Below are 57,671 nucleotides of genomic sequence, written 5' to 3'. Positions count from 1 at the left end.
ACGCCGGCGCGTGCCATGCGGGTGAGGTCGGCCTCGGTGAGGGCGCCCGCCATGCCGTCGGACGCCTCCCACAGGCCCCAGGCCAGCGAGACCGCGGGCAGCCCGAGGGAGCGGCGGTGCTGGGCGAGGGCGTCGAGGAAGGTGTTCGCGGCCGCGTAGTTGCCCTGTCCGGCGCCGCCGAACTGGCCGGCGACGGAGGAGAAGAGGGCGAACAGGGTGAGCGGGCGGTCCTGCGTGAGTTCGTGCAGGTGCCAGGCGGCGTCGGCCTTGGGCCGCAGCACGCGGTCGAGGCGCTCGGGGGTGAGCGATTCGAGGACGCCGTCGTCGAGGACGCCGGCGGCGTGCACGACGCCGGTGAGCGGGTGCTCGTCGGGGACGGCGGCCAGGGTGCGGGCCAGGGCGTCGCGGTCGGCGGCGTCGCAGGCCGCCCAGGTGACGGCGGCGCCGAGGGCGCGCAGTTCCTCGGTGAGGGCCGCGGCGCCTTCGGTGGCGTCGCCGCGCCGGCCGGCCAGGAGCAGGTGGCGGACGCCGTGCTCGGTGACCAGGTGGCGGGCGAAGAGCCGGCCGAGGGTGCCGGCGGCGCCGGTGATCAGGACGGTGCCGTGGGCCTGCGCGTTCCGGCCCGCCGGTTCCTCTGCCTTCTCCGCCTTCTCCACGCGGGCGAGGCGGAAGGCGTGGGCGGTGCCGGTGCGGAGGCCGAGCTGCGGTTCGTCGGTGAGCCGCAGGGCGTCGAGGAGGCGCCGGGAGGGGTCCGTGCCGTCGGTGTCGACGAGGACGAACCGGCCCGGGTTCTCCGACTGCGCGGTCCGGACGAGGCCCCAGACGGGGGCGTGCACCAGGTCGGTGACGTCCTCGCCGGGGGTCACGGCGACGGCGCCGCGGGTGACGAACACCAGCTGCGTGTCGGCGTACCGGGGGTCGGCCTGCCACTCCTGGAGGAGGCGCAGCGTGGCGTGGGTGGCGGCGCGGGCGGCGCCGGGCACGTCGCCGGGCCGGGTGTCGCCGGTCAGCGGCACGAGCACCATGTCGGGTGCGGGCGTGCCGTCGGCCAGGGCGTCGCCGAGCGCGGCCAGGTCGGCGTACGTGTCGTAGCCGTCACCGAGGACACCGGTGGTGCTGGTGGTGCCGGCCGTCAGGACGGCCCGGCGCGCGACCGGGGCAGTGGCAGTGGCGGTGCTCGCGGGCAGCGGCGTCCACGCGACGCGGAACAGCGACTCGTGGTGTGCCGTGCGGGCCGTGGTCAGCTGGCCGGCGGTGACCGGGCGCAGGACCAGGGCGTCGACCGTGGCGACGGGCGTGCCGGTGCCGTCGGCGACGTGCAGGGACAGGGCCCCGGACGTCGTGGGGGCGATCCGGGCGCGGAGGGTGCCGGCGCCGGTGGCGTGCAGGGTGACGCCGGTCCAGGCGAAGGGCAGGCGCGGCCCGGTGGCGCCGTCCTCGGCGGGGTGCGCGAGGCCGATGCCGTGCAGGGCGGCGTCGAGGAGGGCGGGGTGGAGCCCGAAGGCTGCGGGGTCCGCTCCGGCGTCGTGGCCCTCGACGGGGCCGACCTCGACGAAGAGTTCGTCACCGCGGCGCCAGGCGGCGGTGAGGCCCTGGAAGAGGGGGCCGTAGCCGAGGCCGGCGCGGGCGGCCTCCTCGTAGAGGCCGGTGGTGTGGGCCTCGGTGGCGCCCTCGGGCGGCCAGGCGGCGAGGTCGAACGGGGCGGCGGCGGGGCCCGTGGTGAGGACGCCGGTGGCGTGCCGCACCCAGGGCTCGTCGTCGGGGGCGTCCTCGGTCCGGGAGTGCAGGGCGAGGGCGCGCCGTCCGGTGTCGTCGAGGGGGCCGGTCCACAGCCGGAGGTGGACGGCGCCTTCTTCGGGGAGGGCCAGCGGGGCCTCCAGCGTCAGCTCCTCCAGCGTGTCGCAGCCGGCTTCGTGGCCCGCGTGGAGGGCGAGTTCGACGAAGGCGGTGCCGGGGAGCAGGACGGTGTCCATGACGGTGTGGTCGGCGAGCCACCGGTGGGTGTGCAGGGACAGCCGGCCGGTGAACACGAGTCCGCCGGACTCGGGCAGTTCGACGGCGGCGCCCAGCAGCGGGTGGCCGGCGGTCTCCAGGCCGGCGGCGAGCACGTCCTCGACGGAGACGCCCACGTCGAGCCAGAAGCGGCGGCGCTGGAAGGCGTACGTGGGCAGGTCGACGCGGCGCGCGCCGGTGCCGGCGAAGTACGCCGCCCAGTCGACGGCCAGGCCGCGGACGTGCACCTGGGCGAGGGCCGCGGTGAGCGTCTCGGCCTCGGACCGGTCCTTGCGGAGCACCGGCACGAACGCCAGGTCGTCGCCGTCGACGCAGTCCTGGGCCATGGCGGTCAGCACCCCGTCGGGGCCCAGCTCGACGAACGTGGTGGCGCCGGCGGCGGCCAGGGCGCGGACGCCGTCGAGGAAGCGGACGGAGTCGCGGACGTGCCGCACCCAGAAGTCGGGCGAGGACATCTCGTCGGAGACGAGGGCGCCGGTCACGTTGGAGACGACGGGGATGCGCGGCTCGGCGTACGCGAGGGACTCGGCGACCTTGCGGAAGCCGGCCAGCATGCCGTCCATGTGGGGCGAGTGGAAGGCGTGGCTGACGGTGAGGCGGCGGGTCTTGCGGCCGCGGCCGGCGAAGTCCTCGGCGATGCGGAGGACGGCGTCCTCGTCACCGGCGATCACCAGCGACGACGGGCCGTTGACGGCGGCGATGCCGACGCCGTCGGGCAGTCCGGCCAGCTCGTCCTCGGCGGCCTCGACGGCCACCATGGCGCCGCCGGCGGGCAGTTCCTGCATCAGCCGGCCGCGGGCGGCGACCAGCTCGCACGCGTCGGCGAGGGTGAACACCCCGGCGACGTGGGCGGCGGCGATCTCGCCGATGGAGTGGCCGGAGAGGACGTCGGGCTTGACGCCCCACGTCTCCAGCAGGCGGAACAGCGCCACTTCGACGGCGAAGAGGGCCGGCTGCGTGAACTCGGTGCGGTCCAGCAGGGCGGCGGCGTCACCGAAGAGGACGTCCTTCAGCGGCCGGGTGAGGCGCCCGTCGATCTCGGCGCACACCGCGTCCAGGGCCTGCGCGAACGCCGGGTACGTGGCGTACAGCTCGCGGCCGGCGCCGAGGCGCTGGCTGCCCTGGCCGGTGAAGAGGAACGCGAGCTTGCCCTCGGTGGCGGTGCCGCGCAGCAGTCGCTGGTCCGGTGCGTCGTGGGCGAGCGCGTTGAGGACGGTGAGGGCCTCGTCGCGGTCGCGGACGGGGGCGACGGCGCGCTGTTCCAGCGCGGGGCGGGTGGTGGCGAGCGCGTACGCGACGTCGGTCAGGGACGCGTCGGGCTCGGCGAGCAGGTGGGACCGCAGGTGCCGGGCCTGGGCGCGCAGCGCGTCGTCGCCGCGGGCCGACACCGGGAGCGGCACCACGGGCAGGTGGTGGGTGGGGGCCGGGTCGCGGGGCGCCGGGGTGGCCGGGGCCTCCTCGACGATGACGTGGGCGTTGGTGCCGCTGATGCCGAAGGAGGACACGCCGGCGCGGCGGGGGCGGCCGGCGCGCGGCCAGTCGCGGGCGTCGGTGAGGAGTGCCACGTTTCCGGCGGCCCAGTCGACGTGCGGGGTGGGCTCGTCGACGTGCAGGGTCTGCGGGAGCCGCTCGTGGCGCAGGGCGAGCACCATCTTGATGACGCCGGCGACGCCGGAGGCGGCCTGCGTGTGGCCGAGGTTGGACTTCACGGAGCCGAGCCACAGCGGCCGGTCCTCGGCGCGGTCACGACCGTAGGTGGCCAGCAGCGCCTGCGCCTCGATGGGGTCGCCCAGCGTCGTACCGGTGCCGTGGGCCTCGACGGCGTCGACGTCGCCCGACGACAGACGGGCGTTGGCCAGGGCCTGGCGGATGACGCGCTGCTGGGAGGGGCCGTTGGGTGCGGTCAGGCCGTTGCTGGCGCCGTCCTGGTTGACGGCGGAGCCACGGATGACGGCGAGGACCTGGTGGCCGTTCTTCCGCGCGTCCGAGAGGCGTTCGAGGAGGAGGACGCCCGCGCCCTCGCCCCAGCCGGTGCCGTCGGCCGCGGCGGCGAACGACTTGCAGCGCCCGTCGGCGGCCAGGCCGCGCTGGCGGCTGAACTCGATGAAGGTGCCGGGCGTGAACATCACGGTGACACCGCCGGCGAGGGCCAGCTCGCACTCGCCGTTGCGCAGCGCCTGCGCGGCGAGGTGCAGGGCGACCAGCGACGACGAGCACGCCGTGTCGACGGTGACCGCCGGGCCTTCGAGGCCGAACGTGTAGGCGACGCGGCCGGAGACGACGCTGCTGGAGCTGCCGGTGCCGAGGTAGCCCTCGACCTCGTCGGGGATGGCGTGCAGGCGTGCCCCGTAGTCGTGGTACATGACGCCGGCGAACACGCCGGTGCGGCTGCCGCGCACCGACAGAGGGTCGATGCCGGCGCGCTCGAACGCCTCCCACGACGTCTCCAGCAGCAGGCGCTGCTGGGGGTCCATGGCGAGGGCCTCGCGCGGCGAGATCCCGAAGAACGCCGGGTCGAACTCGGCGGCGTCGTGCAGGAAGCCGCCCTCGCGGGCGTACGAGGTGCCCTGGTGGTCGGGGTCGGGGTGGTAGAGGGAGGCCAGGTCCCAGCCGCGGTCGGCGGGGAAGCCGCTGATGCCGTCGGCGCCGGCGGCGAGCATGGCCCACAGGTCCTCGGGGGTGCGGACGCCGCCGGGGTAGCGGCAGCTCATCGCGACGACCGCGATGGGCTCGTCGGCGGGCGCCGCGGTGACGGCGACCACCGCCGTGCCGCCGGTGTCGTCCGCGTCCCCGGTGAGCTCGGTGCGCAGGTGGCGGGCGAGCGTGGTGGGGTCCGGGTAGTCGAAGACGGTGGTGGCGGGCAGGCGCAGGCCGGTGGCGGCGTTGAGCTGGTTGCGCAGCTCGACCGCGGTCAGCGAGTCGAAGCCGAGCTCCTTGAACGCCCGTCCGGTGGCGACGGACTCCGGGCCGGAGTGGCCCAGGACGGCAGCGACGCGGCCGCGGACGAGGTCGAGCAGCAGCCGCTCCTGCTCGTCGGCGGTCAGCCCGGCGAGGCGCCGGCCCAGGTCCGAGTCGGCGGCCGCGGCCGCGGCGGCGGCGCGCCGCACCGGCGTGCGGACCAGGCCGCGCAGCAGCGGGGCGAGGGTGCCGGCCTCCGCCTGGCCGCGCAGGACGGCCGTGTCGACGCGCATGGGCACCAGGGCGGGGACGCCGGCGGTGCGGGAGGCGTCGTGGAGCTCCAGGCCCTCCTCGGCGGTGAGCGGCGGCAGTCCGGCGCGCCGCATGCGGGCGACATCGGCCTCGTCGAGGCCGCCGGCCATGCCGTCGGCGACGGCCCACAGGCCCCAGGCCAGCGCGGTGGCGGGCAGCCCCTGGGCATGGCGGTGGGCGGCGAGCGCGTCGAGGAAGGCGTTGGCGGCCGCGTAGTTGCCCTGGCCGGGGCCGCCGAAGGTGCCGGACGAGGAGGAGAACAGCACGAACGCGGCCAGGTCGAGGTCGCGGGTCAGCTCGTGCAGGTGCAGCGCGGCATCGGCCTTGGGCCGCAGCACGCGGTGGAGCCGTTCGGCGGTGAGCGAGCCGATGGTGCCGTCGTCGAGGACACCGGCGGCGTGGACGACGCCGGTGAGGGGGTGCTCGGCGGGCACGGCGGCCAGGACACCGGCCAGGGCGTCGCGGTCGGCGACGTCGCAGGCGGCCGACGTCACCTGGGCGCCCAGCGCCGTCAGTTCGGCCACGAGGCCGGCGGGGGCGCCGCTGCGGCTGAGCAGCAGCAGGTGCCGTACGCCGTGCTCGGTGACCAGGTGGCGGGCGAAGAGCCCGCCCAGGGCGCCGGAGGCGCCGGTGACCAGGACGGTGCCGTCCGGGTCGTACGGGCGCGGCTCGGCGCCGGTGGCGGTGGCGCGGGCCAGGCGGGCGGCGCGTACGGTGCCGTCGCGCAGGGCGAGTTGGGGCTCGCCGGTGGCGAGGGCGGCGGGCAGGGCCTGCCGGGAGGCGTCGGTGCCGTCGGTGTCGACGAGGACGAAGCGGCCCGGGTTCTCCGTCTCGGCGGAGCGGATCAGGCCCCACAGCGCTGCCTGGGCGGGGTGGTCGACCGGGTCGCCGGCGTCGCAGGCGACGGCGGAGCGGGTGACGAGGACGAGCCGGGACGCGGCGAAGCGTTCGTCGGCGAGCCACGCCTGGGCCAGGCCGAGGGCCTGGTGGGCGGCGGCACGCACGGCGTCGGGCGTGAGCTGCGGGTCGGCGGCGAGAGCCACGACGACCTCGCCGGGCACGGGCGCGCCGGCGTCCATGGCGTCGACGAGCGTGTCGAGACCGGAGTGCAGGGGCGCGCCGAGGCCCAGGTCGTCGTCGCCGACGACGGCCCGCTCCGGGGCCTGCGCGGTCCCCCCGGCGGCCGGGAGGACGGTCCACTCGGGGCGCAACAGTGCCTCGTGCAGGGTCGCACGGGCGGCCTGGAGCTGCTGCCCGGCGACCGGGCGGAGGTCCAGGGCACCGACGGTGGCGACGGGAGCGCCCGTGGTGTCGGTGATCTCCAGGCGGACGCTGTCGGTGCCGGCCTCGGTGAGGCGGACGCGCAGCGCGGCGGCGCCGGCGGCGTGCAGGGTGACGCCGGTCCAGGCGAACGGCAGGCGGCCCTGCCCGTCGGTGGCGCCGAGCCCGTCCAGGCCGATGGCGTGCAGCGCGGCGTCGAGGAGCGCGGGGTGCAGCCCGTAGGCGGGGGCGTGCCGGGCCGTGTCGTCGGGCAGCCGGACCTCGGCGAGGATCTCGCCGTCGCGCCGCCAGGCCCGGTGCAGGCCGCGGAAGGCGGGGCCGTAGTCGAAGCCGATGGCCGTCAGCTGGTCGTAGCGGTCGGCGACGGGCAGCTCCGTGGCGTCGGCGGGCGGCCAGGCGGCCGGGCCGGGCTCGGGGGCGGCGGGGGCGCCGGTGGCCAGGACACCGGTGGCGTGCCGGGTCCACGGCTCGTCGTCGGGGGCGTCCTCGGGCCGGGAGTGCAGCGTCAGCGGCCGGCGCCCGGCGGCGTCGGCGGCGCCGACGGCGAGCCGCAGCTGGACGCCGCCGTGCTCGGGCAGCACCAGCGGGGTCTGGAGCGTCAGCTCCTCCAGGTGGTCGCAGCCCACCTGGTCGCCGGCGCGGAGCGCCAGCTCGACGAAGGCGGTGCCGGGCAGCAGCACCGAGCCGGTGATGGCGTGGTCGGCGAGCCAGGGGTGGCTGCGCAGGGAGAGCCTGCCGGTGAGCAGCGTGCCGTCGCCGTCGGGCAGTTCGGCCGCGGCGGTCAGCAGCGGGTGGCCGGTCTCGGTGAGCCCGGCCGCGGCGACGTCGCCGGGCAGGACGTCGGGCAGGGTGGGCCAGTAGCGCTCGTGCTGGAAGGCGTACGTGGGCAGGTCGACGCGGCGGGCGCCGGTGCCGGCGAAGTACGCCGCCCAGTCGACGGCCAGGCCACGGACGTGGGCGCGGGCGAGGGCCGCGGTGAGCGTCTCGGCCTCGGCACGGTCCTTGCGCAGGACGGGCACGAACGCCAGGCCGTCGCCCTCGACACAGTCCTGGGCCAGGGCGGTCAGCACCCCGTCGGGGCCGAGCTCGACGAAGGTGGTCACGCCGGCGGCTTCGAGGGCGCGGACGCCGTCGAGGAAGCGTACGGCGTCGCGGACGTGCCGCACCCAGAACTCGGGCGAGGTCATCTCGTCGCCCGTGACGAGGCCACCGGTGAGGTTCGAGGCGACCGGCAGGGTGGGGGCGTGGAAGGTCAGGCCGGCGACCACGTCGCGGAAGGCGTCGAGCATGCCGTCCATGTGCGGGGAGTGGAAGGCGTGGCTGACGGTGAGCCGGTGCGTCTTGCGGCCCTCACCGGCGAAGCCCTCGGCGATGCGCAGGACGGCGTCCTCGTCACCCGCGATCACCACGGACGACGGCCCGTTGACGGCGGCAACAGCAACGCCCTCGACCAGACGGACGGAGACCTCGTCCTCGGTGGCCTGCACCGCCACCATCGCACCACCCTCGGGCAGCTCCTGCATCAGCCGGCCACGAGCAGCGACCAGCGCGGCAGCGTCGGCCAGCGAGAACACCCCGGCGACATGTGCGGCAGCGATCTCACCAATGGAGTGACCCGACACGAAGTCCGGCGTGACACCCCACGACTCCAGCAGACGGAACAACGCCACCTCGACGGCGAACAGCGCCGGCTGCGCGAACTCCGTACGGTCCAGCACCGCCGCGTCGTCACCGAACACCACGTCGGCCAGGGGCCGGTCGAGGTGCTGGTCGAGATGGGCGCAGACGGCGTCGAAGGCGCGGGCGAACTCGGGGTGGTTCGTGTGGAGTTCGCGGGCCATGCCGAGGCGCTGGCTGCCCTGCCCGGTGAACAGGAACGCCAGCTTGCCGCCGTCCGGCGTGCCCTCGGTCAGGCCGGCGGCCGGCTCGCCGCCGGCCAGGGCGGCCAGTGCGGTCAGGGCGTGCGCGCGGTCGCGGGCGGGCAGCGCCGCGCGGTGCTCGAAGGCGGTGCGGCCGGTGGCCAGCGAGTGGGCCACGTCGGTCAGGTTCAGGCCGGGGTGCGCGGCGAGGTGCGCGGCGAGGCGGGCGGCCTGGTCGCGCAGCGCGGCGGTGTCCCGGGCGGAGAGCAGCAGCGGCGCGGGCCCCTCGGCGACCGCGGCCGGCTCCTCGCCGGCCGTGTCGGGGACGTGCTCGATGATGGTGTGGGCGTTGGTGCCGCTGATGCCGAAGGAGGACACGGCGGCCCGGCGCGGGCGGCCCGTCTCGGGCCACTCCCGGGCCTCGGCGAGCAGTTCGACGGCGCCGGAGGCCCAGTCGACGTGCGGGGTCGGCTCGTCGACGTTGAGGGTCTTGGGCAGGGTGCCGTGGCGCATCGCCATGACCATCTTGATGATGCCGGCGACGCCCGCGGCGGCCTGGGTGTGGCCGAGGTTGGACTTGATGGAGCCCAGCCACAGTGGCCGGTCCTCCGGCCGCTCCTGGCCGTAGGTGGCGAGCAGCGCCTGCGCCTCGATGGGGTCGCCCAGCGTCGTACCGGTGCCGTGGGCCTCGACGGCGTCGACGTCGGCCGTGGTCAGCCCGGCGGCGGCCAGGGCCTGGCGGATGACGCGCTGCTGGGAGGGGCCGTTGGGCGCGGTGAGGCCGTTGCTCGCACCGTCCTGGTTCACGGCGCTGCCGCGGACGACGGCGAGGACGGGGTGGCCGTTGCGGCGGGCGTCGGACAGCCGCTCGACGAGCAGCATGCCCACGCCCTCGCCCCAGCCGGTGCCGTCGGCGCCGGCGGCGAAGGCCTTGATGCGGCCGTCGGCGGCGAGGCCGCGCTGGCGGCTGAAGTCGACGAAGGAGGCGGGCGTGGACATCACGGTGACGCCGCCGGCGAGGGCGAGCTCGCACTCGCCGTTGCGGAGCGCCTGGATGGCCCAGTGCAGGGCGACGAGCGACGACGAGCAGGCCGTGTCGACGGTGACCGCGGGGCCCTCCAGGCCGAGGGCGTAGGAGACGCGGCCGGAGACGACGCTGGCGGCGTTGCCGGTGCCGAGGAAGCCCTCGGTGCCGTCGGGCGCGGCGAGCATGAGGGACAGGTAGTCCTGGCCGTTGGTGCCGGCGAAGACGCCGGTGCGGCTGCCGCGCAGCGCGGTCGGGTCGATGCCGGCGCGCTCGAACGCCTCCCACGAGGTCTCCAGCAGCAGGCGCTGCTGCGGGTCCATGGCGAGGGCTTCGCGCGGCGAGATGCCGAAGAACGCGGGGTCGAAGCCGGCGGCGTCGTGGAGGAAGCCGCCCTCGCGGACGTAGGTGGTGTTGTCGCGGGTGCCCTCGGGGTCGTAGAGGGAGTCGAGGTCCCAGCCGCGGTCGCCGGGGAAGCCGGAGATGGCGTCCCGGCCGGCGGCGAGCAGCTCCCACAGCTCCTCGGGGGTGCGGACACCGCCGGGGAAGCGGCAGCTCATGGCCACGATGGCGATGGGCTCGCCGTCGTGGGCGGCCGCCGTGCGGGCGGGCTGCCGGCTGTCGCCGGTGTCGCCGCCGTGCAGCTCGGTGAGCAGGAACGCGGCGAGGGAGCGGGCGTTGGGGTAGTCGAAGACGAGGGTGGCGGGCAGGCGGAGCCCGGTGAGCGCGCCGAGCAGGTTGCGGATCTCGACGGCGGTCAGCGAGTCGAAGCCGAGGTCGCGGAAGGCGCGGCCGGGGTCGACCGAGTCGGGGCCGGGGTGGCCGAGGACGGCCGCGACCTGGGTGCGGACGAAGTCGAGCGCGAGCTGCTCGCGGGCGGCCGGGGAGCCGGCCTCGGCGAGGTCCTGCCGGAACGAGGAGAGCTGGGCGGCGGTGTCCGTGCCGGTGCCGGCGGCCTCGACGGCGCGGCGCGCCTCGGGCAGGGCGGCGAGGAACGGGTTGGGCCGGACGGCGGTCAGGCCCGGGGCGAGCACGTCCCAGTCGAGGTCGGCGACGAGGGAGAACGTCTCGTCGCCGTCGAGCGCCGTGTGCAGGGCGCCGAGGGCGAGCTCGGGGGCCAGGGGCGGCATCCCGGCGAGGCGCAGCCGTTCGGCGACGACCTGGTCGGTGGCCATGCCGCCGTCCGCCCAGGCGCCCCAGGCGAGCACGGTGGCGGGCAGGCCGAGGCCGCGGCGGTGCTCCGCGAGCGCGTCGAGGTGGGCGTTGGCGGCCGCGTAGTTGCCCTGGCCGGCGCCGCCGAAGGTGCCGGCGAAGGAGGAGAACAGCACGAACGCGGACAGGCCGAGGTCGCGGGTCAGCTCGTGCAGGACGGTGGCGGCGGTGGACTTGGGCCGCAGCACGCCGGCGATGCGGGTGTGCGTCTGCGCGTCCAGGACGCCGTCGTCGAGGACGCCGGCGGCGTGCACGACGGTGCTGAGCGGGTGCTCCTCGGGTATGGAGGCGAGGAGGGCGGCGACGGCCGCCGGGTCGGAGACGTCGCAGGCGGCGACGGTCACCTCGGCGCCCAGCTCGGCGAGTTCGGCGCGCAGGGCGTCGGCGCCGGGCGCGCCGGGGCCGCTGCGGCTGACGAGCAGCAGGTGCGCGGCGCCGTTGCGGGCGAGCCAGCGCGCCACGTGGGCGCCGAGCGCGCCGGTGCCGCCGGTCACCAGGGCGGTGCCGGTCGCCGTCCAGCGGCCGGCGGCCGCGCCGTCGGGGCCGGTCTGGGGGGCGCGGACCAGGCGGTGGGCGAACACGCCCTGGGCGCGGAGGGCGAGCTGGTCCTCGGGGCCGTCCTCGCCGACGCCGGCGAGGACGGCGGCGAGCTGCTCACCGGTGCGGTCGCCGGGGGTCTCCGGCAGGTCGACGAGGCCGCCCCAGCGCTCCGGGTACTCCTGCGCGGCGGACCGGCCCAGACCCCACACCGTGGCCTGCGCGGGGTGCGTGAGGCGGTCGGAGCGGCCGGTGCTGACGGCGCCACGGGTGGCGCACCACAGGGGTGCGTCGATGCCGGCGTCGCCGAGGGCCTGGAGCAGCGCGGTGGTGCCGGCGAGACCGGCGGGGAGCCCGGCGTGGCCGGGGTGCTCGCGCTCGTCGAGGGCCAGCAGCGACAGCACGCCGGCGGGGGCGTCGCCGGCGAGGGTCTCGGCCAGGCGGCGGGCGAGGGTGTCGCGGTCCTCGGTGGTGGCGTCGGCGGCCAGGCGCAGCACGGTGGCGCCGTGCCCGGCGAGGGCCTGCACGACAGTGCCGGTCCACGCGTCGGTGGCGGCGTCGCCGGTGCCGGCGGGCTCGACGACGAGCCAGGTGCCGGTGAGGGCGGCGGGCGCGGTGGCGGGCAGCGGCTGCCAGGTGGTGCGGTAGCGCCAGCCGGCGACGGTGGAGTGGTCGCGGCTCTGCCGGTGCCAGGCCGACAGGGCCGGCAGGACGGCGCTGAGGGGCTCGTCGGGGCCGACGCCGAGGGTGCCGGCGAGCGCCGGCAGGTCCTGGTTCTCGACCACGTCCCAGAAGCGGGCGCTGACGGCGTCGAGGGCGTCGGAGCCGATGGCGTGCGTGGGGTGGGAGAACGCGTCGCGCGGCCAGTACAGGCGGCGCTGGAAGGCGTACGTGGGCAGGTCGACGCGGCGCGCGCCGGTGCCGGCGAAGTACGCGGCCCAGTCGGGCGAGCAGCCGCGCACGTGCAGCCGGGCGACGGCGCCCGCGAGGGCCCGCGCCTCGGGCCGGTCGGTGCGGAGGGCGGCGACAAAGGCGGCGTCGGGGCGGGTCGCGCAGTCGGGGCCGAGGCCCGCGAGGACGCCGCCGGGGCCGACCTCCAGGTAGGTGGTGACGCCCAGCTCGTCGAGGCGGCGGACGCCGTCGTGGAAGCGGACGGCCTCGCGGACGTGCCGCACCCAGAACTCGGGGTCGCGCATGTCGTCGGGCGCGACGAGGGCGCCGGTCAGGTTGGAGACGACGGGGATGCGGGGGGCGTCGTAGGTGAGGCCCTCGGCGACACGGCGGAACGCGGCCAGCATGCCGTCCATGTGCGGGGAGTGGAAGGCGTGGCTGACGGTGAGCCGGTGCGTCTTGCGGCCCTCACCGGCGAAGCCCTCGGCGATGCGCAGGACGGCGTCCTCGTCACCCGCGATCACCACGGACGACGGCCCGTTGACAGCGGCAACAGCAACGCCCTCGACCAGACGGACGGAGACCTCGTCCTCGGTGGCCTGCACCGCCACCATCGCACCACCCTCGGGCAGCTCCTGCATCAGCCGACCACGAGCAGCGACCAGCGCGGCAGCGTCGGCCAGCGAGAACACACCCGCCACATGCGCAGCAGCGATCTCACCAATGGAGTGACCCGACACGAAGTCCGGCGTGACACCCCACGACTCCAGCAGACGGAACAACGCCACCTCGACGGCGAACAACGCCGGCTGCGCGAACTCCGTACGGTCCAGCACCGCCGCGTCGTCGCCGAAGAGCACGTCCTTCAGCGGACGGCGGAGGTGGCCGTCCAGCTCGGCGCACACCGCGTCCAGGGCCTCGGCGAAGGCGGGGTACGTCTCGTACAGCTCGCGGCCCATGCCGAGGCGCTGGCTGCCCTGACCGGTGAACAGGAACGCCAGCTTGCCGTCGGTGACGGTGCCGTCCGCCAGCGCCGCGGACGTGCCGCCGGTGGCGAGGGTCTCCAGGGCGCCGAGCAGTTCGTCGCGGTCCGCGGCGACCACGGCGGCGCGCCGGTCCAGGGCGGCGCGGGTGAGGGCCTGCGAGTAGCCGACGTCGGCGAGGCCGGCGGCGGGGTGGTCCGTCAGGTGGCGGCGCAGGACGGCCGCCTGGGCGCGCAGCGCGGTCTCGTCCTTCGCGGAGAGCACCACGGGCACGTACGGCAGCGGGGCCGCCGGGGCCTGCGGCGCGGCGGCGGTGTCGCCGTCGGCCGCGGCGTCGGCGGCGGGGGCCTCGGTGGGGGCCTGCTCGAGGATGGTGTGGGCGTTGGTGCCGCTCATGCCGAACGACGACACGCCGATGCGGCGCGGCCGGTCCTGCTCGGGCCAGTCACGGGCCTCGGTCAGCAGCTCGACGGCGCCCGCCGTCCAGTCCACGTGCGGGGTGGGCTCGGTCAGGTGCAGCGTGCGGGGCAGGACGCCGTTGCGCAGCGCCATGACGGACTTGATGATGCCGGCGACGCCCGCGGCGGCCTGGGCGTGGCCGATGTTGGTCTTGAGCGAGCCCAGCCACAGCGGCCGGTCCTCGGGCCGGTCCTTGCCGTAGGTGGCGAGCAGGGCCTGCGCCTCGATGGGGTCGCCGAGGGCGGTGCCGGTGCCGTGCGCCTCGACGGCGTCGACCTCGTCGGGCGTGAGGCGGGCGTTGGACAGCGCCTGGAGGATGACGCGCTGCTGGGAGGGGCCGTTGGGGGCGGTGAGGCCGTTGCTGGCACCGTCCTGGTTCACGGCGGTGCCGCGGACGACGGCGAGCACCGGGTGGCCCTTGCGGCGGGCGTCCGACAGACGCTCCACGAGCAGGATGCCGACGCCCTCGGCGAGGCTGAACCCGTCGGCCTCGGTCGAGAACGCCTTGCAGCGGCCGTCCATGGCGAGGCCGCGCTGCTTGCTGTAGTCGATGAACGTGCCGGGCGCCGACATCAGCGTGGCGCCACCGGCCAGGGCGAGCGAGCACTCGCCGTTGCGCAGGGCCTGTACCGCCAGGTGCAGGGCGACGGACGACGAGGAGCAGGCCGTGTCGACGGTGACCGCCGGGCCCTCCAGGCCGAACGTGTAGGAGAGGCGGCCGGAGGCCACGCTCGCCGCGTTGCCGGTGCCCAGGTAGCCCTCGAGGTTCTCCGAGGAGCTGAGGAGCACGCTGAGGTAGTCGTGGTTGCTGGTGCCGACGAACACGCCGACCTGCTTGCCGCGCATGCTCGTCGGGTCGATGCCGGCCCGCTCGAACGCCTCCCACGACGTCTCCAGCAGCAGCCGCTGCTGGGGGTCCATGGCCAGGGCCTCGCGCGGCGAGATGCCGAAGACCGACGGGTCGAACCGCGCGATGTCCTGGACGAAGCCGCCCTGGTGCACGTAGCAGGTGCCCGGGTTCTCGGGGTCCGGGTGGTAGACCGTGTCGAGGTCCCAGCCACGGTCGGCGGGGAAGTCGCCGACCGCGTCCTCGCCGCCGGTGACGAGCCGCCACAGGTCCTCGGGGGACTCCACGCCCCCGGGGTAGCGGCAGCTCATCCCCACGATGGCGATGGGATCCTGGTTCTTCGCCTCGGCCTCGCGCAGGCGTTGCCGGGTCTGATGCAGATCCGCCGCAACCAGTTTGAGGTAGTCCCGCAGCGTCTCTTCATTCGCCATTTACGCAACCCATTTACGGCAGACGGCATCGGAAAACGAACCGGAAAACAATTGAATTACATGCCCGATTCAATTGACTTCTGGGGCGAGGCTATGACGGTGTCAACCGCTGCGACAACCCCTTACCGCCCCCTACGCACCCCAGGCGTACCGCACGGACCGGGAGTTGGTCCGGCATGTCATTCCGCGGGAAGACCGGGGTCGATGGTTCGGGGAAATCCTTGCCGATGCGACGGAATGCCGTCAACCAATCCGCTGCGGAAATTGATCGACGGCATTGCGTCTTTGTTCTGCCGAGGTGGGCCTGTGCGGGGTGTCAGGCCCGGCCGAGGTCCTTGTTGATGAAGGCGAACAATTCCTCGTCCGACGCCGACTGGAGCCGGTCGACGTCGTCGAGGACGTCACCGCCCCCGGTGCCCGCCGCGGCCTCCGCCGGCGCGGACACGTCCGCGTCGTTCCACTTGGCGAGCAGCGCCTGGAGACGCATCGTCACCCGGGCCCGCACGACGTTGTCGGGGCTGCTGCCGGCCAGCATCCCTTCGAGCCGGTCGAGTTCCTCCAGCAGCGTCGCCCCGGAGCCGGCGGCGTCCGGCACGACCTCGGCCCGCAGGTACGCCGCCACGGCGCCCGGCGTCGGGTGGTCGAAGATCAGCGTCGGCGGGAGCTTCAGCCCCGACGCCGCCCCCAGCCGGTTGCGCAGCTCCACGGCGGTGAGGGAGTCGAAACCGAGCTCCTTGAACGCCCGGTTGGCCTCCACGGCCGCCACGTCCTGGTGCCCCAGCACGGCCGCGACCGCGCTCCGCACCAGGTCGAGGAGGACCCGCTCCTGCTCACCGGCCGGCAGGCCGGCCAGCTGCCGGGTGAGCGGCACTCCCCCGGTCAGGTCGTCGGCCGTCTCGCGCCGGGCGCTCTCGATGACGCCCCGCGCCTCCGGCAGGTCGTGCAGCAGCCGCCGCTCGCGGTCGGCGGTGAACGCCAGCGCGAACCGCTTCCAGTCCATGGCGATGACGGTCAGCGCCGTCTCGTCGCGGTCCAGGGCGTGCTGCAGCGCGGTCACGGCCAGCTCGGGCGTCATCTCGTTGATGCCGTGGCGCCGCATGCGGTCGCCCACGGCACCGCCGACCGCGCTGCCGTCGCCCCACGGCCCCCACGCGAGGGTGGTGGCCACCAGCCCGTCCGCGCGCCGCTGCTCGGCCAGCGCCTCCAGGAACGCGTTGCCGGGCGCCTGGTTGCCCTGGCCGGGCGCGCCGAAGGTGGCGGCGAAGGAGGAGAACAGCACGAACGCGGACAGGTCCAGCTCGCGCGTCAGCTCGTGCAGGTGCAGCGTGCCGTCGACCTTCACGCTCAGCACCCGGTCGACCTGCTCGGCGGTCAGCGCCTCCACGACACCGTCGTCGAGGACGGCGGCGGTGTGCACGACGGCGGTGAGGGGCTGCTCGGCGGGGATCGCGTCGAGAACGGCGGCAAGGGCGGCGCGGTCACTCATGTCGCAGGCGGCGAAGGTGGTCCGCGCACCGAGGGCGGTCAGCTCCTCGCGCAGCTCGCCGGCACCCGGGGCGTCCTCACCACGGCGGCTGAGGAGCAGCAGGTGGCGGGCGCCGTTGCCGGCGAGCCAGCGCGCGACGTGCGAACCGAGCGCACCCGTACCACCGGTGACGAGAACGGTGCCCTCGCCGGGCTCCCACGTACGGGTCGCGGGCGACCGGTCGAGCGACGACCGCACCAGACGGCGCGTGAACAGGCCCTTGGCGCGGATGGCCACCTGGTCCTCGTCGTCGGCCCCCGCCAGGACGGCCACCAGACGGGTGGACGCCCGCTCGTCCACGGCCGGGGGCAGGTCGACCAGACCGCCCCACCGGCCGCCCTGCTCCATCGAGGCGACCCGGCCGAGACCCCAGACGAGCGACTGAACGGGGTTCTCGACGCGCTCACCGGCCGCGACGGAGACCGCACCGCTGGTCGCGCACCACAGCGGCGCAGCGACATCGGCATCGGCCATCGCCTGGACGAGGGCGAGGGAGGAGTGCAGCGGGCGCTGGTCCGCGGGCAGGGCCAGGAGGGACAGCACGCCGTCGAGAGGCGCTTCCGGCGCGGCGTTGGCGGCCTCCTTGCCGAGCAGGTCGGCGAGGGCGGTGCGGTCCGTGGCCGTTGCGGTGCTGACGGGCAGGGTACGGACGGTGGCGCCGCGGTCGGTGAGCGCCTGGACGACGGGCTCGGCCCACGGGCTGCCGGTCTCGGGGGTGAGGAGCAGCCACGTGCCGGAGAGCCGGGCGGAACGGTCCTCGGCCAACGGCTTCCAGGTCGTGCGGTAGCGCCACGAGTCGACGGTGGACTTCTCACGGCTGTTGCGGCGCCAGGAGGACAGGGCGGGGAGGACGTCGCTCCAGGGGCGGTCGGCCTCGATGTCCAGCTGCGAGGCGAGCGCTTCGAGGTCCTCGCGCTCGACGGCGTCCCAGAACAGGGCGTCGGTCTCGTCCTGAGCCGACGCGGGTCCGGAGGCAGAGGCGGAGAGGTCGGCCGGCTCGGGCCAGAAGCGCTGGTGCTGGAAGGCGTAGGTGGGCAGGTCGACGCGACGGGGGGCGCTGCCGGCGAAGACAGCGTTCCAGTCGACGTCGGCGCCGTGGGTGAACGCCTCTCCGAGGGAGGTGTAGAACCGCTCCAGCCCACCTTCGTCACGGCGGAGAGTGCCCAGGACGGCGGCATTGGCGCCGTGATCTTCCAGGGTCTCCTGAATGCCCATGGCGAGGACGGGGTGGGCGCTGGACTCGATGAACACGCCATAACCCTGAGCGGCAAGCGTGCGGACGGCGTTCTCCAGCTCAACGGTCTGACGGAGATTGCGAAACCAGTAGTCGGCGGTGAGTTCACCGCCTTCGACCCACTCCCCCGTCACCGTCGACAGCATCGGCACAGAAGCCGGCTGCGGACGGATCGGAGCAAGGACGTCCAGCAGTTCGGTGCGCAGCAGCTCGACCTGGGCGGAGTGAGAGGCGTAATCGACGGGGACGCGACGAGCCCGGATCTCCTCCGCCTCGAACGCAGCAATCATCTCGTCGAGAGCAGCATTCTCACCACTCACGACCACGGACGAGGGGCCGTTGACGGCAGCGACAGAGATACGCTCCTCGCCCCACGCAGCGATCCGCTCACGCACCTGGTCGACCGGCAGAGCAACCGACACCATGCCACCAGGGCCGGCGAGCACCCGGCCGATGGCCTGGCTGCGCAGCACCACAACCCGCGCCGCGTCCTCCAGCGACAGCACACCCGCCACACACGCAGCAGCAATCTCACCCTGCGAATGACCGATCACCGCAGCGGGCTCAACACCCACCGAACGCCACAACCGCGCCAACGACACCATCACCGCAAAGAGCACCGGCTGGACAACGTCCACCCGGTCCAGCCCCGGAGCGCCTTCCACGCCCCGCAGCACATCGACCAGCGACCAGTCGACGAACGCGCTCAGCGCAGCAGCACACTCATCAATCGCCTCGGCGAAAGCGGGTGAGGATTCGAGCAGCTCAACAGCCATTCCGGGCCACTGCGAGCCCTGGCCGGGGAACACCAGCACCACACCACCACCGGTGTTCACCCCCCGCACCACACCAGCAGCAAGCTCACCGGAGACCACAGCCTCCAGCCCACGCACCAGCTCACCGATCTCACGACCGACCACCACAGCCCGGTGGTCCAGCGCCGCCCGGCTCACACCCAGCGACCAGCCCACATCCGCCGGACGCTCACCGGCCACCGCCGCAAGCAGCCGCTCGGCCTGCGCCCGAAGCGCCGCATCCGTACGCCCCGAAAGCACCCACGGCACCACCCCACCATCGGTGGGGACAGCAGACGCGGATTCCTCCTCGTCCCCGACCGGAGCCTGCTCCACCACCACATGCGCGTTCGTCCCGCTGAAACCGAACGACGAGATGCCCGCACGTCGCGGGTGTCCCGTCTCCGGCCAGTCGCGGGCCTCCGTCAGCAGCTCGACCGCGCCCGCCGACCAGTCGACGTGCGGTGTCGGTTCGGCGATGTGGAGGCTCTGCGGCAGCACGCCATGCTGCATGGCGAGCACCATCTTGATGACGCCGGCGACGCCGGCCGCGGCCTGCGTGTGCCCGATGTTCGACTTCACCGAGCCGAGGAGCAGCGGCTGTTCCTGCGGCCGGTCCTTGCCGTAGGTGGCGATGAGGGCCTGCGCCTCGATGGGGTCGCCCAGGCTGGTGCCGGTGCCGTGGGCCTCGACGACGTCGACGTCGGCGGCCCCCAGGCGGGCGTTGGCGAGGGCCTGGCGGATGACGCGCTGCTGCGACGGGCCGTTGGGCGCCGTGAGGCCGTTGCTCGCGCCGTCCTGGTTGATCGCCGAACCGCGGACCACCGCCAGCACCGGGTGGCCGTTCTTCCGCGCGTCCGACAGCCGCTCCACGAGCAGCATGCCCACGCCCTCGGCCGGGCCGAAGCCGTCGGCGTCGACGGAGAACGCCTTGCAGCGGCCGTCGGCGCTCAGGCCGCGCTGGCGGCTGAACTCGACGAACAGGCCGGGCGTCGCCATGACGTGTGCGCCGCCGACGAGCGCCAGCTCGCACTCGTTGTTGCGCAGGGCGTGCACCGCCAGGTGCAGGGCGACCAGCGACGCGGAGCAGGCGGTGTCGACGGTGACGGCCGGGCCCTCCAGGCCGAAGGTGTAGGAGAGGCGGCCGGACATGACGCTGGCGGCGTTGCCGGTGCCGAGGTGGCCGGCGAAGTCGTCGTCGGTCTCCAGCAGGGCGTTGAGGTAGTCGGAGCCGTTGACGCCGACGAACACGCCCGACCGGCTGCCGCGCAGCGCAGTCGGGTCGATGCCGGCCCGCTCGAACGCCTCCCACGAGGTCTCCAGCAGCAGGCGCTGCTGCGGGTCCATGGCGAGGGCCTCGCGCGGCGAGATCCCGAACATGCCGGGGTCGAAGCGGGTCGCGTCCTCGACGAAGCCGCCCTCGCGCGTGTAGGTGGTGTTGCGTGCTTCGGGGTCCGGGTCGTACAGCTCGTCGAGGTCCCAGCCGCGGTCGGCCGGGAAGGGGGTGAGGGCGTCGCCGCCGGACTCCAGCAGCTGCCACAGGTCCTCCGGCGACCGCACGTCGCCCGGGAAGCGGCAGCTCATCGCCACGATCGCGATCGGCTCGCGCGCCCGGTCCTCGATCTCCCGCAGCCGGCCGTACGTCTCGTCGAGTTCTGTCGTGACCTTCTTGAGGTATTCCCGGAGCTTTGCTTCATTCGCCATGGACAGCTTCACCTATTCAGCGTGGTCAGGTCGTCGCGGTGGGGCACGTGGTGGGGATACGTGGTGGGGTACGCGGCCGTCCCGCTCGGGGCGGGACGGCCGCGTGCGCGGGGCGGTCGGGGTCAGCCCTTGCCGAACCTCTTGTCGATGAAGTCGAAGAGTTCGTCGTCGCTGGCCTCTTCGAGCACCTCGGCCGTCGCCCCTTCCTCCGGCCCGCGCCGGGTCTCGTTCCAGGCCGCCAGGAGCGCCTGGAGCCGTACGGCGACCCGGGCGTGGGCGGCCTCGTCCGGGACGAGGGCGGCGAGGTCGTCCGGGGAGAGGGAGGACAGCGAGTTCTCCAGGCGGTCCAGTTCCTCCAGGACGGCCGCCTTCGTGTCCTCGGCCGTGTCCTCCGGGGCGATCTCCGCCAGCACCTGCCGGGTGAGGGCGGCCGGCGTCGGGTAGTCGTAGATCAGCGTGGCGGGCAGCCGCAGCCCGGTCGTGGCGTTGAGGCGGTTGCGGAGCTCGACGGCCGTGAGGGAGTCGAAGCCCAGCTCGCGGAACGCCTGGCCGGGGACGACCTGGTCGTGGGAGGCGTAGCCGAGCACCTGGGCGACCTGTCCGCGGACGAGGTCCAGTGCGGCGCGTTCCCGTTCGGCGGCGGGCAGCCGCGACAGCCGCTCGGCGAGCGTCTCCGGTCCCGTACCAGCTGCACCGGCTGCCGCGACCCCCTCGGCGGGCGTCTGCCCGGCCGTCGGGCGGACCGGCGTGCGGACGAGCCCCCGGAAGACCGGCAGGATGCCGCCGCCGGCCGCTGCTGTGCGCAGGGTGGCCAGGTCCAGGTGCATCGGCACGAGGACGGTCTCCGCGACCTGACCGGCCGGTCCGGCGGTGGCGGCGCGGCCGCGTACGGCGGCGTCGAACAGGGCGAGTCCCTCGTCGGCCGTGAGCGGCACCATGCCGCCCAGGCCGGCGCGGGCCCGGTCGCCGTCGGTGAGGCGGCCGGCCATGCCGCGTTCCTCGGCCCACATGCCCCACACCAGCGACAGGGCGGTGCGGCCCTGGGCACGGCGGTGGCGGGCGAGGGCGTCGAGGAAGACGTTGGCGGCCGCGTAGTTGGCCTGCCCGGCCGCGCCGAGGGTGCCGGCGGCGGCGGAGAACAGGACGAACGACGCCAGGTCGAGGCCCTGGGTGAGCTCGTGCAGGTGCACGGCGGCGTCCACCTTGGGCCGCAGCACCCGTGCCAGGCGCTCGGGCGTGAGCTTGTCGACCACGCCGTCGTCCAGCACACCGGCCGCGTGGATCACGGCGGTGAGCGGGTGGGCGGCGGGGACGGCGGCGAGCTGCCGCTGGAGCGCGTCACGGTCGGCCACGTCGCAGGCGGCGATGGTGACCTCGGCGCCCAGGCCGGTCAGTTCGTCGTGCAGCGTGGCCATGCCGTCGGCGGTGGCGCCGCTGCGGCTGAGCAGCAGCAGGTGGCGGACGCCGTGTTCGGCGACGACGTGCCGGGCGAGGAGCCGGCCCAGGCCACCGGCGGCCCCGGTGATCAGCACGGTGCCGTCGGGGTCGGCCAGTCGCCCGGCCGCCGCGTCCGGCACCGCCCCGGTCGGGGCGAGCCGCGGCACGTACGCGCGTCCGGCGCGCAGGGCCGCTTCCGGCTCGTCGGTCGCGAGGACCGCGGTCAGGGCGCGGGCGGAGTCCTCGGTGCCGTCCGTGTCCAGGAGGACGAAACGGCCGGGGTTCTCCGACTGCGCCGAGCGCACCAGCCCCCACAGGGGCGCGGTGACGAGGTCGTCCACCGGGGAGGGCGCGGCCGTGGTGGCGACGGCTCCGCGGGTGACGAACACCAGACGGGCGTCGCCGAACCGCTCGGTGGTCAGCCACGTCTGGACGGTGTCCAGGGCGCGGCCGAGCGCGTCGTGCACGGCGGGGACGAGAGCGGACGTCTCCTCCCCGTCCGTGCCGGCGGCGGGGACGGGCACGAGGACCGTCGCCGGCATCGGCCGCCCGGCGGCCACCGCCGCGTGCAGCGAGGCCAGGTCGGGGTACGTCTCCGCGTCCACGCCGGCCGCGCGCAGCCCGGCGCCGATTCCGTCGTCGCCGTGCCCGTCGTCGGCCGCATCGCCGATGAGGACGTACGCGGACGTGTCCGTCGGCGCGGCTGCGGGGGCGGTGACGGCCAGGTGCGTCCAGTCGATCCGGTAGAGGGAGTCGTCGTCGCGGTGCTGGGCGGCACGTGCGGCGGCCAGGTCCTCGTCCGCGTACGGACGGAGGACCACCGACGCGGCGGAGGCCACGGGTGCCCCCGTGCCGTCCGTCGCCGTCAGCGACACCGCCGGTTCACCGGCCGCGGTCACGGTCCGGCCGACGACCACGCGCAGGGTGGTGGCGTGGGCCGCGTACAGGTCGACGCCTTCCCAGGCCAGCGGCAGCGAGCCGGGCGCCGCGGACCGCTGTGCGCCGTGCAGCGCCGCGGTGAGCAGCGCCGGGTGCAGGGCATAGCGGGCGGCCTCGGCCTGCTGGTGGTCGGCGAGCCGTACCTCCGCGTAGAGGCGGTCGCCGTCCTCGGCGGTCCACAGGCGGTGCAGGCCCTGGAAGGCCGGGCCGTGGGCCAGGCCGGCCGCGGCCAGCTGCTCGTGGACGTCGCCGGGCTCGTACGGCGCGGGCACGGCGCCCGCCGGGGGCCAGGCGGTGTCGCCCTGAGCAGCGGGGGCGGGCCGGGTGGCGGCGAGAACGCCGGTGGCGTTCCGCGTCCAGGGCCGCCCGGTGCCGACCGTGTCGTCGGCGGCCGGGTCCTCGGGCCGCGAGTGGACGCTCAGCGTCCGGCGGCCCGAGGCGTCGGCCTCGCCGACGGAGACGCGTATCTGCACGCCTCCGCGCTCGGGCAGGGCGAGAGGCGCAGCCAGGGCGAGCTCCTCCACGGCGCCGCAGCCGGCCTGGTCGCCGGCGTGGACGGCCAGCTCCAGGAAGGCCGCGGGCGGGACGGCCACCACGCCGGACACGACGTGGTCGGCAAGCCACGGGTGGCTCTGGAGCGACAGCCGGCCGGTGAAGAGGAGCCCGTCGGACTCCGGCAGCTCCACCGCGGCCCCCAGCAGGGGGTGTCCGGCGGACCCGAGACCGGCGGCGGACACGTCCTCCGGCTGAGCAAACGTGTCGACCCAGTACCGCTGCCGCTGGAAGGCGTACGTCGGCAGGTCGACGCGGCGGGCGCCCGTACCGGCGAAGTACGCGGACCAGTCGACGGCCAGGCCACGGACGTGGACCTGGGCGAGGGCCGTGGTCAGCGCCTGCGCCTCGGGGCGGTCCTTGCGCAGGGCGGCGACGAAGAGCACGTCCTCGGCCTCGACGAACTGCTGGGCCATGCCCGACAGAACGCCGTCGGGGCCGAGCTCGACGAAGGTCGTGGCGCCTTCGGCGGCCAGGGCTTCCACACCGTCGCGGAAGCGGACGGCTTCACGGACGTGACGGACCCAGAACTCGGGCGACGTCATCTCCTCCGACACCAGTGTTCCGGTGAGGTTGGAGACGAGCGGGATGCGGGGCGCGTGGTAGGTGATGCCGGCGGCCACCTCGCCGAACGCCTCCAGCATGCCGTCCATGTGGAAGGAGTGGAAGGCGTGGCTGACGGTCAGGCGACGGGTCTTGTGGCCCCGTGCGGCGAACCGTTCGGCCATGGCGAGAACGGCGTTCTCGTCACCGGCGATCACGACCGAGTCCGGGCCGTTGACAGCAGCGATGCCCACGCCGTCGGCCAGCTCGATGTCGATCTCGATCTCGTCCTCGGCAGCCTGGACGGCCACCATCGCGCCACCCTCCGGCAGCTCCTGCATCAGACGGCCACGCGCAGCGACGAGCGCGGCGGCATCGGCCAGGGAGAACACGCCGGCGACATGCGCGGCAGCGATCTCACCGATCGAGTGACCGGAGAGGAGGTCGGGGCTGATACCCCAGGTCTCCAGGAGGCGGAACAGGGCCACTTCGAGGGCGAAGAGCGCCGGCTGGGCGAACTCCGTGCGGTCGAGGGCGGTCGCGTCGTCGCCGAAGAGCACGTCCTTCAGCGGGCGGCGGAGGTGCATGTCCAGCTCCGCACAGACCGCGTCCAGCGCCTCGGCGAACACCGGGTACGCCGCGTACAGCTCACGGCCCATACCGAGCCGCTGGCTGCCCTGCCCCGTGAACAGGAACGCCACCTTGCCCTCGGACACCGCGGTGCCCTGGGTGACGGCCGCCGGGCTTTCACCGCGCACGAGGGCTTCGAGGCCGTGCAGGGCCTCTTCGGCGCCGTCCGCGACGACAACGGCGCGGTGTTCGAGCGCGGCGCGCCCGGTGGCGAGCGAGTAGGCCACGTTCACCGGCGACGGCGCGCCGTCCCCCTGTTCCTGCTGGGCGAGGTGAGCGCGCAGGCGGTCGGCCTGGGCACGCAGCGCGGCCTCGGTCCGGCCGGAGACGAGCCAGGGGGTCCAGCGGGTCTCGGTGCCCGGGGTGCCGGCGTCCGTGGCGTCGGCGACGGGCTCTTCGGGAGCCTGCTCGATGATGGTGTGCGCATTGGTGCCGCTCACACCGAAGGACGACACGCCCACGCGGCGCGGACGCCCGGTCTCGGGCCACTCGCGGGCCTCGGTCAGCAGCGAGACGGCCCCGGCGGACCAGTCGACGTGCGACGTCGGCTCGTCCACGTGCAGGGTCTGCGGCAGCACGCCGTGCTGCATGGCCAGCACCATCTTGATGATGCCCGCGACACCGGCCGCGGCCTGCGTGTGACCGATGTTCGACTTGATCGAACCCAGGTAGAGCGGCTGATCCTCGTCACGGTCCTTGCCGTACGTCGCGATGAGCGCCTGCGCCTCGATCGGGTCACCGAGCTTGGTACCCGTACCGTGCGCCTCCACCGCATCGATGTCCGTGGGCTGGAGGCCGGCCGAGGCGAGCGCCTGGCGGATCACTCGCTGCTGCGACGGACCATTCGGAGCCGTGAGGCCGTTGCTCGCACCGTCCTGGTTGACGGCAGAGCCGCGGACGACCGCGAGGACCGGGTGGCCGTGACGGCGGGCGTCCGACAGCCGCTCGACGAGCAGCATGCCCACGCCCTCACCCCAGCCGGTGCCGTCGGCGGCCTCGGCGAATGCCTTCACGCGGCCGTCGGCGGCAAGACCCCGCTGACGGCTGAACTCGGCGAACGCACCCGGCGTCGACATCACCGTCACACCACCGGCCAGCGCGACGTCGCACTCACCGTTGCGGAGCGCCTGCACCGCGAGGTGCAGGGCGACGAGCGACGAGGAGCAGGCCGTGTCGACCGTGACGGCCGGGCCTTCCAGGCCGAACGTGTACGCCAGCCGGCCCGACACCACGCTCGCCGCGTTGCCGGTGCTCATGAAGCCGTCGCCACCGTCGGCGGAGTTCAGGACCAGCGGCAGGTAGTCCTGGCCGTTGGTGCCGACGAACACGCCGGCCTGGCTGCCGCGGAGGGCGTGCGGGTTGATGCCCGCCCGCTCCATGGCCTCCCAGGTGGTCTCCAGCAGCAGTCGCTGCTGCGGGTCCATGGCGAGGGCCTCGCGCGGCGAGATCCCGAAGAACGCCGGGTCGAACTCGGCGGCGTCGTAGACGAAACCGCCTTCGTTCGCGTACGAGGTGTCCAGGTCCCAGCCGCGGTCGGTGGGGAAGCCGGAGATGGCGTCGCCACCGGTCACCAGCAGGCGCCACAGGTCCTCGGGGGTCCGTACGTCACCGGGGAAGCGGCAGCTCATCGCCACGATCGCGATCGGGTCGTCCGCGAGCGCACCGGCCACCGGCCCGGCGGCACGGCTCTCGGCAAGAGCCGCCGCCTCGTCGCCCAGCAGCTCGGACCGCAGGTGATCGGCGAGAGCGGCGGGCGTCGGGTAGTCGAAGGTGAGGGTCGCGGGCAGCCGGAGGCCGGTGGCGGCGCCGAGCCGGTTCCGGAGTTCCACCGCGGTGAGCGAGTCGAAGCCCAGCTCCTTGAAGGCACGCTTGGCGCCGACCGCGTCGGCCCCGGTGTGCCCGAGGACGGCGGCGACCGACGAACGCACCAGGTCCAGCAGCGTGCGGGTCCGCTCGGCCTCGGAAAGGCCCGAGAGGCGCTGGGCGAGAGCGTTCCCGGACGCCTCGGTGGCCCCGGCACCGGCACCGGCCCCGGAAGGAACGCGGCTGCCGGAACCCTTGCCGAGAGCGCGGCGCGCCTCGGGCAGCTCGTCGAACAGCGTGCTCGGCCTGATGGACGTGAAGCCGGGGGCGAAGCGCTCCCAGTCGACATCCGCCACGGTCACGACGGCCTCGTCCGCGGCCAGCACGCGCTGGAGCGCGGTGATGGCGGTGCCGGAAGCCATGGGCGGCACGCCACCGGAACGCATGCGCTCGGCAAGGGCCGCGTCGGCGGCCATGCCGCCCTCGGCCCACGGACCCCACGCGATCGAGGTGGCCGGCAGACCGGCAGCACGACGCTGCTCGGCGAGCGCATCGAGGAACGCGTTGGCGGCGGCATAGTTCGCCTGACCGGCCGAACCCAAGGTGCCCGCGATGGACGAGAAGAGAACGAAGGCGGAAAGGTCGAGATCCCGCGTGAGCTCGTCCAGATACACGGCCGCCGTGGCCTTCGCACGCAGAACACGCTCGAAACGCTCGGGGGTGAGCCCGTCCAGCACGCCGTCGTCCAGGACACCGGCGGCGTGGAAGACCGCCGTCAGCGGGTACTCCGCCGGGAGGGAGTCCAGCAGCGCGGCGAGCGCACCTCGGTCGGTGACATCGCAAGCAGCAATGGTGACCTTCGCGCCGGTGGCCTTCAGCTCGGCCTCCAGCTCCACAGCGCCCGGCGCCTCAAGACCACGACGGCTGGTCAGCACCACATGCTCAGCGCCACGGGCGACGAGCCAGCGGGCCACCTCAGCACCTAGCGCACCGGTACCACCGGTCACCAGCACCGAACCGCCGGCCGACCACTCGCCATTACCGCCGGTGGCACGCACCAGACGACGGGCAAAGACGCCCGACGACCGGACCGCCACCTGATCCTCGCCGGACTCACCGGCAAGCACACCCGCCAGCCGGTCCAGCACCCGCGCGTCAACGCCCTCGGGCAGGTCGACCAGACCACCCCACCGCTCCGGGTGCTCCAGGGCCGCGACGCGACCGAGGCCCCACACGCCGGCCTGGGCCAGGTCACGTACGTGGTCGGCGGGGTCGGTGGCGACGGCTCCGCTGGTCACACACCACAGCGGCGCGCTGATACCCGCGTCGCCCAGCGCCTGCACCAGCACGGCCGTCGACACGGCGTCCGGCAGCAGCGACACCACACCGGTGTACGGCCCCTCGGGGAGGGAAGCGGCCAGCTGCCCGCGGTCGAGCTCACCCGCCGCACCCGTCACCAGCTGCCGGACCTCGGCACCCCGCGCAGTCAGACCATCGACAACATCGGCGCCCGTTCCTTCTGCGGGAACGGCCACCAGCCAGGTACCGGACAGCCGCGTCTGCGCGGAGTGTCCGGTCACCGGCCGCCAGGCCACGCGGTATCGCCAGGCGTCGGCGGGTTCGAGAGAGAACGTGCTCTCTTCCGCGACCTCGGGCCAGAAACGCCGGCGCTGGAAGGCGTACGTGGGCAGATCGACGCGACGGGCCCCCGTACCGGCGTAGTACGCGGTCCAGTCGACGGCAATACCGCGCGTGTGAGCCTGGGCGAGGGCGGCGGTCAGCGTCTCGGCCTCGGGGCGGTCCTTGCGCAGGGCAGCGACGAAGGCCATGCCCTCCGCGTCAACGAACTGCTGCGCCATGCCCGACAGCACACCGTCGGGCCCGAGCTCGACGAAGGTCGTGACGCCCTCGGCGAGGAGAGCCTGCACACCGTCGCGGAAACGGACGGCCTCACGCACGTGCCGCACCCAGAAGTCGGGCGACGCCATCTCGTCACCTGCGACGAGTCCACCGGTCAGGTTGGAGACGAGCGGGACACGCGGCTCGCTGTAGCTGATCCCAGCGGCCGCCTCCCCGAACGCCGCCAACATGCCGTCCATCAACGGCGAGTGGAACGCATGGCTGACGCTCAAGCGACGCGTCTTACGACCGTCCGCCTCGAAGCGGGCCCCGATCTCCAGAACCGCCGCCTCGTCACCGGAAACGACCACCGACGACGGGCCATTGATCGCAGCAATACCGACCAGATCGGTCAGGTACGGGGTGACTTCCTCCTCGGTGGCCTGCACGGCCACCATCGCACCGCCCGCAGGCAGCTCCTGCATCAGCCGCCCACGCGCAGCAACCAAAGCACACGCATCCGCCAGCGAGAACACACCCGCCACATGCGCAGCAGCAATCTCACCGATCGAGTGGCCAGCAAGGAAGTCGGGCTTGATCCCCCACGCTTCCATCAGCCGGAAGAGCGCAACTTCCACCGCGAACAACGCCGGCTGAGCAAACTCCGTCCGCTCCAGCAGCTCCGCGTCGTCGCCGAACATCACCTCGTACAGCGGCAACCGCAGATGACCGTCCAGCTCGGCACACACCGCATCAAGCGCGTCCGCGAACACCGGATAGGCGTCGTACAACTCACGCCCCATCCCCAGCCGCTGGCTCCCCTGCCCCGTGAACAGGAACGCCACCCGGCCCCCGCCGGCAGCCGACCCCGTGACGACACCGCCACCGGTCGCCGTACCCTGCACGAGCTCGCGCAGTCCGCGCAGTGCGTCGTCACGGTCGGTTGCGACGATCGCCGCGCGGTGCTCGAACGACGACCGCCCGGTCGCCAGCGAGTAGCCGACGTCGAGGAGTTCGAGACCGGACTCGGCGTCCAGGTGCGCCCGGAACCGGTCGGCCTGGGCCACGAGGCCCTGCTCGTCCTTTGCCGAGAGCACGAGGGGCAGCACCTGCGGGGACGAAACGTCTCGCTGCTCGCCGGCCTGCTCTGCCTGCGGCGGCGCCTGCTCGATGATGGTGTGGGCGTTCGTACCGCTGAAGCCGAACGACGACACACCGGCGCGGCGCGGACGGTCACCCGTCTCGGGCCATTCGCGGGCCTCGGTCAGCAGCTCGACCGCGCCCTCCGCCCACTCGATCTTCCGCGACGGCTCGTCGACGTGGAGGGTCTGCGGCAGCACGCCGTGCTGCATCGCCAGCACCATCTTGATGACGCCCGCAACACCCGCAGCAGCCTGGGTGTGACCGATGTTGGACTTCACCGAACCGAGCCACAGCGGCCGGTCCTCGTCCCGGCCCTGGCCGTAGGTGGCCAGCAACGCCTGCGCCTCGATCGGGTCGCCCAGCGTCGTACCCGTACCGTGCGCCTCCACCGCATCCACATCGGCGGTCGACAGACCGGCCGACGCCAGCGCCGCCCGAATCACACGCTGCTGCGACGGACCATTCGGAGCCGTCAGACCATTGCTCGCACCATCCTGGTTGACGGCAGAGCCACGGACCACCGCGAGCACCGGGTGACCGTTCTTCCGCGCGTCGGACAGCCGCTCCACGAGCAGCATGCCGACACCTTCGCCCCAACCGGTGCCGTCCGCCGACTCCGAGAACGCCTTCACCCGACCGTCGGCGGCAAGACCCCGCTGACGGCTGAACTCGATGAACGCGCCCGGCGTCGACATCACCGTCACACCACCGGCCAGCGCCAGGTCGCACTCACCGTTCCGCAGCGCCTGCACGGCCCAGTGCAGCGCCACCAGCGACGCCGAACACGCCGTGTCCACCGTCACCGCCGGGCCTTCCAGCCCGAACGTGTACGCCAGCCGGCCCGACACCACACTCGCCGCGTTGCCGGTCCCCATGTGGCCTTCGAGGCCCTCGGGATCCTTCAGCAGCAGGGACAGGTAGTCCTGACCATTCGTACCGACGAACACACCGGCCTGACTGCCGCGCAGCGCCGCCGGGTCGATGCCGGCCCGCTCGAACGCCTCCCACGACGTCTCCAGCAGCAGACGCTGCTGCGGGTCCATGGCCAGGGCCTCGCGCGGCGAAATGCCGAAGAAGTCGGCGTCGAAGTCGGGGGCGTCGTACAGGAAGCCGCCGGCGCGTGCGTAGACGCTGCCCGGGACATCCGGGTCGGGGTTGTAGAGGGTCTCGACGTCCCAGCCCCGGTCCGTCGGCAGCGGCGACATGGCGTCGCCGCCGGTCACCAGCAGCTGCCACAGCTCCTCGGGGGTCCGTACGCCGCCGGGGAAGCGGCAGCTCATCGCCACGATCGCGATCGGGTCGTCCGCGAGCGCACCGCCCGCCGGCCCGGCCGGCCGGGTCTCGGCAACGGTCGTCGCCGCTGCCTCGTCACCCAGCAGCTCGGACCGCAGGTGAGCGGCGAGAGCGGCAGGCGTCGGATAGTCGAAGACGAGCGTGGCGGGCAGCCGCAGCCCGGTGACCGTGTTGAGCCGGTTGCGGAGTTCGACGGCCGTCAGCGAGTCGAAGCCCAGCTCCTTGAACGCATTGCCGGCCTCGACGGCCGCCGCCCCGGAGTGCCCCAGGACCTCGGCGACATGGCCGCGGACGAGCTCCAGGAGCGCGCGCTCCCGCTCGCTCTCCGACAGACCGGCCAGCTCCTGGGCCAGTCCGCCGGGCGCACCGCCGCCGACCGGGCCGGAAGCAGCAGCGCCGGCGTCCGTGTCGACGAGTTCCGCCAGCAGCGAGGAGGGCCGTGCGGCGGTGAAGCCCGGCGCGAACCGCTCCCAGTCGATGTCGGCGACGGTCACCACGGTCTCGTCGCCGTCCAGCACGCGCTGGAGTGCGGCGATGGCCGTGTCGGCCGCCATGGGCGGTATGCCGCCCGCGCGCATGCGCTCGGCCAGCGCGCCGTCGGCGGCCATGCCGCCCTCGGCCCACGGGCCCCACGCGATCGAGGTGGCCGGCAGACCGGCAGCACGACGCTGCTCGGCAAGCGCATCGAGGAACGCGTTGGCGGCGGCATAGTTCGCCTGACCGGCCGAACCCAACGTGCCCGCGATGGAGGAGAAGAGAACGAACGCCGACAGGTCGAGGTCCTGCGTGAGCTCGTGGAGATTCACCGCAGCCGACGCCTTGGCGTGCAGGACCCGCTCGAAGCGCTCGGGGGTCAGCCCCTCCAGCACACCGTCGTCCAGCACACCCGCGGCGTGGAAGACCGCAGTGAGCGGATATTCGGCCGGCAGCGACTCCAGAAGCGCAGCCAGCGCGTCCCGGTCGGTGACATCGCACGCAGCAACAGTCACCCAAGCACCCGAAGCCGACAACTCGGCCTCCAGTTCCACCGCGCCCGGCGCCTCAAGACCGCGACGGCTGGTGAGCACCACATGCTCAGCGCCACGGGCGACGAGCCAGCGTGCCACCTCAGCACCCAGCGCACCCGTACCGCCGGTCACCAGCACCGAACCACCGGCCGACCACTCGTCACCGGCAATCCGCGCGGCACGCACCAGACGACGGGCGAACACACCCGACGCGCGGACCGCCACCTGGTCCTCACCGGAACCACCAGCAAGCACACCCGCCAGCCGGTCCAGCACCCGCGCATCGACACCTTCAGGCAGGTCGACCAGACCACCCCACCGCTCGGGGTACTCCAGCGCAACCACACGCCCCAGACCCCACACAGCAGCCTGAACCGGCGAACGCAGCACATCAGATGCGGCAGTGGACACAGCACCACTGGTCACGCACCACAGCGGCGCGCCGACACCCGCATCACCCAGCGCCTGCACCAGCACAGCCGTCGACACGGCATCCGGCAGCAGCGACACCACACCGGCGTACGAACCCTCGGCGAGGAGATCGGCCAGCGCAGCACGGTCGGTGAGCTCGCCGGCCGGGACGGTGATCGTACGGACCTCGGCGCAGCGCGCGGTGAGGCCCTCGACGATGTCGTTCGACGAAACGTCGCCCTCCGCGGTCACCACGCACCACACGCCCTGAAGGCGTGCTGCTGCGCGGCTGCTGCTCAGGGGGCGCCACACGGAGTGGTAGCGCCAGGCGTCGACCGTCGATTGCTCGTTCTGTCGCCGCCGCCAGGCGGAGAGGGCGGGCAGGGCCTGGGCCAGCCAGTCGTCCTCGACGAGGTCCAGCTCCGCGGCGAGCGACTCCAGGTCCTCGCGCTCGACGGCCTCCCAGAAGCGCGCGTCGACGGAGTCGCCGGGCACAGTACCGGCCCCCATCGACTGCCGCGCCGCGGCCATGAGGGCGTCGGGCCAGTACCGGTCGCGCTGGAAGGCGTACGTGGGCAGGTCGACGCGGCGGGCCCCCGTACCCGCGAAGTACGCGGCCCAGTCGGTGGTCACGCCACGAACGTGGGCCTGCGCCAGGGCAAGGGCGAGCGTCTCGGCCTCGGCGCGGTCACGCCGCAGGACGGGCACGAAGGCGGCGTCCGCGACGGTCTCCTGTGCCATGGCCGACAGCACACCGTCCGGCCCGAGCTCGACGAACGTCGTGACGCCCTCGGCCTCCAGCACCCGCACACCGTCGTGGAAACGGACGGCCTCACGCACGTGCCGCACCCAGAACTCCGGCGAGGACATCTCCTCACCGGACACCAACGCACCGGTCAGGTTCGACACGACCGGGACACGCGGCTCGCTGTAGCTGATCCCAGCGACCACCTCCCGGAACGCGCCCAACATGCCGTCCATCAACGGCGAGTGGAACGCATGGCTGACGCTCAGCCGACGCGTCTTACGACCCTCCGCCGCAAAACGCTCAGCGATCTCCAGCGCCACAGCCTCATCACCGGAAATCACCACCGACGACGGACCATTGATGGCAGCAATGCCCACCCGGTCGGTCAGGTACGGCGTGACTTCCTCCTCGGTGGCCTGGACAGCCACCATCGCGCCACCCGCAGGCAGCTCCTGCATCAAACGTCCGCGAGCAGCCACCAGCGCACACGCATCAGCGAGCGAGAAAACCCCCGCCACATGGGCAGCAGCAATCTCACCGATCGAGTGGCCGGAAAGGAAGTCAGGGGTAACACCCCAAGCCTCCACCAGCCGGAACAGCGCCACCTCGACCGCGAACAACGCAGGCTGCGCGAACTCCGTCCGCTCCAGAACACCCGCGTCATCGCCGAACAGCACGTCCTTCAGCGGCACCCGCAGCAGACCATCCAGCTCCGCACACACCGCATCAAGCGCGTCGGCGAACACCGGATAGGCGTCGTACAACTCACGCCCCATCCCCAGCCGCTGACTCCCCTGACCCGTGAACAGGAACGCCACCCGGCCCCCGCCGGCCGCCGACCCCGTGACGACACCGCCACCGGTCGCCGTGCCGTCCGCCAGTGCCGCGAGGCTTCGCAGCACCTCGTCGCGGTCGGAGCCGAGGACGACGGCCCGCGTGTTCATGGCCGTACGGCTCGTGGCGAGCGAGTACGCCACGTCGGTCAGTGACTGGTCCGTCTGCCGCTCCAGGTGCGAGCGCAGCTGTTCCGCCTGCGCGCGGAGCGCGTCCGCTGTACGTGCCGACAGCGGCACCAGCAGCGGATGGGGCACCGCAGAATCCGCCACGCCCCCCGCCGGCTCCTCCTCCGGCGCAAGCTCCGGCGCCTGCTCCAGGATGGCGTGGGCGTTCGTGCCGCTGTAGCCGAACGACGAGATGCCCGCGCGCCGCGGCCGGCCGGTCTCGGGCCAGGCCCGCGCCTCCGTCAGCAGCTCCACCGCACCCGCAGCCCAGTCGACGTGCGGCGTCGGCTCGTCAACATGCAGCGTCCGCGGCAGCACGCCGTGCTGCATCGCCATGACCATCTTGATGACGCCGGCGGCACCGGCCACGGCCTGGGTGTGGCCGATGTTCGACTTCACGGACCCCAGCCACAGCGGCCGGTCCTCGGCTGCCCGCTCGCGCCCGTACGTGGCCAGCAGTGCCTGCGCCTCGATCGGGTCACCCAGCGACGTGCCCGTGCCGTGTGCCTCCACCGCATCCACATCCGCAGCCGACAGACCGGCCGACGCAAGCGCCGCCCGAATCACACGCTGCTGCGACGGACCATTCGGCGCCGTCAGACCATTGCTCGCACCGTCCTGGTTGACGGCCGTGCCCCGCACGACCGCCAGCACCGGGTGGCCGTGCTTCCGGGCGTCCGACAGCCGCTCGACGACGAGCATGGCGACGCCCTCGGACCAGATGGTGCCGTCGGCGCCGGCCGCGAACGCCTTGATGCGGGCGTCGGCGGCGAGGCCGCGCTGGCGGCTGAACTCAGTGAACGCGCCCGGGGTCGACATGACCGTCACACCGCCGGCCAGCGCCAGGTCGCATTCGCCGTTGCGCAGGGCCTGCGCGGCGAGGTGCAGGGTGACCAGGGAGGACGAGCAGGCCGTGTCGACCGTGATGGCCGGGCCCTCCAGCCCGAAGGTGTAGGAGACGCGGCCGGAGGCGACGCTCGCGGCGTTGCCGGTGCCGAGGTGGCCTTCGAGGCCGTCGGCGTCGTTCAGCCAGAGGGTGAGGTAGTCCTGTTCGTTGGAGCCGACGAACACGCCGGTGCGGCTGCCCCGCAGACGGGCCGGGTCGATGCCGGCGCGTTCGAACGCCTCCCACGACGTCTCCAGCAGCAGACGCTGCTGCGGGTCCATCGCCAGTGCCTCACGCGGCGAGATCCCGAAGAAGGCGGCGTCGAAGTCGGCGACGTCGTGCAGGAAGCCGCCTTCGCCGACGTAGCTGGTGCCTTCCTGGTCGGGGTCGTCGCTGAGGAGCGTGGCGAGGTCCCAGCCGCGGTCGGCGGGGAAGCCGGAGATGCCGTCGCCGCCTTCGGCGACGAGCTGCCACAGGTCCTCGGGCGAGCGGATGCCGCCGGGGAAGCGGCAGCTCATCGCGACGATGGCGATGGGGTCGTCCGCGAGCGCGCCCGCGGCGGCGGGCCGGGCGGGGTTGTCCGCGGCCGCGAGCAGAACATCCGCGTCACCCAGCAGCTCGCTGCGCAGGTGGTCGGCGAGCGCGGTGGACGTGGGGTAGTCGAAGACGAGGGTGGCGGGCAGCCGCAGGCCGGTGGCGTCGCCGAGGGCGTTGCGGAGTTCGACGGCGGTCAGCGAGTCGAAGCCGAGCTCCTTGAACGCCCGGCCGGCCTCGACGGCGGCGGGGCCGGCGTAGCCGAGGACGGCGGCGACCTGTGCGCGTACGAGGTCGAGCAGGGCCCGGTCCTGTTCCTGGGCGGACAGGCCGGCCAGGCGCTGGACGAGGGCGGTGCGGCTGTCGGTGCCCGTGCCGCCGCCGGTGGCGGTGCCCGCGGCGTGGCGCCGCGGGGCTCGGACGAGGCCGCGCAGCAGGGGGTGCAGGGCGCCCGTGGTGGCGTGGGTGCGCAGGGCGGCGGTGTCGAGGCGGGTCAGGACGAGGGCGGGCTCGTCGCTCTGCCGTACGAGGTCGAAGAGTTCGAGGCCCTGGGCGGCGGTGAGCGGCGGCAGGCCGGAGCGGCGCATGCGGCGCAGGTCGGTCTCGTCGAGGGTGCCGGCCATGCCGCCGGACTCGCCCCACAGGCCCCAGGCGAGGGCGGTGGCGGGCAGGCCCTGGGCGCGGCGGTGCGCGGCGAGGGCGTCGAGGAAGGCGTTGGCGGCGGCGTAGTTGGCCTGGCCGGGGCCGCCGAGGACGCCGGAGAAGGACGAGAAGAGGACGAACGCGGCAAGGCCGGGGGCCAGGTCGCGGGTGAGTTCGTGCAGGTGGAGCGCGCCGTCCGCCTTGGGGCGGAGGACGTGGTCCAGGCGTTCGGGGGTCTGGGTGGTGAGGACGCCGTCGTCGAGGGCGCCGGCGGTGTGGACGACCGCGGTCAGGGGATGTGCGACCGGGACGGCGGCGAGGACGGCGGCGAGGGCGTCGCGGTCGGCGACGTCGCATGCGGCCCAGGTGACCTCGGCGCCGTGGGCGCGCAGGTCCTGGGTGAGCTCGTCGGCGCCGGGCGTGTCGGCGCCGCGCCGGCTGAGGAGCAGCAGATGCCGTACGCCGTGTTCGGCGGCGAGGTGGCGGGCGACGAGGCCACCGAGGAGGCCGGAGGCACCGGTGACGAGGACGGTGCCCTGCGGGTCGTACGCGTCGGTGGGCGCGTCCGTCCCGGCTGTCCCGGCTGTCCCGGCCGTTCCGGTCGTTCCGGCCGTGGCCGCGAGGCGGGCCAGGCGCGGGGTGTGGGGGACGCCGGCGCGGACGGCGATCTGGGGCTCGCCGGGGGTGAGTGCGGCGAGTGCCGTGGGCAGGGCGGCGCCGGAGGCGGGGGCGTCGTCGAGGTCGATGAGCCCGAACCGGTCGGGGTTCTCGGACTCGGCAGTGCGGATCAGGCCCCAGACGGCGGCGACGGCGGGGTCCACCGGCGCTTCGGTGTCCGGGTGCTGCCCGGTGGCGACGCCGCCCCGGGTGACGAGGACGAGCCGTGACCCGGCGAAGCGGTCGTCGGCGAGCCAGGTCCGGGCGAGGGCGAGTGCGCGGCCGGTGGCGGCGCGGACGGCCTCCGGGGTCAGGGGGGTCCCGGCGCCGGGGGCCCAGGGCACGACGACCTGGCCGGGCACGGAGGCGCCGGCGTCCAGAGCGGCGGTGAGGACGGCGAGGTCCTCGTACGCCGGTACGTCGCTCAGGCCGACGCCACCGCTCTCACCGCCGATGACGGCCACGTCGGCGGGCGTCACGGCCTCGGGCCGTTCGGTGGTGGCCGGCAGTTCCGTCCAGTCCAGGCGGAAGACGGACTCGTGGTAGGTGGTGCGTGCCGCGTTCACCTGCTCGGCGGAGACGGGGCGCAGCACCAGCGAGTCGACGGTGGCGACGGGGGCGCCGGTGGCGTCGGCGATGTCCAGGCGGAGGGCGCCGGAGCCGCCGGCCGGGCCTGCGGGGCGCAGGTGGACGCGGAGGTCGGAGGCGCCGGAGGCGTGGAGGGTGACGCCGTTCCAGGCGAAGGGGAGGCGGCCGCCGGCGTGGTCGTCCAGGACGCCCAGGCCGAGGGCGTGGAGGGCGGAGTCCAGCAGGGCGGGGTGGAGGCCGAACGACGAAGCCGCCGGGTGGGACGAGGACGGGGTGCCGCCGTCCTCGGGCAGCCGTACTTCGGCGAAGACCTCGTTGCCGCGGCGCCAGGCGGCACGCAGGCCCTGGAAGACGGGGCCGTAGTGGAGGCCGGTGGTCGCCAGGTCGTCGTAGAGGGTGCCGGTGGTGACGGGTTCGGCGTCCGCGGGGGGCCAGACGGTGTGCTGGAAGCCGGCGGGGGCGGCGGTGGGGGCGAGGGTGCCGGTGGCGTGCCGGGTCCACGGCTCCTCGGGCGGGGCGTCCTCGGCCCGGGAGGAGAGCGTGAAGGGCCGGAAACCGTCGTCGTCGGCGCCGCCGACGGTGATCTGGAGGCGTATACCGCCGCGGTCGGGCAGGGCGAGCGGGGCGTGCAGGGTGAGTTCGTCGAGGCGGTCGCAGCCGGTCTGGTCGCCGGCGCGTACGGCCAGTTCGACGAAGGCGGTGCCGGGCAGCAGGGCGGTGCCCATGACGGCGTGGTCGGCGAGCCACGGGTGGGTGTCCAGGCCGATGCGGCCGGTGAGCAGGAAGCCGTCGGTGTCGGCGAGCGGCACGGCGGCGCCGAGCAGCGGGTGGTCGGCTGTTTCGAGGCCGGCGGAGGTGACGTCGGCGGGCCGGGTGCCGGGGGCGAGCCAGTAGCGTTCGCGCTGGAAGGCGTAGGTGGGGAGGTCGGTGTGGCGGCCGCCCGTGGGGGCGAACCAGGTGGCCCAGTCGACGTGGAGGCCGCGCGTGTGGGCGCGGGCGAGAGCGGTCGTCAGGGTGTCGGGTTCGGCGCGGCCGGCGCGCAGGGCGGGCAGGAAGGCGGCGCCGTCACCGGTGAGGCAGTCCTGGGCCATGGCGGACAGCACGGCGTCGGGGCCGAGTTCGACGTAGGTGGTGACGCCGTGCGCCTCCAGGGCGCGGGTGCCGTCGAGGAACCGTACGGCCTCGCGGACGTGCCGTACCCAGAACTCGGGGTCGCGGACCTCGTGGTCGGCGACGACGGTGCCGGTGAGGTTGGAGACGAGGGGGACGGCCGGGCTGTGGAAGGTGAGGCCCTCGGCGACGCGGCGGAACGCGTCGAGCATGCCGTCCATGTGGGGCGAGTGGAAGGCGTGGCTGACGGTGAGCCGCTTGGTCTTGCGGCCCTGCTCCTCGAAGAGGGCGGCGACGCGCGCGGCGGCGTCGGCGTCGCCGGCGACGACGACGGAGGAGGGCCCGTTGACGGCGGCGAGGCCGATGTGTTCGTCGAGGTGGGGGGTGATCTCCTCTTCCGTGGCCTGCACGGCGATCATGGCGCCGCCGGCGGTGGCCAGCTCCCGCATGAGCCGGCCGCGGGCGGCGACGAGCGTGCAGGCGTCCTCGAGCGAGAGGACGCCGGCGGCGTGCGCGGCGGCCAGTTCGCCGATCGAGTGGCCGGCGACGACGTCGGGGAGGAGGCCCCAGCCGGTGACGAGCCGGTGGAGGGCGACCTCGACGGCGAACAGCGCCGGCTGCGTGTAGTCGGTGCGGTCCAGCAGGCCTGCGCTGCTGGCGCCGGTGCCGAAGAGGACGTCCTTCAGGGGGCGGTCGAGGTGGCGGTCGAGTTCGGCGCAGACCGCGTCGAGCGCCTCGGCGAACGCCGGGAACGTCTCGTACAGTTCACGGCCCATGCCGAGCCGCTGGCTGCCCTGGCCGGTGAAGAGGAAGGCCACCTTCCCGCCGGCCGGGGCGCCTTCGACCAGGCCGGGCGCGGTGCCACCGTCGGCCAGGGCGCGCAGCGCGGTCAGCAGGGTGTCGCGGTCGGGGGCGACGACGGCGGCGCGGTGGTCGAACGCGGACCGGCCGACGGCGAGGGTGCGGGCGGCGTCCGCCGGGGCGGGCCGGGTCTCCTCCAGCCAGGCGTGCAGCTGCCCGGCCTGGGCGCGCAGGGCCTGCTCGGTACGGCCGGACACCAGCCACGGCAGGACGGCGGGGCGGCCCGCCGGGGACTCCCCGGCGGGGGTCGGGCTCTCCGCCAGGGCCTCGTCGGCTGCCGGGGCCTCTTCGATGATGGTGTGCGCGTTGGTGCCGCTGACGCCGAACGCCGACACGGCGGCCCGGCGGGGCTCGCCCGTCGCGGGCCAGGGGCGGGCCTCGGTGAGCAGGGCGACGGTACCGTCCGACCAGTCCACGTCGGGCGTGGGCCGCTCGGCGTGGAGGGTCTGCGGCAGCACGCCGTGGCGGATCGCCATGACCATCTTGATGATGCCCGCGACACCGGCGGCGTTCTGCGTGTGACCGAGGTTGGACTTGAGCGAGCCCAGCCACAGCGGCCGTTCCGCCGGCCGCTGCTCGCCGTAGGTGGCGATGAGGGCCTGCGCCTCGATGGGGTCGCCGAGGCGGGTGCCGGTGCCGTGGGCCTCCACGGCGTCGACCTGCCCGGGGGTCAGGCGGGCGTTCTCCAGCGCCTGGCGGATGACGCGCTGCTGCGACGGGCCGTTGGGCGCGGTCAGGCCGTTGCTCGCGCCGTCCTGGTTGACGGCGCTGCCGCGGACGACGGCGAGGACGGGGTGGCCGTTGCGGCGGGCGTCGGAGAGACGCTCGACGAGCAGCACGCCCACGCCCTCCGACCAGCCCGTGCCGTCGGCGTCGGCGGAGAACGACCGGCAGCGGCCGTCGGGTGACAGGCCGCGCTGCCGGCTGAACTCCACGAACACGTCGGGCGTCGCCAGGACGGTGACGCCCGCGGCCAGGGCGAGCGAGCACTCGCCCTGGCGCAGCGCCTGCACCGCGAGGTGCAGGGCGACGGACGACGAGGAGCAGGCCGTGTCGACGGTGGCGGCCGGGCCCTCCAGCCCGAAGACGTAGGCGAGCCGCCCGGACACCACGCTGGCGGCGGTGCCGGTCAGCAGGTGGCCCTCGACGCCCTCGGGCAGGTCGTACTGGCCCGCGCCGTACGCCTGGGAGGAGGCGCCGACGAACACGCCGGCGCGGCTGCCGCGCACCGCGGCCGGGTCGATGCCGGCCCGCTCGAACGCCTCCCACGACGTCTCCAGCAGCAGGCGCTGCTGCGGGTCCATGGCGAGGGCCTCGCGCGGCGAGATGCCGAAGAACGCCGGGTCGAACTCGGCGGCGTCGTGCAGGAAGCCGCCCTCGCGGGCGTACGTCGTGCCCTGGTGCTCGGGGTCGGGGTCGTACAGCGCCTCGACGTCCCAGCCCCGGTCGGCGGGGAACCCGGAGATGGCGTCGCCGCCCCCGGCGACCAGCCGCCACAGGTCCTCCGGCGAGCGGACCCCGCCGGGGAACCGGCAGCTCATGCCGATGATGGCGACGGGTTCCCTGGACGCCTCGGTGAGCTGCTGGTTCTGCCGGCGCAGCCGCTCGGCTTCCTTCAGCGAGGCCCGCAGCGCTTCAACGATCTTCTCGTTGGGGGTTGTCATCATGTACTCCGCACTTCGGGCACGTCAGGGCTGGTTGCTGTCTAGCGCCATATCGATCAGATGCTGCACGTCCATCCCGTCGATGTCGTCGGGGGACGCCCCCTGATCACTGCGCTCCCCGACAGGGGTTCGCTGGGGGTCGGCCAGGTCCAGGAGCGTCTCCAGCAGGCCCGCTTCCCGGATGCGGGACAGCGGGATGGCCGCCAGCTTCCGGCGCAGCTCGGCCTCCTGCGGGTCGCCCTCCTCCAGCGGTGCGGCCGCGACGGCGTCGGGCAGCAGCCGGGCCAGCAGGTGCCGGGCCAGCGCCAGCGCGTTGGGGTAGTCGAAGACGAGGCTGGTGGGCAGCCGCAGGCCGGTGTCGGCGTTGAGCCGGTTGCGGAGTTCGACGGCGGTGAGCGAGTCGAAGCCCAGGTCCTTGAACGCGCGGTCCTCGGCGACGGCGTCGCCCGAGCCGTGGCCCAGGGCCGCCGCCACGTGGCCGCGGACCAGGTCCAGCAGGGCGGGCAGGCGATCGCCGCCCGGCAGCGCCTCCAGCCGCTGCCGCAGCCCGGCCGGCGCGTCACCGCCACCGGCTGCGGACCCGGCCTCGCCGCTGTCCTCGCGCAGGGCCTCGCGTGCCTCCGGCAGGTCGGCGATGAGGGGCCGCGGGCGGGCCGCGGCGAACGCCGGGGCGAACCGCGCCCAGTCGACGTCGGCGACCGTCACGGCCACCTCGTCGTCGGCGAGCGCCTCCCCCAGGGCCGCCAGGTTCGCGGCGGGCGCCATCGGCGGCAGGCCGCGGCGGCGCAGCTGCTCCTCCGCGTCGCCCTCGGCCGCCATACCGCCCTCGGCCCAGGGACCCCAGGCCACAGCCGTGGCCTTCAGACCACGGGCCCGACGCTGCTCGGCGAGCGCGTCAAGGAAGGCGTTGGCGGCAGCGTAAGCACCCTGACCACCACTGCCCCACACACCCGCGATGGACGAGAACAGCACGAACGCATCCAACGGATCACCATCGGCACCGGCACCGAACAGCGCGTCGAGATGCACCGCACCGGTCGTCTTGGCCGCAACGACCCGGGCGAAGTCCGGCAGTTCGCCGGCGGTGCCGGGCGGCTGCGAGATGCCGGCCGCGTGCACGACGGCCCGCACCGGCGACCCGTCGGCCGCCAGCTTGCCGATCAGCGTGGCCAGTTCCTCGCGGTCGGCGACGTCACAGGCCGCGAGGACGGTTTCCGTACCGAGCCCGGCCAGTTCCGTCCGCAGCTCGTCGGCGCCGGCCGCGGCGGGCCCGCTGCGGCTCACCAGGACGACGCGTTCGGCCCCCTTACGGGCCACCCAGCGGGCCACGTGGGCGCCGAGCGCCCCCGTACCGCCGGTGATCAGCACGGTGCCGCGCGGCGTCCACTCCGAGCCCGGCCGTACGGCCGTGGTGCGGGCGGCGCGCACCAGCCGGCGCACGTAGGCACCGGAGGGCCGGACGGCCACCTGGTCCTCGTCGCCGCCACCCGCCAGGACGTCGCACAGCCGCCCGGCCGCCCGCGCGTCCACCTCGGCGGGCAGGTCCACGAGGCCGCCCCAGCGCTCCGGCTGTTCCAGGGCCACGACCCGGCCCAGGCCCGCGACCTGCGCCTGGACGGCGCTCGCCAGCGGGTCGGCGGCGTCCACGGACACGGCGCCACGGGTCACGCACCACAGTCGGGGGGCGATGGTGTCGTCGAGGCCCTCCAGGGCCTGTGCCAGGGCGTTGGTGAGGGCCAGGCCGGCCGGGACGGCCGGGTGCGCGGGGTGCGGCGTCTCGTAGAGCGCGAGCAGCGACAGGACGCCGGCGACGGGCTCGCCGGACGCCACGGCTGCCGCCAGGCGACGGCCGAGTCCGCCGGCGTCGGCGATGTCGCCGATGCCGAGCGGCAGGGTGGTGACGCGGGCGCCGCGGAGGGCCAGTTCGGCGGCGACCGTCTCGATGCCCGGGTCACCGGCGAGCGCGGCCGGCACCAGCAGCAGCCACTGCCCGGTCAGGCGCCGCCCGGCGGCGACGTCCGTGGCCGGCTTCCATACGACGCGGTAGCGGCGGTCGTCGCCCGTGGCCGGGGGCTCCGGCCAGTAACGGCGGCCCTGGAAGGCGTACGTCGGCAGGTCGACGCGGCGGGCACCGGTGCCGGCGAAGTACGCGTCCCAGTCCGGGGCGATGCCACGGACGTGGACCTGGGCGAGGGCCCGGGTCAGCGTCTCGGCCTCCGCCCGGTCGCGGCGCAGGACGGGAACGAAGGCACCGTCTGCAACGGACTCCTGGGCCATGGCGGTCAGGATGCCGTCGGGGCCGAGCTCGACGAAGGCGGAGACGCCCGCGGCTTCCAGGGCCTTGACGCCGTCGTGGAAGCGGACGGCCTCGCGGACGTGCCGCACCCAGAAGTCGGGCGACGTCATCTCGTCGGCCGCGACCGTCGCGCCGGTGAGGTTGGAGACGACGGGAACGCGGGGCTCGTGGTAGGTGAGCCGGCCCGCCACCTCACGGAACGCCGCCAGCATGTCGTCCATGAGCGGCGAATGGAATGCATGACTCACGGTGAGGCGACGGGTCTTACGGCCCTCGGCCTCGAAGCGAGCCACGATCGCCAGGACGTCGGCCTCCTCGCCGGAGACCACGACCGACTGCGGCCCGTTGACGGCGGCGATGCCCGCGCGGTCGGTGAGGTACGGGGTCACCTCGTCCTCGGTGGCCTGCACCGCCACCATCGCGCCGCCCTCGGGCAGGTCCTGCATCAGCCGGCCCCGAGCGGCGACGAGCGCGGCCGCGTCGGCCAGGGAGAACACCCCGGCGACGTGCGCGGCGGCGATCTCGCCGATCGAGTGGCCGGAGACCAGGTCAGGGGTGATGCCCCAGGTCTCCAGCAGCCGGAACAGCGCCACTTCCACCGCGAACAGCGCCGGCTGGGCGAACTCCGTCCGGTCGAGCACCGCAGCGTCGTCGCCGAACACCACGTCCTTCAGCGGCACCCGCAGGTGACGGTCGAGCTCCGCGCACACCGCGTCCAGCGCCTCGGCGAACACCGGGTACGCCTCGTACAGCTCGCGACCCATGCCGAGCCGCTGGCTGCCCTGACCGGTGAAGAGGAACGCCACCTTCCCTCCGGCCGGGGCGCCTTCGACCAGGCCGGGGACGTCGCGTCCGGCGGCGAGGGCGTCGAGTGCGGCCTGGAGGTCCTCCCGGCCGGCGGCCGGCAGCACCGCTCGGTGGTCGAGAGCGGTACGGCTGGTGGCGAGGGAGTAGGCGACGTCGGCCGGGCGCAGCTCGGGGTGCGTGGCGAGGTGGGCGTGCAGCCGTGCGGCCTGGGCCCGCAGCGACTCGTCGTTCTTCGCCGACAGGGCGTAGGGCAGGACGGGCGGGACGGTGCGGCTCGCGCCGTCTTCCGGGGTGACCGGTTCGGGGGCGTGCTCGATGACGGTGTGGGCGTTGGTGCCGCTGATGCCGAAGGACGAGATCGCGGCGCGGCGCGGGCGGTTGCCCGTCTCCGGCCATTCCCGGGTCTCGGTCAGCAGCTCGACGGCGCCCGTCGACCAGTCGACGTGCGGTGTGGGCTCGTCGACGTGCAGGGTGCGCGGCAGGACGCCGTGCTGCATGGCCAGCACCATCTTGATGATGCCGGCGACGCCCGCGGCGGCCTGGGTGTGGCCGAGGTTGGACTTCACCGACCCGAGCCACAGTGGCCGGTCGTCGTCCCTGCCCTGGCCGTAGGTGGCGAGCAGTGCCTGTGCCTCGATGGGGTCGCCGAGGGTCGTACCGGTGCCGTGGGCCTCGACGGCGTCGACGTCGGCCGCCGTCAGGCGGGCGGTGGCCAGGGCTTCGCGGATGACGCGCTGCTGCGAGGGGCCGTTGGGCGCGGTGAGGCCGTTGCTCGCACCGTCCTGGTTGACGGCGCTGCCGCGGACGACGGCGAGGACGGGGTGGCCGTTGCGGCGGGCGTCGGAGAGGCGCTCCACGAGGAGCATGCCGATGCCCTCGGACCAGCCGGTGCCGTCCGCGGCCGCCGCGAACGCCTTGACGCGGCCGTCGGCGGCGAGGCCGCCCTGGCGGCTGAACTCGGCGAAGTTGCCGGCGGTCGACATCACCGTCACGCCGCCGGCGAGTGCCATGGCGCACTCGCCGGACCGCAGGGCCTGGACGGCCCAGTGCAGGGCGACGAGGGACGACGAGCAGGCCGTGTCGACCGTGACGGCCGGGCCTTCGAGGCCGAACGCGTAGGCGACGCGGCCCGACATGATGCTGGCGGCGTTGCCGGTCATCACGTGGCCGGCGACGCTGTCGCCGAGGTGGTCGAGGCCGGCGTCGTAGCCGCCGTAGGCCGCGCCGACGAAGACGCCGGTGCGGCTGCCCCGGAGCGCGGTCGCGTCGATGCCGGCGCGCTCGAACACCTCCCAGGAGGTTTCCAGCAGGAGCCGCTGCTGCGGGTCCATGGCGAGGGCCTCGCGCGGCGAGATGCCGAAGAAGTCGGCGTCGAAGCGGGCGGCGTCGCGCAGGAACCCGCCGAGGCGGACGTCGCCCGTGTCGGTGGCGGTGGCCTCCCAGCCGCGGTCGGCGGGGAAGCCGGAGATGGCGTCGCCGCCGGCCAGTACGAGGTCCCACAGGTCCTCGGGGGAGGCCACGCCGCCGGGGTAGCGGCAGCTCATGGCGACGATGGCGATGGGCTCGTCGTCGGCGAGCGCGGCACGGGCCGTTTCGGCGTGGGTCGTGGTGTCGTCGCCGAGGAGCTCGGTGAGCAGGTGGCGGGCGAGGGCCGTGGGGTTCGGGTGGTCGAAGACGAGGGTGGTGGGCAGCTTCAGGCCGGTGCCGGTGCTGAGCCGGTTGCGCAGCTCGACGGCCGTGAGCGAGTCGAAGCCGGCCTCCTTGAACGCGCGGTGGGGCTCGACGGCCTCCGGCCCGCCGTGGCCGAGGACGGCGGCGACCTGCGCCCGGACCAGGTCGAGGACCGCTTCCTCGCGTCCCGTCGCGGGGAGCGCGGCGAGCCGCCGGACCAGGGACGAACCGGTGGCGCCGGTGCTGGCCGTGCGCCGGGCGGAGCCCCGTACGAGGCCGCGGAACATCGCGGGCACCGGGTCGGTGCCGGCCGCGGACCGTACGGCGGCCAGGTCGAGGCGGGCGGGGAGGAGGGTGGCGTGGCCGGTGGCCAGGGCGGTGTCGAGGAGGCCGAGGGCCTCGTCGGAGGAGAGCGCGCCCATGCCGCCACGGGCCATGCGCCGAAGGTCGGCGTCCGACAGGTCACCGGTGATGCCGCTGGACCGCGCCCACAGACCCCACGCGAGGGAGGTGGCGGGCAGCCCCTGGGCGCGGCGGTGCTGGGCGAGGGCGTCCAGGTAGGCGTTGGCGGCGGCGTAGTTGGCCTGGCCGGCGGCACCGAGGGTGCCGGCGGCGGCGGAGAAGACGACGAACGCGGACAGCCCCAGCTCGCGCGTCAGCGCGTGCAGGTGCCAGGCGGCGTCCGCCTTGGGGCGCAGCGCCGTGTCCAGCCGGCCGGGGGTCTGCGACGCGAGGACGCCGTCGTCGAGGACACCGGCGGTGTGAACGACGGCGGTCAGGGGGTGCTCGGCCGGTACGGCGGCCAGGGCGCCGGCGAGCGCGGCCGGGTCGGCGGCGTCACAGGCGACGACGGTGACGCGGGCGCCGCGTTCGCCGAGGCGGGCGACGAGCTCGGCGGCACCGGGCGCGTCGGGGCCGCGCCGGCTGAGCAGCAGCAGGTGGCGGACGGCGTGCCGGTCCACCAGGTGCTGGGCGACGAGGGCACCGAGGGTGCCGGTGCCGCCGGTGACGAGAACGGTGCCGTCCGGGCTGAGGGCGGGGGCGCCGTCGGGGTCGACGGTGACACGGCTCAGCCGGGGGGCGAACACCTGTCCGCCACGGACGGCGAGTTCGGGCTCGGCGCCGGTGGTGAGGGCGTCGGCGAGGAGGGCATGCGGCAGGCCGTCGACGTCCACGGCGCCCGGCTCGACATCGATCAGGCCGAAGCGGCCCGGGTTCTCCGTCTCGGCCGAGCGGATCAGGCCCCATACGGCGGCGTGCGCAGGACGGGGGACGGTGTCGGTGCCGGACACCGCGAGTGCGCCGTGCGTGGTGAAGACCAGGCGGGACGTGTCGAAGCGCTCGTCGGACAGCCACTCCTGGGCCAGGGCGAGGGTCCGGTGCGCGGCGGCCCGGACGGCCTCCGGGCCCCCTGCGGTCTCCGTTTCCCCGCCGTCCGTCGTGGCGACGGTCACGGGCGCGAACACCAGGGCGGGCACGGGGCCTTCGGCGGCCGCGAGGGCGGCCAGGTTCTCGTACACCGTCGCCCCGGTGGCCGACGCCAGTGCCGCCACCTCCGGTGCGTCCGGCGTGCCGAGTACGGCCGCGGGCTGCGGCGACGCACCGGCGGTGCCGGTCAGCGCGGCCCACTCCGTACGGAACAGGGCGTCACCGGCCGCCGCCGCACCGCCGCCGGCGACCTCGGCCGGGACGGCGCGCAGCGTCAGGCGGTCGGCGGAGAACACCGGTGCGCCTTCCGCGTCGGCCGCGTGCAGCGACACGCCGCCGGCGGGCGCCGGGGCGAGCCGTACGCGCAGTGCGGTCGCACCGACCGCGTGCAGGGCCGCTCCGTACCAGCCCGACGACAGCGGCGGCTCACCGGCGTGGTGCGCGGCGTGCGCGGCCGCCTCCAGGAGCGCCGGGTGCAGCCCGAACGCACCGGCATCCGCACCGCCGGGCAGGGCGATCTCGGCGAACACCTCGTCGCCGCGCCGCCACACCGCCCGCAGGCCGTGGAAGAGCGGCCCGGAGGCGAGTCCGGCGTCGGCGAGCGCCTCGTAGACCTCGGCCGCGCCGGCCTCGGTCTCCTGCGCGCCGTGCGGCGGCCACTCGCCGAGCCCGAAGTCCTCGGCGGTGGGGGCGGCCGAGAGGTCGCCGGGAGCGAGGGTGCCGGTCGCGTGCCGGGTCCAGGCGGCGTCGGCGGGCGCGTCCTCGTGCCGCGAGGAGACCACCAGCGCGCGGCGCCCCGCGCCGTCCACCGGGCCCACCTCGACCTGGAGCCGGACGGCGCCGTGCTCGGGCAGGCCCAGCGGCGCGTCGAGGGTGAGTTCCTCGACCTGCTCGCAGCCGACCTGGTCGCCGGCGCGGATGGCCAGCTCGACGAACGCGGCGCCGGGCACGAGCGGCGTCCCGCCGACCGCGTGGTCGGCCGGCCACGGGTGGGTGCGCCGGGAGAGCCGGCCGGTGAACAGGACCCCGTCCGTGCCGGCGAGCGGCACGGCGGCGCCCAGCAGCGGGTGGCGGGGCGCGTCGAGACCGGCGGCGGTCACGTCACCGGCCCGGGAGCCGGGCTCCAGCCAGTACCGCTGGTGCTGGAAGGCGTACGTGGGCAGGTCGACGCGGACCGCGCCGGTACCGGCGAAGTACGCGTCCCAGTCGACGGCCGCACCGTGGCCGTGCGCCGCGGCGAGGGCGGCGGTGAGGCTGTGTGCCTCGGAGTGGTCGCGGCGCAGGACGGGGACGAAGGCGACGTTCTCGGCGGTCTTTTCGACGGACTCCTGGGCCATGGCGGTCAGGACGCCGTCGGGGCCGAGCTCGACGAAGGTCGTGACCTCGGCGGCCCGGAGGGCCTTGACGCCGTCGTGGAAGCGGACGGCCTCGCGGACGTGCCGCACCCAGAAGTCGGGGGACGTCATCTCGTCGGCCGCGACGATCGCGCCGGTGAGGTTGGAGACGACGGGGATACGGGGCTCGTGGTAGGTGAGCCGGCCCGCCACCTCGCGGAACGCCGCCAGCATGTCGTCCATGAGCGGCGAGTGGAATGCGTGACTGACCGTGAGGCGACGGGTTTTGCGGCCCTCGGCCTCGAAGCGGGCCGCGATCGCCAGGACGTCCGTCTCGTCACCGGAAACCACCACGGACCGCGGGCCGTTGACGGCCGCGATGCCGGTGCGGTCGGTGAGGTACGGGGTCACCTCGTCCTCGGTCGCCTGCACCGCCACCATCGCGCCGCCCTCGGGCAGCTTCTGCATGAGGCGGCCGCGAGCGGCGACGAGCACCGATGCGTGGGCGAGGGAGAACACGCCGGCGACGTGCGCGGCGGCGATCTCGCCGACGGAGTGGCCGGAAACGAGGTCAGGGGTGATGCCCCACGCCTCCAGCAGTCGGAACAGCGCCACTTCCACAGCGAACAGCGCCGGCTGCGCGAACTCCGTCCGGTCGAGAACGGCCGCGTCGTCGCCGAACAGCACGTCCTTCAGCGGACGGCTGAGGTACCTGTCGATCTCCGCGCACACCGCGTCCAGCGCCTCGGCGAACACCGGGTACGCCTCGTACAGCTCGCGGCCCATCCCGAGCCGCTGGCTGCCCTGGCCGGTGAAGAGGAACGCCACCTTGCCGTCCGCCGGCGTAAGAGGGGCGGCCGCCGTGCCCTCGGCGAGGCCGGCGAGGGCCTGCATCAGCTCGGTGCGGTCGGCGCCGGTGACGTGGGTGCGGTGGTCGAGGGCGGCGCGGGTGGTGGCGAGGGAGTACGCGACGTCGGCCGGGCGCAGCCCGGGGTGGGCGTCGAGGTGGGCGCGGAGCCGTTCGGCCTGGGCGCGTACGGCGTCGGGCGTACGGCCGGACAGCAGCCAGGGCAGCACGGGATGCCGCGTGGTGGTGGCGGCGGTGTCGTCCGCCGGCTCCGCGGCGGGCGCTTCCTCGATGATGGTGTGGGCGTTGGTGCCGCTCACACCGAAGGCGGAGACGGCGGCGCGGCGCGGCTGTTCCGTCTGCGGCCAGGGGCGGGGCTCGGTGAGGAGGGAGACGGCGCCGGCGGTCCAGTCGACCTCGGGCGTGGGCTCGTCGACGTGCAGGGTGCGGGGCAGGGTGCCGTGGCGGAGCGCCATCACCATCTTGATGATGCCGCCGACGCCGGCGGCGGCCTGGGCGTGGCCGAGGTTGGACTTGAGGGAACCCAGCCACAGCGGCCGGCCGTCGGGGCGTTCCTGGCCGTAGGTGGCGAGAAGGGCCTGCGCCTCGATCGGGTCGCCCAGGGTCGTGCCGGTGCCGTGGGCCTCGACGGCGTCGACCTCGGCCGCCGACAGCTCGGCGTTGGCGAGGGCCTGGCGGATGACGCGTTGCTGCGCGGGCCCGTTGGGGGCGGTGAGGCCGTTGCTGGCGCCGTCCTGGTTGACGGCGGAGCCGCGGACGACGGCCAGGACCTGGTGGCCGTTCTTCAGCGCGTCGGAGAGGCGTTCGACGAGGAGGACGCCGACGCCCTCGGACCAGCCGGTGCCGTCGGCCGCGGCGGCGAACGACTTGCAGCGGCCGTCGGTGGCCAGGCCGCGCTGCCGGCTGAACTCGACGAACACGTCGGGGCTCGGCATGACGGTCACGCCGCCGACCAGCGCGAGGGAGCACTCGCGCTGGCGCAGCGCCTGGGTGGCCCAGTGCAGGGCGACGAGGGAGGAGGAGCAGGCCGTGTCGACGGTGGCGGCGGGGCCCTCCAGGCCGAACGTGTAGGCGATGCGGCCGGAGAGGACGCTGGTGGCGCCGCCCGTCAGCAGCAGCCCCTCGAGCTCCTCGGGGGCCTGGCCGAGGTCGCTGCCGTACCCCATGGAGCTGGCGCCGACGAACACGCCGGTGCGGCTGCCCCGCAGGCGGGCCGGGTCGATGCCGGCCCGCTCGAAGACCTCCCAGGACGTCTCCAGCAGCAGGCGCTGCTGCGGGTCCATGGCGAGGGCCTCGCGGGGCGAGATGCCGAAGAAGGCGGGGTCGAACTCGGTGGCGCCGGTCAGGAAGCCGCCGCCGGTGTTGTAGAAGGTGCCCTTCTTGTCGGGGTCGGGGTCGGCCAGGGCGTCCACGTCCCAGCCGCGGTCGGCGGGGAAGCCGGAGATGGCGTCACCGCCCTCGTCCACCAGCCGCCACAGGTCCTCGGGCGAGCCGACGCCGCCGGGGAACCGGCAGCTCATCGCGACGATCGCGATCGGCTCGCGGCTGCCGGCCTCCACCTCCTGCAGGCGGCGACGGGCGCGGCGCAGTTCGGTGGTGACCCACTTCAGGTTGTCGAGAAGCTTCTCTTCGTTCGCAGTAGCCACGTCAGGATCGCCCGAATTCGTTGTTGATGATGTTGAAGATGTCGTCGGCGGAAGCGGAGTCGAGGCCGTCCTCGTCCGCGCTGTCGCCGGCTGCCGCGCTCTCCGCCTCGTGCCAGGTGCGGAGGAGCTTCTCCAGGCGGGCCGTGACCGACGCCCGCTCGGCGGCGTCCTCGGCGTTCACCGAGGCCAGGAGGTAGTCGAGCTTGTCGATCTCGGTGAGGACGGGCAGCTGCTGCGGCTCGTCCTCCCCCACGAGCTCGGTACGCAGCCGGTCCGCGAGGGCCGACGGCGTGGGGTGGTCGAACACCAGGCTGGCCGGCAGGCGCAGCCCGGTGGCGGTGGTGAGGCGGTTGCGGAGCTCGACGGCCGTGAGCGAGTCGAAGCCCAGCTCCTTGAAGGCACGGCCCGCCTCGACCGCCGCGGCCCCGCTGTGCCCGAGCACGCCCGCCACGTGGGTGCGTACCAGGTCGAGCAGGATGCGCCCGGCCTCGTCGCCGTCCACCGATTCCAGGCGGGTGCGCAGCGCGTCGGCCGGCTCGGCCTGCCCGGCCGCCTGCCCGGCGCCGGGCTCGGTCCCGTCACCGTCGAGGCGCAGGGCCTGCCGCGCTTCCGGCAGGTCGGCGATGAGGGGCCGCGGCCGGGCCGCGGTGAACGCCGGGGCGAACCGCGCCCAGTCGACGTCCGCGACGGTGAGCGTCGTCTCGTCGTCGTCCAGCGCCCGCTGGAGCGCGGTGACCGACAGCCCGGGCGCCATCACCGGCAGGCCACGGCGGCGCAGCTGCTCCTCCGCGTCGCCCTCGGCCGCCATACCGCCCTCGGCCCACGGCCCCCAGGCGACGGCCGTGGCCTTCAGACCGCGAGCCCGACGCTGCTCGGCGAGCGCATCAAGGAAGGCGTTGGCGGCAGCGTAAGCACCCTGACCACCACTGCCCCACACACCCGCGATGGACGAGAACAGCACGAACGCATCCAACGGATCACCATCGGCACCGGCACCGGCACCGAACAGCGCGTCGAGATGCACCGCGCCGAGGACCTTGGCGGCCATCACGTCGGACAGCTCCTCGGGCCCGGTCTCCGCGAGCGGCGCGTACTGCCCGACGCCGGCGGCGTGCACCACCGCGTGGATGCGGGGCAGCCCCGCGACCAGGCTCGCCAGGGCGTCGCGGTCGGTGATGTCGCACGCGGCGAGGGTCACCTCGACGCCGAGCGCCGTCAGTTCGTCGCGCAGCGCGCGGGCCCCGGGGGCCTGCTCGCCGCTGCGGCTGGTGAGCACGAGGTGCTCGGCGCCGCCGCCCGCCAGCCACCGGGCCACGTGGGCGCCGAGCGCCCCCGTGCCTCCGGTCACCAGCACGGTGCCACGCGGCTGCCAGCCGCCCCGCTCCACCGCCGCGGGCCGCCCGGCCCGCACGACGCGCCGGACGAGCAGCCCGGACGTACGGAGGGCCAGCTGGTCCTCGCCGTCGAGTGCGCCGCCGGTGTCCGCGGTGCGGGCGAGGAGTCCGGCGAGGCGTGCCGCCGTGCTCTCGTCGACCGCCTCGGGCAGGTCGACCAGACCGCCCCACAGCTCGGGGTGTTCCAGGGCCACGACCCGGCCGAGACCCCAGACCTGGGCCTGGGCCGCGCTCCGCAGCTCCTCGACGGGGCTGGTGGCGACGGCACCCGACGTGACGCACCACAGGGGTGCCCGCACGCCGGCGGCCGTCATGGCCGGGACGAGAGCAGCGGTCAGCAGCAGACCCGCCGGCACGGCCGGGTACAGCGGATGTGCCTCCTCGGCCAGCGCGGCCAGCGACACCACACCCCGTACCGGCTCGCCTCCGGCGACCTCCGCCAACCGTGCGGCGAGCGCCTCCCCGGCGAGGTCGCCGGCCGCCGCGCCGGCACCGGCCGGAACGACGACCTTCCGCACGTCGGCGCCGTGCCCGGCGAGCGTCGCGAGGACCTCGCGGACGACAGGCGCGTCGGCGTGCACGTCGGGCACGACCACCGGCCACAGGCCGGACAGCGCGGATGCCGTGGTGGCATCGGGGTCACCGGCGTCGCCGGCCGGCTTCCACGACACCCGGTAGGCCCAGCCGTCGACCGTCGCCTCGTCCTGCCGGCGGCGACGCCACGCGGACAGGGCGGGCAGCACGGCACTGAGCGGCTGCTCGGCGTCGACGGCCAGCTCCTCGGTCAGAGACGCGAGGTCGTCGTTCTCGACGGCCTCCCAGAACCGGGCGTCGAGCGCCTCGGGGCCCGGGCTGGTCGCGGCCTTCGCCCCGTCCGCCCGGCGGAGGTCGTCCAGCCAGTACCGCTCGTGCTGGAACGCGTACGTCGGCAGGTCGACACGGCGGGCGCCGGTACCGGCGAAGTACGCGGCCCAGTCCGGGCCGGCCCCGTGCACGTGCAGCCCGGCGACGGCCGTGGTGAGGGCCTGCGCCTCGGAATGGTCACGACGGAGAACGGGCACGAAGCGCGCCTCGTCGGCCTCGACGAACTGCTGCGCCATGCCGCACAGCACACCGTCGGGACCGAGCTCCACGAAGGTCGTCACACCCGCGGCTTGCAGGGCGGTGACACCGTCGTGGAAACGGACGGCCTCACGGACGTGACGCACCCAGAAGTCGGGCGACGTCATGTCATCTGCACCGGCCACGGCCCCGGTGAGGTTGGAGACCATCGGGATGCGCGGCGCGCCGTACGTCAGCGACTCGGCGACCTTGCGGAAGTCACCCAGCATGCCGTCCATCAACGGCGAGTGGAACGCATGACTCACGGTGAGACGACGGGTCTTGCGACCCTCCGCCTCGAAGTGTGCCGCGACCTCCAGCGCCTCGGCCTCGTCACCGGCGACGACGACCGACGACGGCCCGTTGACGGCGGCGATGCCCAGACGGTCGGTGAGGTACGGCGTCACCTCGGCCTCGGTCGCCTCGACGGCCACCATCGCACCACCGGCGGGCAGCTCCTGCATCAGGCGGCCACGGGCGGCAACGAGCGCGGCGGCGTCGGCCAGGGAGAACACGCCGGCGACATGCGCGGCAGCGATCTCACCGATCGAGTGACCGGAGAGGAGGTCGGGGCTGATACCCCAGGTTTCGAGCAGGCGGAACAGCGCCACTTCGAGGGCGAAGAGCGCCGGCTGAGCGAACTCCGTCCGGTCGATCGCCTCCGCCTCGTCACCGAAGAGGACGGCGTAGAGGGGCCGCTCCATGTGCTGGTCGAGCTCGGCGCAGACAGCGTCGAGGGCGTCCGCGAACGCGGGATACGTGTCGTACAGCTCGCGGCCCATGCGGAGCCGCTGGCTGCCCTGGCCGGTGAACAGGAACGCCACCTTGCCCTCAGCCGGCACGGCCGCGCCCCGGACCAGGCCGGGAGCGGACTCGCCACGGGCCAGCGCGTCGAGACCGGCGAGGAGCCCGTCCCGGTCCGTCCCGACGACGACCGCGCGCTGCTCCAGCGCCGTACGGGTCGTGGCCAGTGCGTACCCGACGTCGAGGGGCCGCAGCGCCGGTTCGGCCGCCACACGGTCCCGCAGACGGGCCGCCTGGTCGCGCAGAGCCTCGGCGGTCTTGGCCGACAGGGCCCACGGAACGACGGCGGGCTGTGCGGCCTGTGCGGGTGCCTCTGCCGGGGCCTCGTCGGGCAGCGGTGCCTCCTCCAGCACGGTGTGAGCGTTCGTCCCGCTGAAGCCGAAGGACGAGACACCGACACGGCGGGGACGCCCGGTCTCGGGCCACTCGCGGGCCTCGGTCAGCAGCGAGACGGCCCCGGCGGACCAGTCGACGTGCGACGTCGGCTCATCGACATGCAGGGTCTGCGGCAGGACACCGTGCTGCATGGCCAGCACCATCTTGATGATGCCCGCGACACCGGCCGCGGCCTGGGTGTGACCGATGTTCGACTTGATCGAACCGAGGTAGAGCGGCTGGTCCTCGGCGCGGTCCTTGCCGTACGTGGCCAGCAGCGCCTGCGCCTCGATCGGGTCACCGAGCTTGGTGCCCGTACCGTGCGCTTCGACGGCGTCGATGTCGGCAGGCGCGAGACCGGCCGACGCGAGCGCCTGCCGGATCACCCGCTGCTGCGAGGGGCCGTTGGGGGCGGTGAGGCCGTTGCTCGCGCCGTCCTGGTTGATGGCCGAGCCACGGACGACCGCGAGGACCGGGTGGCCGTGGCGGCGGGCGTCGGACAGCCGCTCGACGAGCAGCATGCCGACACCTTCACCCCAGCCGGTGCCGTCCGCCGACTCCGAGAACGCCTTCACCCGGCCGTCGGCGGCAAGCCCGCGCTGACGGCTGAACTCGATGAACGCGCCCGGCGTCGACATCACCGTCACACCACCGGCCAGCGCCAGGTCGCACTCACCGTTGCGCAGTGCCTGCACGGCCCAGTGCAGTGCCACCAGCGACGCCGAACACGCCGTGTCCACCGTCACCGCCGGGCCTTCCAGCCCGAACGTGTACGCCAGGCGGCCCGACACCACACTCGCCGCGTTGCCGGTGCCGAGGAAGCCCTCCAGCCCCTCCGGCACGTCCTGGACGAACGAGTCGTAGTCCTGGCCGTTGGTGCCGACGAAGACACCGGCCTGGCTGCCGCGCAGCGCCACCGGGTCGATACCGGCCCGCTCGAACGCCTCCCACGACGTCTCCAGCAGCAGACGCTGCTGCGGGTCCATCGCCAGGGCCTCGCGCGGCGAGATCCCGAAGAACGCCGGGTCGAACTCGGCGGCGTCGTAGAGGAAGCCGCCACCGCGGGCGTAGAAGGTGCCCTGCTGGTCCGGGTCGGGGCTGTAGAGCCGGCTCAGGTCCCAGCCGCGGTCGGTCGGGAAGTCGGCGATGGCGTCCTCACCGGACAGCAGCAGGCGCCACAGGTCCTCGGGGGACCGCACGTTGCCCGGGAAGCGGCAGCTCATGGCCACGATCGCGATCGGGTCGTCGTCCACGCCGGCCGCCCGCGTGCCGGCGACCGCGTCGGCCGCCGTCCGGCTGCCGACGAGCTCGGCGCGCAGGAAAGCCGCCAGGGAGGCCGCCGTCGGGTAGTCGAAGACGAGCGTGGCGGGCAGGTCGACGCCCGTCGCAGAGCCGAGACGGTTGCGCAGCTCGACGGCGGTGAGCGAGTCGAAGCCCAGCTCGCGGAAGGCCCGGTCCGCCTCGATCGACGCCGAGCCGTCGTGGCCCAGCACCGCCGAGACGTGGCTGCGCACGAGGTCGAGCAGGACCCGGTCCTGTTCGGCGGTGGACAGCTCCGCCAGCTGCTCGGCGAGCGGCACGGCCGCCGCACCGCGCGAGGACGTACCGGCGGACGTACGGTCGTCGCCCTCGCCGGCCTCGTCGAGGCCGAGGGCCTTGCGGGCTTCCGGCAGGTCGCCGATCAGCGGGCTGTGCCGGACGGCGACGAAGCCGGGCGTGAAGCGTGCCCAGTCGATGTCGGCGACGGTCAGCACGGCCTCGCCGGAGGCCACGGCCTGCTGCAACGCCTGGAGCGCCAGATCGGCGGCCATGGGCGGCACGCCGTTGCGGCGCATGCGCTGCTCGATCTCGCCGTCGGCGGCCATGCCGCCCTCGGCCCACGGGCCCCACGCGATCGAGGTGGCGGGCAGACCGGCAGCACGACGCTGCTCGGCAAGCGCATCGAGGTAGGCGTTGGCGGCGGCGTAGTTCGCCTGACCGGCCGAACCCAACGTGCCCGCAATGGACGAGAAGAGAACGAAGGCGGAAAGGTCGAGATCCCGCGTCAGCTCGTCCAGGTGCACGGCCGCCGTGGCCTTCGCACGCAGAACGCGCTCAAAGCGGTCGGGGGTGAGCCCGTCGAGCACACCGTCGTCCAGGACGCCCGCGGCGTGGAAGACCGCGGTCAGCGGGTACTCCGCCGGGAGCGAGTCCAGCAACGCGGCGAGCGCGCTCCGGTCGGTGACATCGCACGCAGCGACGGTGACCTTCGCGCCGGTGGCCTTCAGCTCGGCCTCCAGCTCCACAGCACCCGGCGCCTCAAGGCCCCGACGGCTGGTCAGCACCACATGCTCAGCGCCACGGGCGACGAGCCAGCGGGCCACCTCAGCACCTAGCGCACCGGTACCACCGGTCACCAGCACAGAACCACCGGCCGACCACTCGCCATTACCACCGTCGCCGCCGGTGGCACGCACCAGACGACGGGCGAACACACCCGACGCCCGGACCGCCACCTGATCCTCACCGGACTCACCGGCGAGGACGTCCAGCAGACGGCCGAGGGCGCGGTCGTCCGGGGTGCCCTGCGGGAGGTCGACGAGACCGCCCCAACGTGCGGGCCACTCCAGGGCGATCGCCCTGCCGAGTCCCCACACGGCGGCCTGGTCGGCGCTGCCGACGCGGTCCGCGCGGCCGACGGAGACGGCGCTCTGCGTGACGCACCACAGGGGCGCGTTCACACCGGCGTCGCCGAGCGCCTGGGCCAGAACGGCGGTCGAGACGACGGCCGCGCTCCCGGCCAGGGCGGTGAGCGACAGCACACCGTGGGCCGTACCGCCGGAACCCAGGGCGTCCTGGACCCGTGCGGCGACCTCCTCGCGGCCGGTACCGGCCGGCAGGATCAGCTGACGGACGTCGATACCGCGGCCGGACAGCGCTCCGGAGACGGCTTCGGCCAGCGGGTCGTCGGCGCAGTCGGCGGGCACGGCCAGCAGCCACGTCCCGGCCGGCGTTCCGGCCGGGCGACCCGTGACGGGCTTCCACCCGGCCACGTAGCGCCAGGCGTCGACCTCCGACTGCCGGAGCTGCTGCCGGCGCCAGGCCGACAGCGCCGGCAGGACGGCACCGAGCGGGCCGCCGTCGGCCACATCGAGGGTGGCGGCCAGCGACTCCAGGTCCTCCTTCTCCACCGCTTCCCAGAACCGGGCGTCGACGGAGTCGGACGAGGTGCCCGCGCCGGTTCCCGTGATGGCGACGGCGGGGGTTTCAAGCCAGTAGCGCTGACGCTGGAAGGCGTACGTGGGCAGGTCGGCGCGGCGTGCGCCCGTACCGGCGAAGTACGCGCTCCAGTCGACGCGCAGGCCACGGACGTGGGCCTGGGCGAGCGCCGTGGTGAGCGTCTCGGCCTCGGAACGGTCCCGGCGCAGGACGGGGACGAACGCGGCGCCGGCGACGGTCTCCTGAGCCATCGCCGAGAGCACGCCGTCCGGACCGAGCTCGACAAAGGTGGTGACACCCTCGGCGGCCAGAGCCTGCACACCGTCGTGGAAACGGACGGCTTCGCGGACGTGCCGCACCCAGAACTCCGGCGAGCACATGTCCTCACCGGACACGAGCGCACCGGTCAGGTTGGAGACGAGCGGGATGCGCGGCTCGCTGTAGCCGATGCCGGCGG

At 74.5% G+C, this 57,671-nt stretch carries 4 protein-coding genes and 1 pseudogene (2 of these 5 cut by a window edge); all 5 read right to left on the bottom strand.

The features are described 5' to 3' along the window. Positions 1 to 14,747, bottom strand: partial view of a type I polyketide synthase gene (locus IE305_RS18710; RefSeq protein ID WP_190130791.1) — the 5' portion only. It extends 769 nt beyond the left edge of the window; 14,747 of the gene's 15,516 nt are visible here — the first part of the coding sequence; the start codon lies at positions 14,745 to 14,747; its stop codon lies off the left edge, out of view. Positions 14,748 to 15,063: 316 nt separating this feature from the next. Continuing rightward, a complete protein-coding gene (locus IE305_RS18705; protein ID WP_190130790.1) occupies positions 15,064 to 20,004 on the bottom strand; it encodes a type I polyketide synthase in 4,941 nt (1,646 codons plus the stop codon). Between the two features lie 122 nt (positions 20,005 to 20,126). Next, entirely contained in the window at positions 20,127 to 40,292 is a 20,166-nt protein-coding gene (locus tag IE305_RS18700; protein WP_190130916.1) for a type I polyketide synthase, read from the bottom strand. A 24-nt stretch (positions 40,293 to 40,316) separates the two neighbouring features. Next, a pseudogene (locus IE305_RS33890) lies at positions 40,317 to 50,333 on the bottom strand (SDR family NAD(P)-dependent oxidoreductase); the annotation flags it as partial. A gap of 10 nt (positions 50,334 to 50,343) precedes the next feature. After that, a protein-coding gene (locus IE305_RS18690) for a type I polyketide synthase (RefSeq protein WP_190130788.1) crosses the window boundary here: on the bottom strand, positions 50,344 to 57,671 show its 3' portion. The gene runs 22,594 nt beyond the window's last position; 7,328 of the gene's 29,922 nt are visible here — the last part of the coding sequence; its start codon lies beyond the right edge, outside the window; the stop codon is at positions 50,344 to 50,346.

Source organism: Streptomyces mashuensis, from assembly GCF_014654785.1.
GTDB classification, from domain to species: domain Bacteria; phylum Actinomycetota; class Actinomycetes; order Streptomycetales; family Streptomycetaceae; genus Streptomyces; species Streptomyces mashuensis.
This window is presented reverse-complemented; position numbering and strand designations above follow the sequence as displayed.

What these genes read in the sequence shown, in the direction of transcription:
- IE305_RS18700 (WP_190130916.1), bottom strand. Translation starts at nt 40,292, where the DNA reads ATGACAACCCCCAACGAGAAGATCGTTGAAGCGCTGCGGGCCTCGCTG.
- IE305_RS18705 (WP_190130790.1), bottom strand. Translation starts at nt 20,004, where the DNA reads ATGGCGAATGAAGCAAAGCTCCGGGAATACCTCAAGAAGGTCACGACA.